The following is a 57,671-nucleotide window of genomic DNA, read 5'->3' as shown; positions in this document are numbered from 1 at the left end:
CCATTTCGCGAGATCGAGGCGGTTCGGCTCGGGCTGCGTGGGCTTGTTCATCGGTGGCAGAGACGAGAGGCTCGCAGGCACGACATCAGGGCCACGCCGGGTGTAATCCCCGGCCATGTGGACGTATGTTTGCCGACGATCCTTGATCACTTCAGCAAGGGCGGGTGCTTTTGACGTCGGCTCGTCACGATCCTCGGTGTTGTCGAAGAAGGCGTAGAAGCTGTAGTAATCGCGGATGGTGATCGGATCGTATTTGTGCGTGTGGCACTGCGCACAACCGACGGTGAGGCCCATCCAAACGCGGCCTGTGGTGTTCACGCGATCGGCGAGATTTTGGAAACGCGCTTCTTCTTTGTCGAGACCCGCTTCCGTGTTGAGCGCGGCATTGCGATGAAAGCCGGTGGCGGCGATTTGCTCGCGTGTGGGATTGGGCAGTAAATCACCCGCGATTTGCTCGATGGTGAACTGATCGAACGGCAGGTCGCGGTTGATGGCGTCGATCACCCAATCGCGATAACGGTAAGCATTCGGGCGCAGGCCGTCGCCGAGGAAACCATTGCTGTCGGCGTAGCGTGCCATGTCCAGCCAGTGACGTGCCCAGCGCTCGCCAAAGTTGGGAGAGGCGAGGAGTCGGTCCACGACCGGCTCAAACGAAGATGGCCGACGAATGAAGGACGCAACCTCCTCTAGAGTCGGTGGCAGGCCGGTGAGATCGAGATAAACACGGCGGATCAGCGTGGCCGAGTCGGCTTCAGCGGCCGGCTTGAGATCGTGTTTGGCAAGTTCGTGCTCAATGAATGCGTCGATGGGGTTCCTGCGTTTCGATGGCGGCACCGTGGGACGCCTGATCGGCTCAAAGGCCCAGTGATTCTGATATTCGGCCCCTTCAGCAATCCAGCGACGAAACAGATCGCGCTCGGTTTTCGTGAGCTGCTTCGGCGAGGATGGCGGCGGCATCACATCATCAGGATCAGCGGTCGTGATGCGATGCCAGAACTCGCTGTCATCCGGTTTGCCGGGCTTGATGGCTTCTTTGACCGCCTCAGCCCGCACATCGAGCCGCAAATCGGCCTCGCGCTTGTCTTCGTCGGGACCGTGGCACGCGTAGCATTTGGCAGCGAGGATCGGGCGGATGTCGCGATTGAATTCGACCTTGGTGTACGCAGGCGCGGCGATGCAGACTCCAGAAAGGAGGACGAGCAGGGCTAAGAATGGCAGTCGGATGGGCACGCGGGGGACTCAATCATACGAGCTTCACGGCGCACTCCACTCACCTTTCCAAATCGGGCCGTGGTCGATGCCATGGTCGTCACGGTATAGACTGAAGGTGGATTCCATGTCCTTGAGGAACTTTGCGAAGGCGGTGTCATCGCGGTGGAAGATGGATTTTGCGTCATCGGGGATCAGCTTGGCTTTGCGCAGGGCAAAATGGAGCTGGGTGAGGTTGTGGCCGAACATGGCGAGGCGCTGGCGTTGCGTGTCGGTCGCGCATTGAGCGAGCGTCTGCTGATAGTGCTGTTCCAGCGCGGGAAAGAGCGGCGCATAGATGCTTTTCATCACGTCCTCGTTCACTTCATACTGACTGCCTTTATAGACGGGCGACTGTGCTTCTTTGTGTGCGAGCATCTTCGCATCCAGCTCGTCGTAGAGCGTGCGCATGTGCTGCCAGCCGGGACCGTAGGCGCGTTGGAGCCACTCATCGAGCGTGGCGCTAACATCGAGTTGCGCGTTCCACATTTGTTTGGCGATGATGTAATTGATCGGCGCATTCACGCCCCACGCGGCACTGCCGACCATGCGCGCGCCCCAGGCATGATGCTTCGCGGCGGCGGGCAGCTCGCGCTGCAAGATGTCGAGCGACACGGGCAGCGGTGCGCCGTGGAAGCTGCGCATCCAGGTGGAGTAGTTGTGGTAGAACAGATGCGGCGTGATCTTGCTCCAGCGGTCCATCGTGGCGGTGAATTCGGCGCGATACAGCGGCTTGAGCAGGCCATAGCCATAGTAGTTCAGCGGTGCCCAGCAGAGCGAGAGATTGTCCGGAAGCGTGGGCGCTTCAGGTGGCGGATATTGATAGTTGTAATAGACGAAGCCGCCGAGCCGACGCCCAGGCCGCTCGCGCTGGATGATCCCGGCGACCTGCTGGTAAAACGTGAGGATTGCCAGCACGTGATTTGGTTTGCCGTGCGGATCGGTGGTGATGAGTTTCGCGCAGCGTTCGCATTGGCAGAAGCCGCCGCCGTCCGTGGGCGAGATGGAGGCCATTTCACGGGTCGGATAACGATCCAGTATCTCGATCACGCGTTTGGTGAAGGTTTCGACCAAGCCCGGTGCCGTGGTGCAGAAGAATTTCACCTTGCCGTTGCGCACCGCTTCGCCGTTCGAAGACTTCCATTCGGGGTGCGCCTCCATGTCGGCGGGCGTGAGGTAATCGTCCCACGAATGGCCGTAGCCGGTGACGAAAGAATGCAGTGCATTGGTGAGCCGCTGGCGCTTCATCCAGTCGAGCACGACGGACTTCGGCTGCTGCGGCGTGCCTTTGTCGCTTTCGCCCACATACGCCAGTGACCGCACCGCAAAATCTGGCGCACCACGAACCGGCTCCGGCAATGCTACTCGCAGGACGTCAAGATGCGGCACGTCCTCGCCGAGTTCACCCGGAAACAGCCAGCGTACGCCGACGAAACGCTCCAAATAATCCTGCGCCCCGTAGAGCGTGCCGTGACCCGGCACAAACCACGCATCGAGCTTCGTCGCAGTCAGATCATCATTGCCAGCGATGATGATGTTCTTGCCTTCGCATCGAATCTCGAAGCCGTCGTGCGGCAGATGGCTGCTGGAGACGATGCGGATCGCCGGGGCGGCGGCCGCATCGTTGGTGATGCTCAATTCGCTTCCGGTGGCCCGCTGAATGACACGCTGCAGCTCCTTCGCGGCGAGTTTGGCGGTTTCTGGAGCATCGACGGCATGGTAAATGACATGCTCGGTGCGGTTGTTCTCCACCAGCGTCACATCAGCAGCGACCACTTGAACGGCGAGCAGGAATGGCGCGAGGATCTTCATGAAATCTGCAAGTCACTGAGTTTGAGGCTGTGCTCGATCCGTGTCTGGCCGTCCACATCAATGATCTTCGACGTGAGGGTGGTATCGGCCGCGCCCCAATCAATCCGCAGGTGGCCGACATTCGGCAGATGGTAGGTTTTCGGAATGAAGCGGTTCTTGTTGGGAGTGGGGCTGCCGCGCGGATGCTTCTGCGTCATTGAACTCGAGGTGAAATCGTAAAGCGGATAGCCGGTGGGACCGTCGATCTTCGAGAACTCACACCAATGGCGGTCGCCGCTAAGGAAAACGACGCCGGCGGCCTTGGTGCGTTTCAAGATGTCCAGCATGCGCTGCTGTTCGTGCGGCAGGTTGGCCCAGCACTCGCCGCCATGCAGCTCGGGGGCAAACTGGATGCTGCTGACGATCAGGCGCAGTTCCGCAGGCTGTTTGAGCATCTGTTCCAACCACTGCCACTGTGCTGCACCCAGCATTGTGGTGCTGGTGTCATCGGTGGCCACGCAGGCGCCGCCGATCATCGCCTGCTCCTTGGGCACTTTCTTGAGCGGGCTGCGAAAGTAGCGGGTGTCGAGCAGAATGATCTGCACGCGTCTGCCTGCGGGGCCGATGATCTGCGCATCATAGACGCCCGCTTGTTTGCGGCGTGGTGAGTCGGCGGCTTCATCAAGCCAGTTGTGAAACTCCTGCTGCGCCTCCCTCTTGAACGGATAACCGGCGCCACCATCGTTCTCGCCGAAATCGTGATCGTCCCATGTCGCGAGGATGCGCCCCTGGCTGCGCAGGCTCTGAAAGAAGCGGCTCTGCTTCAGCAGCGCATACTTTTCCCTCATCATCGGTACACCGCCCTTGTCGGCGTAGATGTTGTCGCCCATGAAAATGAACAGATCGCGCGGCAAGGTCAGCGCACGATCGAGCAACGGATGGTCATGCGTGTCCAGACAGGAACCAAAGACGATGTTCTGCAACGGCGGCTCATCAGCGGCATGCGCCGTGAGCAAACCGAGAGCCGGAAGTCCGGCGAGGAAGCGGCGACGACTACTTGTGGGCTTTGGCATCGAGCTCCTCCAGTTTGAAACGCACACTGACGACGTAGGCTTCTTCGCCTTGCGTCCAATGACCGTAAGTGGTGGTGACGAAGGTGGCATCGGGCAACAGCTCGACGCCTGGGTAGGTGGTGTCCTGGCCTTTGGTGTTGTCCATGATGCGGACGCGATACTGGCCCTCGGTGCCGTTCACGATGTCGTCGTATTTGCCCACCCAGCCGACCCAGTCGCCTTTGGTGGCGCTGACGTGGGTGGTGTCGCGGAAGCTGATGAAGAGGCGTCCATCCGGCGCGTATTTCGCGACGTGGCGGTCACCGGTGAGCGCGGCGGGGAGTTCTTTCGGCTCGCTCCAGCTCAGGCCTTCGTCGTTGGAGAAGATGACGAATGAATTGTACTTTCGGCTGTTCTCACGCAGCAGGACAGCGATCTGCTTGCCATCGGGCGAGCGGAGAGCACCGGGTTCGCAGAGATTTGCGTCGGGGAGCATCGCGATGGGCGCGGGCATGCTCCAGGTGAGGCCGCCGTCTGTGGAAAGCGTGGTGTACACCCAGAAGCGCCACGGTTTGGCCGTCGAGGAGCTGTAGTCGGGCGAGTGCGGGCTTTTGATGCGGTATTTCTCCACCTCGCCGCCGCGGATGAAGCGTCCGTCATCATGGAAAAAGGCGAGGTAGTGCCCTGGTGCCTGCAAACCGATCACGGTGCTCATCGTAACCACGCCGCCGAAATCGCCTATGGGTTTCAGCTCGCTCCAGTTCGCGCCATCGTCCTCCGTGACGGCCATGCGGATTGGATAGAGACCGCTGAACATGATGATGCGCTTCTTTCCAGTCGCATCGACCGTGCGGTGCAGCGTGGGCACCTCCAACGAGGTCTCCCATGACTTCGGTGTCGGTAAACGATCACTCCAAGTGAGCCCCGCGTCATTGCTGCGCTTGTAAACGATGGCACCGCGGCCATGCCCCTTCGGATACACGACGAGCATCGTCTTGTTGTCTTCGAGCAGCAGCGTCGTCGGATGCCCGAGATACTGCCCCGCCTCACGATCCACAATGACCTGCCGGTACTTCTCCGCGCTGATGTCCACGATGGGAATCGTGTAACCGGGTGGGAGCTTGGTTTTGAGATTCTTCGGCGGGGCGAGCGTGACGTCGGCTTTTTGGAGCTTCGTCTGGGCGAACCCAGGCGTGAGGAGCAGCAGCGAGAACGCCGCGATGGATCGGAAGTGCATGGTGCAGAACCAACGCTCTGCCTCGGGTGTCCCTAACGTGGATCAACGCCGTAAATGCCATCCTTTTCCTCGGTCGGCAGCTTCGGCTTCGATGACTGTGGCTTGTCTTCGGCAAACCAGTGGTTCTTTTCAAAGCGGAAGGTTTCGGGTGCGGTGGCGTCGCTGGAATTGATGTCGATTTGAACCTGAGCACGACGGAAGACGATGCGGTTGTCTTTGATGAGGACGTTACGACAGGGCACGAAACCGGGTTCGCGCGTCTCCTGGAGGATGCGGAAGATCCATTTGGTGGGAAAGTTGATCGTGTTGCCGGTGAACTCCGCACCATCGACGCCGACGAAGGCCGCTGCGCATGGGCTGCCTTCAATGACGTTGTCGCGCACGATGAGACGCGTGGCTTCGTATTTCACGCCTTGCGGGCGGAAGTAGGGCAGGCCGGTGGAGCCGCCGAGGTTGATGGGGCGTTCGCCCGCGTTCGCGAAGCGGCATTTCTCGACGATGACATCGCTCGTGCCGCCTTTGAGCTGGACGGCGGCGCTCGCAGTGAAGCCTTCTTTGCCGATAAAACGGCAGCCAGTGATCAAGGAGTGATGACAGCCGACAAAATCAATCCCTTGCCCGCCCCAGCCGGTGATCGTGCAGTCGCGAATGGTGAGTTTGTCGAGACCGGAGCACTTGATGCCGTCGTGATTGCCCTGGGGGCCGATGTCGCTGATTTCGATGTGTTCGAGTGTAATGCCCATGACGGGAGCATCCAATTGTCCGCCGTCGTCGAGATTGAGACCGTTGCCGGTTTGCCCGCTGATACGCAGGTTGCGTAGCGTGAGTTCCGCGCAACGCGAGAACTGCCAGCCGTTCCCACCACCTTTGAAATGCGGCGGGTTTTTCGCGTCGAGCGCCTCGATGGTGAGTTTCTCGACGCCGCTGACGTGATGACCGCCGGGATAGTCACCGGGGGCGATTTTGAGCGTGACGCCCGATTTGAGATCACGCAAAGCAGCACGCAACGAATCGACATCTCGCACGATGATCTCACCTGCGACGGCGACATTGGCCAAAAGCAGGAAAAGAACAGTTTTCATGGCTTCGCAAGACCTTCAGGCAGTTTGGCGAGGCGTTCGATCTCGGTGACTTCGTGGAAGAACCACGGTTTGTTGTCCTTCACTTTGAATATGATCGTCTTGCTCGCGTATTTGACGCCGTCGTGCTCCTTCCACTCGCTGAAGCGGTAGATGTCGCCGCGCCAGTCGAGGCGCTTCAGGAGGGCGGTTTCCTGGTCGAAGTAGAAACTCATCGCGGGTATGACGCTGCCGCTGACTTTGAGGCCGAAGCAGGATTTTCCTTCGTCAGTGAGATCAGGAATGACTTCAATCTTGGATTCCTCATCGACCAAAATGCCGAGGGTCCAGGCCCACACGTCATCCTTGGCTGGCTCGATGGCGCGTTCCTTCTTTCCTATCCACCACCAGCCGGGCATTTCGAGGATGGATTCACGTGTGGAGCGCTTTTTGCCTTCCGCAGGCTCCGGCATGCTGCCAAAGTGGAATATCTCCTTGATGCGGAAGATTTTCAGCAGCTTGTCCTTTCCGCCGACGGCGTTGATGGCTTTATCGACGAGCGGTTGGGGATCAGCCGTCTGAGCGAGAGCTGATGTGATGAGGAAAAGAGGCAGGATGAGGCGGAGCATGGTGTGAGGGCTGATCAAACGCCCCGCACAGGTAAATCCTGTCTTCTACACTTCCTCTAGCATCATCTTCGCATCGCCAAACGTCTTCAGCCGCACGTCCATCTTGTCCATCATCGACATAAACAGCCGGCAGAGCTGGCGCTCGGGCTTGTCTTTGTAGTCGAGGACGCGGCCGCTTTTGAGCCTGCCACCGGCACCACCGAGGACGATAACGGGAAGCTGGTCGTTGTCGTGCTTCGCCCCGGCCATCATGCTGGAGCAGTGCATGAGCATCGTGTTGTCCAGCAACGTGCGCGGACCTTCCTGGATGGCGTCGAGCTTCCGCGCGAGGTAGGCGAGCTGCTCCATGAAGAACTGGTTCACCTTCAAGTAATCCTCGCCGTCGCTGTGCGAGAGCAGGTGATGGATCATGTAGTCGATGCCGTGCCCGGCCTGCTGCACGCTGGGAAGATTCGGGAAGCGCAGGGCGCTGTGGTCGTTGTTGAGCTTCAGCGTGGTGATGCGGGTGGTGTCGGTCTGGAAGCCGAGCACAAGGAGATCGCACATGATCCGCATGTGCTCGCCGATGTCCTGCGGGATGCCGTCGGCAGGGCGTTTGATGTTCGGCTTTTCGAGCGTGGGTCGCCAGCCTTGCAACTCGCCTCGCTTGCTCGCGTTCTCGATGCGCTTCTCCACATCGCGCACACTGTCGAGATACTCGTCGAGCTTGCGCTGATCGCTGCTGCTGATGCCACGGCGCAAATCCTGCGCGTCGGCCAGCACGGCATCGAGCACGCTCTTGTCGCCGGGTGTCACCTCGTCCTTGAACAGCCGGTCAAAGGCCAGCGCGGGGTAAAGCTCCAGCGGCGTCGGTGTCGTCGGCGAACTCCACGAGATGTGTGAGCTGTAGAGCATCGAGTAGTTCTTGTGAACCGAGGGATTCGACCGCTCGCAGCCCAGCACGAGGCTCGGCACCTTCGTCGAACGACCATACGTTTGCGCCAGCAGCTGATCGAAACTGGTGCCCGATCGAATCTCCCCCCCCGAGGAGATCGGCGCCCCCGAAAGCAGATTCCCCGTCTGCGAGCTGTGGATGTTCCCCTTTCGTGCTTCCTCATGATACAAGCCGCGCACAAACAGCAGCTTCTCACGAAACCCGTTCAAGGGTGCGAGCACCTTGCCGAGTTCCATCGCCATGCCCTCGCCCTTGGCCCACCATTCCTTCGAATGGAAGCCATTGCCCGAGAACAACACTGCCAGCCGCACCGGTGCTTCGCTGGCGGGCTTATTGCGCTTCGGTTCATCTCCCCAAACATTGTGAGATTCCAGCCACGGCAACGCCATGGTGACGCCTGTCCCGCGCAGGAAGGCCCGACGTGAGTAGCGGTGACGATTCATGGGATGAAAACTGCGTGGTTATGCGATCAACTCAGGAATCGCACGTCCGTTCTCCACGATGTGTACCGGACGACCGTTGAGGTCGTTGAGGGTGACCTTCGAGTAGTCGATGCCGAGATGGTGATAGATCGTCGCGAGGAAGTCGCTGGCGTTGCAGGGGCGCTCGACCACGTCTTCGCCGCGCTTGTCGCTGGCACCGATGATGCCGCCGGTCTGGATGCCGCCACCAGCCCAGATGTTGGTGAATGCGCGCGGCCAGTGGTCGCGGCCGGGTTGCAGCGTGCCGGTGGGGCCGCTGGCATCACCCGCGCCGGTGCTGCGGTCGAAACTGATCTTCGGCGTGCGACCGAACTCGCCCGTGACGACGACGAGCACCTTCTTGTCGAGCCCACGCGCGTAAATGTCTTCGATCAGCGCCGAGACACAGCGGTCATAGGTCGGCATGCGGAAGCGCAGTGCTTCAAACTGATGCTGGTTCACCGCGTGGTCGTCCCAGTTGTTCACGCGACCGCAGAGCGGCCCGCTGAGGCTGCTGGTGATGATTTCGACGCCCGACTCGACGAGACGACGCGCCAGCAGCAACTGCTGGCCCCAGCGATTCCGACCATAGCGATCACGCGTCGCCGGATCTTCCTTGCTGAGGTCAAAGGCGTCACGCGTCTGCGGGTTCGTGAGCAGCGTGGCGGCCTGGGATTCAAATTCATCGAGCGCGCCAAGTTCGCCTTCGCGGTCAAACGCACGCTCCATCTTGTCGAGACTCTTGCGCAGCACGATGCGGTCGCTAAGACGGCGATTTTCCGACTCGTCGGCCAGTCCGATGTTAGGCACCTGGAAGTTCGGACGATTCGGATCATCGCTAACTGCGAACGGCGCAAAAGCATCACCAAGATAGGCCGGACTCGAGTACTCCGGTGAAGCAGCGGGCACGCCGATGTAGTTCGGCAGCGGATTCGCGCGTCCGCCTTCCTTGGCACGCAGGTAATGCGCCACCGACATCCAGTCCGGCAGACGCGGCTTCGGCTTGTCACGCGTGTCGGTGTCGCCAGAGAACATCTGCATCGTCCCCGCCGGATGTCCGCCTGCGGATTGGTGCATCGAGCGCACGATGGTGAACTTGTCCGCGATCTTCGCGTTCATCGGCAGCAGCTCGGTGAAATGCGTGCCCGGCACCTTCGTGCTGATCGTCTTGAACGGCCCGCGATACTCGCTGCTCGCGTCCGGCTTCGGATCATAGGTGTCGATGTGCGATTGTCCGCCCGGCAGCCAGACCATGATGATCGACTTCCGCTCGCTCTTCGGCAGCGCCGCATTCGCCGCCCGCAATTTGAGCAGGCTCGGCCAGCTCAGCGTCGCCATGCCGGTCAAACCGAACTGCATGAAGCCACGACGCGACATGGGACCGGCGCAACGAACGAGAGAAGGGGGCTGAATAATGGAGGACATGTGCTAAACCTACGCTCGGCGATGCTTGTGTTTATCGTCAAGAGAGGAGGGCCACGGCACGATTCCGAAATCACGAATCGTAAACAAAGGCAAAGTTGACTCTGGACATCTATTGCTAATAGTTGGCCGCATGAACGTCGCGCTTACCACCCATTTTGAAGGTTTCATCAAGCAGCTCATCACCACGGGTCGCTACAACAATGCCAGCGAGGTCGTCCGCGCCGCGCTCCGCAAGCTCCAGGAAAGCGAGGGCGAAATCTACCCGCCAGGCTCCCTCAAACACCTCTACACGAACGAGACCAACCGTGAGGAAACCAAACTCGCCCGCAAGCAACGCGTCCCGCGCCCCGATGAGGTATGAAGCCGTGGGACATCTACACCTATGACTTCGATGGCGCCGGGCCGCATCCAGCGGTGATCGTCTCGCATCCCGACCGCGTTGCCAGAGCCGAGTGGGTCAATATCCTCATCTGCACCACCCAGCGCGCCAACCGACCACCCAAGGAAACCGAGGTGCGTCTCAATGGTGCCGATGGCTTGGACTGGGAGACGCTCTGTCGCTGCGATGCTTTGTGGCTCGTGGAAAAGGCGAAACTCAGCGGCAAACGCGGTTCAGTGTCACAGGTGCGCCGTCGCCAGATCGTGGACAAGATCAATGCGGCGATGGGTTGGAAGCTGGTGTAGAGAGGCTGCTTCGCCCCAAACGCCACGAGATCTTTTCCTGCGCTATCCCAGACGCGCATCAGGCTCTTCGCCGCCAGCGATGATGGCGCGCCCTCAATCCTCCACGTCATCGCCCACCTGTTTGTTCGCCGCCAGAATGGCGGCTAGCGGATCCGTCGCCGTGAGGATTTCTTCGGGCAATGAAAAGAAGCGGCGGAAGGCGCGATGGCGTTCGGCCTCCGCTCCGGTGGGTTCAGGTTCCGGTGGGCGCGTGAGGTGCTCGTGCCAGCGTGAGACATCACTGAAGAGTTTGTGGTAGTTCCGAGACCAGCGCGCGGCTTCTCGCTGCGCTTCATCCAGCCAGGCGATGAGGTCAAGACGGTCCACGGCGGCGAGGCGTGCCTCGGCTTTTGCGAGATCCTGCTCGACACCGGCGAGCAGCGAGTGCCAAATGATGAGATACACGGGTGAATCCGCCGATTGCCTACCCGCCTTGTGGCACGCATCACACCACAGGGCTTCCTTGATGATGCCAATCAGCACGGGCGACCCTGACAAGACGGAGCCGATCTTGAAATGCGCCATGCAACTGTCGAAGTGCTTCGTCTGTAGCGAGGACTCCTCGGCACCGCAGACGGGGCATATCAGCGGCTTCTTGACATGGATGGTGTCGAACATTCCCATGCCTGAATGATGCGCAGAAACGCACGCCGGGACAAGGGCGTTCTCTCCTCGCGAGAGGATGGGACCCTTGCGATCCCATGAACCACTACTTCGCCCCAAACGCCACGAGTTCCTTGCCCGCGCCATCCCACACACGCAGCAGGCTGTCTTCTCCCCCGGCGATGATGGCGCTGCCGTTGGGGACGCTGACGGCGGCTTGCATGTAGTCAGGGAGATTGGCGATGGAGCGAATTTCGGCACCATCGTCGGTGACGATGCGGACGCGGTTGTCTCCGGCGCTCGTCACGATCTGATTTGTCGCTCCGATGAACTGCAATGACGTGACCTCCTTGGTCCAGCCTTCGATCTTCTTCTTCCTCTCGCCAATGATCATGTCCCAGGTCGAAACAGTGCCCTCCGCGCCGGCGGTGGCGAGCACGCGGCCATCGCTGCGGAAGGCGACTCCCATGACGTGATGCGTGTGGCCTTCAAACAGGTTCGTCTGCTTGCCGGAGGCGATGTCGGTGACACGGGCGATCTTGTCGGCGGCACCGGAGGCGAGGCGTTTGCCATCGGGCGAGAAATCGAGGCACAGCACGGTGTCGGTGTGTTTTTCCTTCCACGTCTGCGTGGCTTTGCCGGTCGCGATGTCGAAGATGATGATGTCGCCGGAGCGGGAAAGCTCGCCGCTGCCGGTAGCGAGCGTTTTGCCATCGGGACTGAAGCGCACGGCGTTCACGCGATCAGCAAAGAGCCCCTTCTGGTCGATCTTGCGTTCCAACGTCCAGCGCGGCGTGCTGCCGACGGTTTGAGTGAGTGCTTTCGTCGCCACGAACGAACCATCCAGCGCGGAAGTGATGGTCGTGGTCGCAGCGACGTTGCCGCCGCTTTCTTCGATCGGCGTGCCGCTGGCGGCGGCCCACACACGCAGCGTGCCATCTTCAAACATCGACGCCACACGCTGCGCATCGGCGGAGAAGGACACGGCGATGGGCTTCGCGGTTGTTTTGGTCAAAGCCAACTTCAAGGCCGCGAGATCGGCGGTGGACTTGTCCTGCGTGGTTTTGGCGGTGGCGATGGCCGCATTGGCAGCAGCGACGGCTTTGGCGTTCTTCGCCTTGGAGTCACTGATGCGTTTCAAGTCGTCCTCGGCGTCCTTCACATTGCTTTCGGCGGCAGAGACGGCCGCGAGGGCGGAGACTTCGGTCATCTTGGCGGTGATGAGCTTGTCCTGCGCGGTTTTGAGATCCCGGTCGAGCGCGGCATCCGGTTTGCCGCCAGGAACGGCTTTGATCTTGGTTGCGACTTCATCCACGGCCTTCTGTGCGGTCGTTTTGGCCTCGGTCGTGGGCGGCACGGCTTTTTGTTTTTCTGGCAGCACCTTCTTCATCGTCACGATGGCCTCCTTGGCCTTGCCGAGCAGCACATCGAGCGCCTTGTCCTGCGCTTCGATGCGGGCGATCTCGCTCTTCTGGAAAGCCTGCTCCAGCGTCTGCGCCGCGATGGTCCAGTCCAGTTCCGCCATCTTCTTGGTCACTGCCACGCTACCGCGCAGTTCAATGATTTGCTTCGCCGTCGCGGCATCCCAAACACGCACCGAGCCATCGGCGCAACCGGTGACGACCTGCTTGCCATCGGCGGACATCGCGCTGCTCAAAACGACCACTTTGCCTGCGGTGGCGATCTTTTTGATCAAATCGGCACTCGCGGGAGCTGAAACTGTCTTCGTGGCACTTGCCGTCGGTTTGCCTGCTTCAAGCTTCCAGATTTTCACCTCACGGAAGCTGCCGCTCGCCAGCTTCGTGCCGTCAGGACTGAAGGAAAGCGACTGCACCAGCGCTCGATGCGCCGCGCCATTCTTCTCCGCTGGATCGCTGATCTGCGCCACAAACTGCCGCGTGGCCAGATCATAGACGAAGATGTGGTTCGAGCGCCCGCAGGCCACATAGCGCCCGTCCTTGGTCATCGCCACGGTGTAGATCGGATCGACGCTGGCCGCGAACGCCTGCAACACAACCGCGCGTTCCTGCTGCACGGAAGCCTTCGCGCCCTGATCAATCCACTGCTTCAAAATCGCGATCTCCGCCGACGTGAGATTCACCGCGCCGGACTTGTTGTTTCCCGGCGGCATCTCCATGTCATGCTGATGCAGCGAAGCCTGCACCACGAGACTCTCCGCGCTTTTACCCGGCACGAGGGCCGTGCCCGCTTCACCGCCTTTGATCATCAACTCCGGCGTCTCCATGTTTAGATCCGCCTTCGTCGTCGTCTTGTTGTGACACGAGATGCAGTTCGTCTTCAGGAAGGGATAAACGTCTTTGTAATAATCCAGATCGGCAGCCAGGGCGGCTGTCGAGGAGCAAAGAAGAGCGAGGAGGGCGTGTGGCTTCACTGGAAATCGGAGAGGTATTAACGTTGGTGAATCTACGTCACGAAACAGCCTCTCCATACAGCGGGTAGCCCTGGCGAGGCTGCGTAGCAGGTCAGAGACTCGCCAGCGCACATGCGCTTTGCTCTCCGATCACCTGCGTCAAAAAGGTCCAATAGGCCTCTTTGTCGATGGTATCACGCACCATCGCCGCAGGCAGGAAGCGGCGCATTTCCTTCACGAAGTCGGCTAGCATCTCTGGCAGCGTCTTCAGGCCGTTCACACGCTCCCGCAGCAAGCTGACGAACTCCGCCTCCGTCCGCTGGTGATCCCGCACTTTGAGCGGGATGAGCTTCGCGGGCAATTCCACTCCTTGCTGCACTAGCCAGACGATGTCCCACAGGTCGCGGTTTTTGACTCGATTTTCGCGGAAGGCGAGAGCGATGATCTTGTCGGCCAGGATTTCCTCGCGGCTCTGCGCCTGGAGGATGAGACCAGAGGTGCCGAGATCGACTCCGTAAAGATTCCGCAACATCTGCGGGCGCGGATCGTGGCTGGGGATGGCGCAGATGTCGAGGTGGATGCGCTGCGCGGGCAGATGCTTCTGGCCGGGACGTGTCTCGACGGTGAGTTTCCAGGTGGAGACCTTGCCGCTGGTTTTGACCGGCTCACTCACGCTCACGGGCAGGCCGTAGCGGGTTTGCAGTCGTTCCGTGAGCACGCGGGCGAGTCCGGCGAGGTCTGCCTTCTTGAAATCACTGCCGCCGGTGAAGTCGAGGTCTTCACTGAGCCGCGCGGAACCGTAACAGGCCCGCAGACACGTCCCGCCCATGAAAGTCAGCCCCGCGAGCAATCCCGCCTCGCTCATCTCACGCAGGATGTCGTGATGCAGCAGTTCCTTTTCAACCACAGGCCGCAGTGTTGCGAGATCAGCGCGTGACTTCAGCGCCTCATTCACGAGCTGGTCAAACAAGCTCACGCACCACCTCCTCGTCCACGAGTTCCATGCTGCGCCTTGTGGCCTTCATGTCGCGCAATGCCTGCCGCACCGCCGCCCGCCACAGATGCCGCTCCGCGTCATAAGTCAGCTCGCCGCTCAAGTCCTCCGGCCGCTGCGCTGTATGCACAAACTCGATGTGTCCGTAGTCCCCGCAGTCCACGACATGACTGCGTCCGGAAGTCATGAGGCTGATCCAATTCATCGGCACCTGCGAGATGACGCCAGCATCGCTCAACACCGTTTCCAGGCTGATGTAATTGAACTCACCTGCGCGCAGCCGTGCCGCCGCGTGAAACAGCAGACTCCCCGTCGGGTAGTCTGGCACGGGGTAAAGATAAACTCCCCGGCAGATTCGCTTCAACACACCCGCCGCAGTCGCCCGCGATAGTAGCACCGCCAACTGCCCGCACTCTGGCACTGCCGCAGCGAGGTCAGACGGCGTGAACACACAGTGATCCCGATCCGCCAGCGAGCGGAGGACTTCGGAGAGCTGCTTGAGCGGCTGCATGGCGCGACTCTACAAAAGATTGCATAAAGTGCAATGTTTTGTGTTGTTCACTAGGCCAAGGCGTCTCATAGACTACTTCACTGCCGCCGTCGTCGGTGCCGCAGCCTTCACGCTCACACGGATCGGTTCGGAGATGAGAATTTCGACCGTGTCTGTCGGATTCGCAGCGGTCGTGACGGACTTCATGCGTGTCGAGGCGGCGGTCATGGCTGCTTCGGCCTGCTTTTGTTTTTCGGCGGCCTTCTTCGCGGCCTCAGCATCGGTGGCGGCGATTTTTTTGGCTTCGGCGGCAGCGGCGGTGAGAAGTTGCTCGGCTTTCTTCTGCTCGGCTTCCGCCAAAGGCACAGCAGCGGGGTTGTAGCTGTATTTGCAGATGCCAAGACTCTGCAGCGCGAAGGTGTAATCGCCCGGAGCGATCTTCATCGCGGCGAGGTCAAGCACGAGTTCATGCGTGGCGGCCTTGATCGGGATGTCGAACTCCTTGATGGCGCTGAAGCCTTCGCCGTAGGCCTTCACTTTGATCGAGGTGCCGTTGAAATCGTTCCGCCAAGTGAGCTTGAGCGGGATTTTCAGCGTCTCGCCTGCCTTGGCTTCGAAGACCTTGTTTTCAGCCAGTGCGATGGTCACTGGAGCCTGCTCGGAATCGGTCACGGACACGGGAACGTCGGCCATGAGGCGCGGGGATGGGATCTCTCCCTTCGCGTCTTTCACCGGCCATTCCATGCTCGCCACGCGAACAGGACGCGCAACGACGGCGCCATTGATCGTGGCCTTGCCGACGATCTTGGCGAGCGAGAAGCCGCGCTTCGCATCGCTGGACGCAGTGAGGATGAGATGGCCATAGGGCTTGCCTTTGCCGATTTTCAAACCAGCGGCGGTCACTCCGGGCGGCAGATTTTCCATGCTGATGTCGATCTCGCCATCGAAGCCATCACGGCGCTGCACCGCGACTTCAAACGCACGCGAATCGCCTGCACGCAGCGCCATCGGTTTGGAAAGTGAAGCACGGTCGCCATTGCGCAGCGTCATGTGGATGGCCCACGCGGCGAGCGCGAAGTCGGGCGTGGCCTGACGCACGATGAGACGATAGACGTTGTTCGGATCGGTGCGCGTGCCGCCGAAGAGATCGCGCACTTGCAGGCGATAGGCGCCGTCTTCCTTGACCTCAAACTTGCCCATCACATCCGGCGAACCGGCGTCGTAGGGCGGGCCATCATACGAATAGCCGTTGCTCGTCGTCTTCATCGGCGGTGCGATGTCATACAGCTCGGCCACGTCGGTGAACTTGCCGTCCTTGACTTGCTGCACGAGCACAAAGGGATCGGTGTTGAGCCCGAGACGCTCGCTGGCGACCTCCACCCACCACGTCTCGCCTTTTTTCGCGGTGAACTCGAAGGTATCGACATCTGCCGCCGGATAGAACGCGCCTGCGATGTCGCAGGGCAGTGTGATCTTCTGCGCGTCCTTGTTGTTCGGCTCGGTTTCTTTGGCTGAAGCCGATGCGGCGAGACCTTCTGGCGGCCAGGACATCGAGCTGACTGTCGCCGTCTGCGGCTGTGGCTGCGCGGGGGAGTTTTGCAGCGCGAGACGATAGAAATGACGCTCGCCTCCTTGGTAGGTGAGGTCGCTCACTTTGATGAGATAGGTGCCATCCGCAGGCGGAGTGAAGTCGATGATGCCGCCCGTGCGGTTCACTTTCAGATCGCCGCCCTTAGCATCCGCGAGGATGAGCACTGGCGTGAGCCGCGAGTCGATCCCGACCGCCGCGCAGTCGATGGCGACGGCTTTGTCCTTCACGCCTTGGAAGGAATAGAAATCCACCGCCCGCTTGGTCATCGTGGCATTGCAAATCGTGCCCACAGGCAGCGCCATCGCCGTCTCCACGGTGTTGTTGGCTTTTGTGCGCACGACTTCCGGCAGCTTGTTCACTGAAAATGCCCGCACCGACGACACGCCGAGCCGCGACATCACTCGCGCATCATAAACACCCACGGATGCATCCGCTGCGATGCTGACAGCAAATTTGTTCGTCGTTCCGACCACTGGTTTCGCGACGACCTTCGGCGAGGAGAAGGCCAATTCGGTCACGTCTTCGATGTTTTCACCCGTGATCGTGACTTCGACATTCGTGCCCGCCTGACCGCCCATCGGCATGACAGTGAGCAGGCGCGGCAATGGCAGCGTGACCTGCTGAGCGAAGGCGGAAGCGGCAAAGAGGGCGAAAAGGCAAATGAGACGTGATGACATGACCACAAACCTACGAGCTGAGATGGCGAATTCTTGATGATTAACTCGTGCGACGAGCCTCTACTTCGTTGCCTATTGGCTCAGTTTGTGACGCCAGTAGCCCGCCATCCAATGAACGTGGCCTTCGCAGAAGAAGACGTCGCGGTAGTCATCGCCACGGACGAGGGAAGGAAGCTGGTCGATGCGCTGGTCGCGGCGGATGTGGTAGAAGTCGCCGCGATTTTTGAGAGCTTCGAGGCAGCGGAGCGCGAGCTTGTCATAGCCAGCATCGGGCAGCAGGCGATGGGCGGCGGCGAGGTAGTCCGCGCCGTAGCCGAGCACTTCGAAATACTTGCTTTGCGCCGTTTGATCCACGCTGCGGGCGAGCAGATCGGCCTGATGAACAAGCGCGGGCTGCCAGACGGCATCGAGATCGGGGCGCAGCAGGCGGAGTTGCTCCAGACAAAGAACCGGGAGGCCGTGCATGGTGATGCCGGTGGGTTTGTCAGGGCGAAGCAGCGTGGCTTTCAGAGCCAGCCATGTTTCAAAGCTCTGTCGCGATTTGACTCCGGGCTGCCACGACTCGGCCAGCGCATGGAGGTAGAGGAAGTAAGTGGCGGCCATCGGGTGCCACTCCAGCCGCTTCCACCAGATCGGTTTGCCGAAATAGACACCGCTGTGGTCGTGATCGTGCCACCAGTCGGAGAAGGAGACGATGACCTCCTCGATCTGCTTCTTCTCCTCCGCATCGGCCATCATGCGGTGATACGCGTGCAGGCCGAGCGTGATGCCCGCATACTGATCGGCGCTGCATTCCTCGATGCCCGCCACCTTGTGGATGCCGCCGTAGGGCTTCGGAAACCAGCCGCGGCCACCGCCGCCATTCCCGGCTGGCGGCGAGGCATTCCGCCAAAGCGTGACGACGGCATTCACGGTGCGACGGGCAAGTTCGCGCACCTTTGGATCGCGCGTGGCTTCAAACTTCAGGCAAAGCGCCATCAAATAGGCGCCGCTGGCCTCGCCTGCGTTTTCGTAGTTCAGCCACACGGCTTTCAGCGCTTCCGGCATCGCGGAGTGCTCGGGGTAGCCGCCTTTGCCAAGCGGGCGGTCGAGCACCTCGTCGTTCGTCAGCGGTTTCATCGTGCGACCATTCACACCACTGCGCAGGATGCCGTCTTCATCGCGGAAAACGCGCTCGATCACCTCCTGCGCCGTTGCTTCCACTTGCTCAAAGGTCTTGCCATAGCTTGCGGGTGGGAAGTCACCGCTAAACACATCGCGTGTCAGTTCCGTGCTCGGCGCGGAGGGAAAACGACGGAGCAAAAAGTCAGCGGCAGCCACATACGCATCATCTGGCGACCGATGTCCCGCCGAGACACCGACATGCAGATGCACTGGAATGAGATTCAGCTTCGGCTGCAATCTTCGCGTCGTATCGACAAGGCGGCGCGTGAAGCCGATGCAGTCCTCCGAACTGACACGATCATCCGAGTTTCCAATGCTGATCCACACCGTGCGATCCGCGAGCTTCTCCATCACGCCATCAAGGCTGAAGCCCGCCACCTGCGCTGCGGTGACACCGTTAAACTCCTTCAGCGCGAGCGGATTCGTCACTGGCGAGATGCCGACGACAGCCTGAACACGCGGCTCTCTCGCGGCAAAGTGCAGCGCGCAGAATCCACCACGCGAGACACCTTGCACCACGACTTGCCGGGCATCCGTGATGCCTTTCGCGATGAGGTGATCCAGCACATCCACGCAGTTCCGCACATATGGCCCGATGAAGTCGTGGCCATTCTTCGCATGCGTGGCCCAGCCGCTCAGGCTCGATGGCTGGCCTTCTTTGACATCGAAGCCTTCACAGGCCGGGTCGAGCAGCACATAGACCCAGCCATGCTTAGCCAGCACCTCACCGGTGCCGACGAGATAGCGCATGTTCTCCTGCCCCATCACGGAAATCGGATTGCCAATGATGAACAGAGTCGGCGCGGGCTTGGCTGGCTTGTCGCCACAGATGCTGAAATGCGTGCCGCGGGGCGTCTGCAACTGCCGCAGTTTCGGCAAGTCCGCAGCCATGACGAGCAGGGCCTGAAACGCGATGAGAGCAGCAAAGAACGCGATGGGCACTTTCATGGATAGCTGGCCCTTCGCTGGAGGATCAATGATTATACAGGAACTCCTTCGTGTTCAGCAGCGCCCAGAGCAGGTCTTCGTAGCCGTTGCGTTTGGCGCGTTGGGAATCGAGCGGTTTGCCGGTGGCGTCGGTGCGAGGCTTCAGCAGATGCGTTTCGGCGATGCGGATTTCGTCGGCGGCAGGTTCGCGGGAGAAGGCGGCGAGGTAGAGTTCGCGGATGCGTTTCGGCTCGGACATCTCGGCCTTGGTGAGCATCTCGGCGCGGCCACCGGCGGCGGTGAGCTTGGCTTTCACGTCAGCGGCGTTCATGAGATGCAGGCTTTGCGCGAGACTGGCGGATGAGACGCGCTCGCATTCGCAGACGCTGGTGTTGTCGGGGCGGCCAAAGACTTTGAGAAACGGCGAGGCACGGGTGTAGCTGTTGTCGGGCAGTGAGATGGCACGAGTGCCGGGCGGAAGGTCAGCGAAGTCCGTCTTGGAACCGGTGACCATGTCGATGCTGTCGAGCAGCACTTCGGCGGTCATGCGCTTCGGGTAGAAGTGCGAGAAGGCCTGGCGATCCACCGCATTGTGCTCGTTCGGCGTCGAGCTGAGCTGGTAGGTATGGCTTTGCGTGATGGTTCGAACGAGCGATTTCAAATCGTAACCGCTGTCGGTGAAGCTCTTGGCCAATGCTTCGAACAAATCAGGATTCGTCGGCGGATTCGTGTCGCGCAGGTCATCCTCGGGCTCCACGAGGCCGCGTTTGAAGAAGTGCTTCCAGTAGCGGTTCACGAGCGACTTGGCGAAGAAGGGGTTGTCCTTCTTGCTCATCCAATCGACCAGGGCGAGACGCGGGTCGTCGTCGGGCGCGATGTCCATTTCAGGTTCGCCGAGCCCAGCAGGCTTCAGCATGACGCGCGTCTTGCGGTGCTCAGTCTGCGCAGTGCCGCGCTTGTGGAAAATGAGATCCTCACCGGCGATGGCGGTCGGTTTGCGACCGATCTGGCTGAAGAATGCGGCGAGGTGATAATACTCCGCCTGCGTCCAGCGCTCGAAGGGATGATGATGGCACTGTGCGCACTGCATGCGCACGCCTAGGAAGAGCTGTGCCACGTCTTCGAGCTGCACATTCGGCTCCTTCACTCGTTTGTACCAAGCCACCGGCGGATTCGACACGATGGTGCCGGTGGAGGCGAGAATCTGGCGAACGATTTGGTCATACTTTGTGTTCGCCAGCAAGCTGTCGCGCATCCAGGCGTGGAAGGCGAAGTTCGCGGTGATGTCGGCGGCCTCGGTGCGCTGGTTTTTGAGAAGCGAAGTCCACTTGTTCGCGAAGTAGTCGGCGTAATCGGGACTGTTGAGGAGCGCCTCGATGGCGCGATCACGTTTGTCAGGCTCCTTGCTGGCGAGGAAGGCTTTCGTTTCTTCGTCGGTCGGCAGACGGCCGCCGATGTCGAGCGAGATGCGGCGCAGAAAGCTAGAGTCATCGCAAATCGGCGAAGGGGGCACACCGATCTGCTTCAAGTTCGCGAAGACATGCTGATCAATAAAATTCTTCACCGGTGGCAATGAATCCACCGGCGCCCCGAGCGGCACCGACACGCTGCAAACCGAGACCTTGCCGCCGAAACGCACCATCACGGCCACGTTGCCCGGAATATCGAGTGTCTTCACGAGACCTTGCTCACTGGCCTCGGCCATGGCGCGGTCATTGGCCTCAAAGAGCGCATGTTTCGTCACATCGCGGCTGCTGCCATCGGAGTAGCGTGCGGTGACTTTGAGCTGCTGCATGGTCTTGACCTTCAAAGTCGCACGAGCGGGCTCCACGACGATGTCGTTGAGCTTTGGCTCATTTTTCTGCGCATACGGCATTCCTTCGGCGATCCAGCGCACCAGCGTCTTATAGTCTTCCGAGCCGGGCTCCAGCTTCTTCCCGCCCGTGTGCGGCACAATGGCTGCGCCCTTGGTGATGAGCAGGCTTTCCTCCGGTGCCGGTGGAAATACGCGCCGTCCTTTGCCCTGCTTCACGATGGCTTCATAGTCTTCCTCTGGCTCAAACCCGAGCACGCTGAGACGAAACCCACGCTGACCGGTGATCGCCTTCGCATGGCACACGCCCGCGTTGCAACCCGCCTTGGTCAAAATAGGCTGGATGTCGTGAGTGAAGCTCAGTGGACGCGACGATTCGACAGCGAAGCCCGTTCCAGCGAGCATCGCAATCATCCAAGTAGAAGTGAGGGCTTTCTTTGGCATTGCCTCAAACCTACGCGTCGAGCGAGGTGGTTTTCGCAATGGATCAACGGCTGGTGATAAAGTCCCGTCCCCGCACTTCGCCAAACTGCGGGCTGCGGACGACCATTTTGATCAGGGTGCCCATGCGATGATCACTTTTGACCATGGACTCGATCAGCGGCTTGTCAGAAAGCTGCACGCTGCGACCGAGGGAATAGCCGAGGAGCTTGCGGCAAAACTGGCGGAGGAAGTCGTCGCGGCGGGTGGTGAGGAGGTAACTGCGGAGATCGGCGAGGCCATCGACCTGTGTTCCATCGGGCAAGGTGGTGCTGGTGTCAGCTTTTCGGGCGCGGCCGATGGCGTCGAAGCCTTCGAGGGCATAGCCGAAGGGATCGATGCGTTTGTGGCAGCCGGCGCAGCGTTCGTCACGGCTGTGACGTTCGGTGAGCTGGCGTTCGGTGAGGCCTTGCGACGCTTCTTCGGGCAAAACGGGCACGCCTTTGGGCGGAATGGGCAGTTTGTCGCCGAGGATGACTTCGCTGAGCCAGGTGCCGCGCAGGATGGGACTGGTGCGCGAGGCACCGGCCTGCTTGGCGAGCGTGGCGGCGAAACCGAGGATGCCACCACGGCCTTTCGAGCGCAGGCCATCGACTCGCTGCCAGTCGGTGGTCTTCAAATCGAGCGCGTAGTGCTTGGCGAGCGGGCCGTTCACGAAACTGTGGTCGGCATCGAGCAGCGAGAGCACATTACGGTCTGCCTGGAACAGATCGACGAAGAAACGCACGGCCTCCTCCTGCATGTCGTCGCGGAGGTCGAGGAAGGTGGGGAAATGGCGCTCGCTCTTTTCATCCAGCGTCTCGACATCGCGCACATGCAGCCACATGCAGCCAAACTCGGTGGCGAGGCGGCGGATGCGCGCGTCCTTCATCATCCGCCGGGCCTGGGCAGCGAGAACGGCAGGCTCACGCAGCTTCCCGGCCTCCGCCAGTTGGCGTAATTCGGCATCGGGTGTGGAGGACCACAGGAAGTAGCTTAGCCGCGTGGCTATTTCCCAATCGCTCACCGGCGCGGCCTTGATGCCAGGAGCCGCTTTTTCACCGCGATACAAAAACGCCGGAGCCACGAGTACGCGCGTGAGCAGCATGCGCACGGCGCTCGTGTGAGGCAGCTCCTGCTTGCGCAGCTTTTGATAAAGCGCGCGCAGCTCGTGCTGTTCGGCATCACCCAGCGGACGACGCCATGCCTGGGTGGCGAAATCGAGCGCGGCCTGCACATGCCTGGGTTCGGCGTCGAGTTGCTGCTGCTTGAACGTCTCCGCGCCGCGCTGAATCGGCTCGCGCATCGGCTCAAAGGCGCTGGGGCTGGCGTCCTGTGTGGCAAATTGATAAAGCTGCTCAAACACATCCACCTGCTTCAGCGGTGCTTCGCTGACGAAGCGCAGCTCGTCCCACAACCGGTCGATCTCGGCGCTCTGGGCCTCGTCGAGCATGAGGTGCTTCAAGTGTTCGTCCTCGCGATAGAACAGCGTCAGCGTCACCACCTCGTCCACCGGCACGATTTTGGTGTAGCAGAGAGCGATGGGGAACAGCGCTCGAAACTCATCAAAGGCGGCCTCAAATCGTTTCCGCGCAGAACTGGCGTCATTCACAATCACCGGAGCACTGTGCTGCGTGCGCAGGTTGTTGTCGCTCCACTGGCCCTTGGCCTGCGCGGACTCAGCCCTGCCTGCGGCGATGCCCTGCAGCGACTCCGGCTTCGTGGCAAGCACCTGCATCTGCACGCTGCCGGTGGATTCTGCGGCCAGCTTGCCGGTGACGACGAACTCCGTGCCGTTGGCGAGAGCGGCGGGGATTGGCACTTCGAGGACTGAGGGCGCCTTGGCCTTCAGATTGGTCGGATCAGTCCGATCCGGCCGATCATTCAAAAAGGGGCGTAGCAGCGGGCTGTTCAGCGGAAAGTCTTTTTCCAAATGCTGCCGCACTTTCGCAGCCAGGGCGGGAGATGGGTTTTTGCGCCACTCTGCGATGGGCGCGGGCACGTCCGGCAAGGCTTCTAGCGCGGCTGGCTGGCTCAGGAAGCGCCAGGGTCCGTGGGGATTGCCGGCGAGGATGTTCGGTGAAACGTCTTTGGCGAGGTCCCAGGTCTTAGAGCCGTCGTTGAGCGTAAAGTTCACCGCCGTGAGATCACAAACGTGGTTTCCATCGCGTGGACCGATGACGAGCGCGAGAACTTGACCGGGTTCGACGCGCACCTTTTCAAGCGGGCCTATCTTCAAAACATTCGCGCCTTTCGTTTCACCTTTGGCAAGCACTTCGCTGGTGTGCCCGCGACGGACTTCGAGCGTCCAGACAACGCCGTTGCCGCATTCGGGATGCGCGTCGGAAACATCGCCGCTGATGCGCAGCGTGCCCGCAGCTTCGCAACGCCATGCGATGACGGAAGCACGCGTCGGCGATGGATGCGTGGCGACGCTGTGCGCCTTCATCACGCCGGGGATGCGAACGGTGGCGTCTGAGGAGTTCGCGAGCACGCTGAGCGCCTGCTCGCCCTGCCAGCCTTGGATGAAGTTGTAGTCGGGTGTGCTGAGGAGTTTCTTCGTGAGCAGTGGTTCGAGCTTGGCGGTGCCGTGGCCGAGGTATTCACGCCAGGCAGGCAGCAAGGCGGGATCAGCGTCGTCTTTGCCGCTCGCGATGGCGTTCAGGCACTGCTCGGCGCTAGCAATGATCTTCGAGCGTTGGGTTTCGAGATGCTTCACAAGAGCAGGAAGGCCGCTGATCGGCAGATCCGGCCTTCCTGGGGCCACAAGGCGGGGATTTTCCCAGACCACGTCATCATCAGTGCTGCCATCGCCCGCATCGGTGGTGGTGAGGTAGAGCGTCAGATCCCGATCTGAAGCCAGCTTCACGCGCATCTCGTGCCGGGGCACCAGCGGCATCACTGGCTCCTGCCAGCTTTTCGGACCATTCTGCTTGCCGATGTGCCCCACACTGGCAAACCGCCACAACGTCTGCTGCCAGAGTTCAATATCGGCGGCGGTGAGCTTGCCTTCACGAAACTTTGCTCGCAGGGGGTCGAGCAGGATGGACGGTTTCGAGTCCGTGAGCGCCTGCTTGAGCACTGCGAGGTAATGGGTGTTCAAGCCGTCGGCACCGGCCTTGCCTTGCAGCGCCGCCAGATACTTCGCCAGCGGCAGGCGACCGCCCGCGTTCGTATCGAACTTGATGCCCTGCAAATTCACCGCCGTGGCACCGCCGGACTCGGTGAAGCGCGCGTAAAACTCGCGGATCTTCGCCAGCGTCTCGTCCGTCCAGTCATGTGATGAGGTGCTGGCCGAGAAATGCAATCCCTGCGGTGTCAGTAAGGCATGACTCGCGATTTCCTTCGCCGCATCGAGATACTTCGTGAGCAACGCGGGCGACATGACGAGCGCCGCGCCCGCATTCGTGAATCCTTCACCCGCCGCGCCATCCACCGGAAACTCCTTTGCCGGATCAAGTGAGTCCACACCGGTCAAATCCCGCAGCGTGTAAGTGTATTCCATGTTCGAGAGCCGACGCAGCACCACGGGACCGGGATCGCCCGCATTGGCTAGCGCGATTTGATCCAGCGTGCCTCGCGCCCAGTTTGTCAGTGTGGTTTTCTGTTCAGCCGAGAGCTGCTTTTCCTTCTTCGGCGGCATCTCGCCCATCTCGATTTGCTCCAGCACGCCTTCCCAAATCATCGGCTCCTTCTTGATCTCGGCGAGGCTGGTGAAGCGCTCCAGATCGAGATCGCCCTTTTGCTTCTCGGTGGAGTGGCAGGTGTTGCAGCGCTCCTTCAAGACAGGCAGGATCGATTTCTGAAAATCATCAGCGCTAACCCAATGAGTCGATAACGCGACGATCAAAAACTGCGCGGATAACTTCATGCCAAAATCTCCTTCACCACGTTCCCATAAACATCCGTGAGCCGAAAATCACGGCCGAGATGCCGCCACGTCAGCTTCTCATGATCAAGGCCGAGCTGATGCAGGATCGTGGCGTGCAGGTCATGCAGATGTACTTTGCCGGAGACGGGCCGGAAGCCGAAGTCGTCGGTCTCGCCGAAGGTGAAGCCGGGTTTGATGCCGCCACCGGCCATCCAGGTGCAGAAGCTTTCGGGCTGATGCTCGCGGCCGTGTTTGTCGATGGGCGAGGTGCCGCTGAGATCCTGGCTCCAGGGCGTGCGGCCGAATTCCCCGGACCAGACGACGAGCGTGTCATCGAGCAGGCCGCGTGACTTCAGATCTTTGATCAGCGCGGCGCAGGGCTGGTCGGATTCGGAGCAGCTCTTGGGCAGTGCATCGCGAATGTTGCCGTGATGATCCCAGCCGCCCATGGTGACCTGCACAAAGCGCACTCCGGCCTCACTGAGACGACGCGCGAGCAAACAGGCTCGGCCATTCTTGTCCGTGGTCTTTTCGCCGATGCCGTAGAGTTTTTTCGTGGCCTCGGTTTCGTTGGAAATGTCCACCAGCTCGGGCGTGGCGCTTTGCATTCGGAAGGCGATCTCCATGCTCTCGATCATGCCTTCCATTCGTGCATCGACCTCGGCACCCTTGAGCAGGCGGCGGTTCATGCGCTGGGTGAAGTCGATGCGCGCGCGCTGCGCCTTCGCATCACCCGAGACATCGGCAAGGTAGTCGATGGGTGATTGTTTTTCACCCTGCGGGATGACGACCTTTGTGCCCTGATGCGCGGCGGGCAGAAACGAGGCGCCGTAGAGCCGCGTGTCGCTGTCGGGATGAATGGTGATGAAGTTCGGCAGGTTGCTGTTCTCCGCGCCGAGGCCGTAGCTGATCCACGAGCCCATCGACGGCCGCACATCCGCTGTGACGCCGGTGTGAAACTGAAGAGCGGCGGGCTGATGCTGATTGTTGTCCGAATGCACGGCACGCAGCAGACTGATCTCATCGGCGATGGTCGCGGTGTGCGGCAGCAGATCGGAAATCATCATGCCGCTTTGCCCACGCGGACGCACCTCGCCATGCGTGGCGAGCGCGAGAAACTTGTCCGTGCCGACGCGAAGCTCGTTCGTGTTGATCGGCGCGGAGATCGTCTTGCCATGCATGCGCTTGATGTAGTCCTTCGGGTCAAACAAATCCGGCTGCGACGGCCCGCCCGACATGAAGAGAAAGATCACGCGCTTCGCCTTGGCCGGAAAACGCGGTGCCTTCACTGCAAGCGGGCTGCTGGCGGCCTGCACGAGATCATGCAGCGCAAGCGCGCCGAAGCCAGTGGCAGTGCGTTGCAGCCAGGAGCGGCGGGAGAATGCGGAAGTCGTGTTCATGGTCACAGGCGGAGAAGAAATTCGTTTGAAGAAAGCAGCGCGTGGCTCAGCTCGATCCACGCGGCTTTGGCAGGTGCGGTTTCGAGGAACTGAACGGCGTCATCGCGTTCAGCGGATGTGATGGGGCGGCCAAGAGCACGGAGCCACAGCGTTTCAAGCCGAGCGCCTGTGTTCGTCTCAGTCCGCGTGAGATCGTTGGCGAGTTCGGTCGCGCGGGTGCGAAGCATATCGCTATTCAGAAGGAAGAGCGCCTGTGTGGGCACGGCGGTCTCGGCGCGTTTGCCGGCGATCTGCGCAGGCTGGGTGAAGTCGAAGACATCGCGCAGCTTGGCGGAGCCGGGTTGCGCTGCGGTGCGGATGACGGGCAGGTAGATCGTGCGCTCGAAGTCCTGGATGGGCCGCATCTTCTTGAGATTGAAGGCCGGTGGATTCACCGCCTTCGGGCTGAGGCTGCTGACGTTCTCGGGGAACTCGAGTGGTAGCGCCGTTCCTCCTGCCGAACGCGCCAGCTTGCTGCTGATGGCGAGCATGGAGTCGCGAATGGCCTCCGCATCGAGCCGCTGACGATTCATCCGCCACAGCAGACGATTTTCCGGGTCTTTGCTCATCGCAACGGCGTTGTGCGCGCTGCTCATTCGATAAGCCCGACTGAGCACGATGGCGCGAATGATCTGCTTCTGCGACCAGCCGCCGTTGACGAAACGAGTGGCGAGATGATCGAGCAACTCGGGATGCGTCGGAGTTTCACCGCGCACGCCGAAGTAATCGACGCTGCGCACCAGACCTTCGCCGAAGAGCTTCTGCCAGATGCGGTTCACGGTGACACGGGCCGTGAGCGGATTGCGCGAGTCAGCGAGCCAGTCGGCAAGCTGCACACGACCGCTTTGATTCGGCGGAATCGGCGGCATTTCGCCCCACGAGGCCACGCGCATGACGCCTCGCTTCACCGAGTCGCCCAGCGCATACGGATTGCCGCGAATGGTGACCTGCATGTCGGCGGGCTTTTCGCGATCATGCACGGCGAAGGCTTTCGGAACGATGGGTGCGAAGAACTTGGCGTGCTCGACTTCGCCGTTGATGGCCTTGATGCGGGCGACCAGTGCATCGCGCTTCTTTTCGAGATCGGGCTTGGCTTCCTTCGTTGCTTTGGCGATCTGCGGCTCCAGCGCGACTTTTTCCTTCTCAGCGGCTTCGCGTTCGGCAGCGAGAGCTTTGATCTTCGCTGCATTGGCGGCGAGAAGTTGCTCACGTTGTGCTTTCTGCTCGGTTGTTTCGGGCAGTTCGGTCTTGTAGACACTGCTCCACACGCCGTTGTCGGTCTTGTAGGTGGAGTCGGTGCTGCGGAACATGCCGGCGATGGCGTAGTAGTCGGTCTGCGCGATGGGATCGAACTTGTGGTCGTGGCAGCGCACGCAGCCGAGCGTCATGCCGAGGAAGGCGGTGCCGACCTTGCTCACTTGCTGATCCACGAGGTCCATCTCCATCTTGAGCTTGTCCACAGCGACGATTTCGACATCGCCGAGCACGAGGAAACCCGTGGCGGTGATGTTCTCGGCGCGTTTCAGCGGTGAATCAGCCGGAAGCAAGTCACCCGCGACTTGCTCGCGAATGAACTGGTCGAAGGGCTTGTCGTTGTTGAAGGCATTGATGACGTAGTCGCGATACCGCCACGCATGTTCGGCGAAGACGTTGTTCGAGGTGCCGATCTGATCCGCGTAGCCGGTGAGATCGAGCCAATGACGTGCCCAGCGCTCACCGAAGGCTTTGGATTGAAGGAGGCGATCAACGACAACTGCGCGGGCGTCAGACGAGTCGGACTGGTCTGACAAGTCGGACGTGAAGCTCTCAATGGCCTCAGGCGTCGGCGGCAGGCCGGTGAGATCAAGGGAGACACGGCGCAGCCAGGTGTAAGCATCAGCGTCAGCGGCTGGCTGAAGGCCTGCGGCTTCGAGTTTCGCGAGGATGAAGCGATCCACGGCATCCAGCGGCCATGCGGTGTCTTTGACCGCTGGCGCTTTGGCATCGCGAACGGGTTGGAAGGCCCAGAACTTCTTTCCGGCCTCGAAGTCGATGGTTTTGGCCTTTGCAGACACTTTCGCCACTCGCGAATCCGGCGCACCCATCGCGACCCATTTCTCCAGCACTTCGATCTCGCTCGCGGCCAGCTTGCCCTTCGGCGGCATCTCCGTTTCGGGATCGGCATAGCGCACGGCCTGGATGAGATGGCTTTTCACCAGATCGCCAGGGATGATTGCGGGCCCGTTGTCGCCACCAGTCTGCCAGCCCGTTTTCAAATCGAGAGCAAGGCCGCCTTTGATCTTCTTCTCATGCGAATGGCACTCATAGCAGCGCTGCTGGAGAACTGGCAGTACCTTGGACTCAAAGAACGCCATGCCGTCCTCCGCCCGCGCTGACGATAGCGCGAGCGATGTGACGACGAGGCTCTGGAAAATGCGGTTCATGAGGAAAGAGGCAGCCATTCACGCCAGCCGAGAATGTGCTCGCGCATGAGACGCTCGCAGGCGGCGGGAGTTTGCGTTTGGAAGCAGTTTACGATGGCTTCGTGGGCGTCAGCGGTTTCGCTGAGTGTCTCCTGGGTTTGCAGTTGGTGACTGCGATGCAGGCGGCCCAGCCAGAGCTCCAATTCGCCACGCAAGGAACGCCACAGCTTCAGAAGCCGCGCGTTGCCCGAGGCCTCAAGAATGATCTGATGAAATTCCAGGTCGAGGCGCGTGACTTCCTGCACGGATTTGGCACGACGCGTGGCTGCGAGGTTCTTTTCGAGTCTGGAGGCAGATTGCTTTAGTTTCGGAGCCGCCAATCGTGAAGCCAGCGGCTCCAACGTGAGGCGAAGCACAAACAACTCCTCAAAGTCCTGTGGCGTCAGCTTTTTCACAAACGCGCGACCCGTGGGGCTGAACTCGACAAGGCCCTCGCGTTCCAACGTGAACAAGGCCTCGCGCACCGGTACGCGGCTAACGCCGAGGCGCAGCGCTACAGCCGATTCAGCCAGCAAGGTGCCCGGTCCGGCGGTGCCGCTGAGGATGTCCGTGCGCAGCCGCGAGGCGGCTGAATCGGAGCGAGAGGCGATGAGGGTGGATGTCTGCATTTGGTATACCGTTTTCCAAATTACGAGATCCACGCGCCTGTCTTTCGGATTTATTCAATCCGCACCCACAGGTGCCCCACGGCGCGTTCGCCGCGCTCATTCGTGTGCTCGACACTTACGAGGTAGTCGCCCGCTTTTGCGAAGGCATGTTGCGTGATCGCATAACCGTCCTTGGCGAGGGCTTTGGCGTTGCCATCGGACTTCACGCTGACTTTCGGCGTGCCATCGCCGAAGTCCCAGGTCTCGCCGCCGGTGGTGCGGAAGGTGCGGACTTTAAAGGTGATCTCGGTGCCGGGCTTGAGACCGGTGGTGGGCCAGAAGGTCGGGTGAATCGTTGGTGGCAGGTTCTTATCGTCGCTGCCGATGACTTGGACGATGGCGAAATCGTAGCTCACGTTGCCAGCGTCATCCGTGACTTTCAGGATCTCGCTATAAGCACCGGGCTTTGAGTAAGCGCGCTCGATTTTTGCACCGGAGGCGGTCTTTCCATCCGTGAAGGTCCAGTCGTGGCTTTTGATCGTGCCGGATGCTGCCCACGACTTTGAAGCATCAAGCGTGATCGTCTCACCCGCACGGATGAAATGATGCGGTCGTGCCACGGCGATGATGGCAGGCTTGTTCTCGCGCTGATACGCCTCCCACGCGAAGGCGTAGGCTTCCTCCGTGCCCCACTTGCCGGAAGGCTGCCGGCTCTTGATGCCGAAGTGCAGATGCGTCCAGCCGCCGCTCGCTCCTTCCTTGCCGAGGATGCCGATGCGCTGGCCCATCTTCACACGCGATCCCATCGTGATCGCCGCGTCAATCGTGTGCAGGTGGCTGTAGCGATAATACCAGCCACGTTCGTCGAGCACATACACCACGTCGTAACGCGGCCTCACCGGCGTGAGCGAGTAACCCGGCAGAGTTTTTTCCGACACACTCACTACCAGTCCATCCGTGGCAGCGATGACCTCCGTCAAACCTTCGCAGCCGCCGAAGTCGAGGTCGTTGTGATAATAGATCTTCTTCCGGTCCGGTTTGTCGCCGCCATCGACATAGGTCGGCTCGTTGGAGAACTGCGTCGAAGTGGCAAACCAGCGCTGCTTCAGCGGATACACAAAGGTTCCCGGATTGATCCACGGCGACCCTGCGGACCACAAACGCAGCCGCGCATCTTTTTCGAGGCCCCACGAATCCTCGCCGCTGTCGGCGTTGTAGCCGCGCGTGATTGGGCAGTCGATCTGCACGCCGCCGACGGTTTGCGGCAGGTTGTAATTCGCGCTCGTGAGCCAGGCTTCAGCGCCGTTGACTTCCACCTTCACTTTCGCCTCACGCACCGCCTTGGCCATCGAGTCGCGCTTCTCCTGCACGTCGAGTAGCTTCACTTTCACGGTGCTGCCATCGGCCAGTTTCATGTCAGCGGATTCGCCGATCATCAAATCAACCGCGCGCAGCGTGGGTTCAAGGGTCGGCTTGGGAAGATCAGCCCAGAGAGCTGTGGAAACGAGACAAAGGAGCAGTGCAAGGCGGGAGAGATTCATCGTGACACGACTACGCGCACGATGGACACGCTATTGCGCGACAGGCAAGGCGAGCGCCAGAGCCGTGGTGGCCCAGCAGGCGGCGGTGATGGAGATGAACTGGTCTTTGCCGTGTGGGTAGCCGGACTCGAAGTATTTCTGGAACGGCTTGGCGCGTGAAACGACGTGCCAGGAACCATCAGCGAGCTGGGCTTTGAGCAGCCACTGAAGACCATGTTGAAACGCTGGATCATCCGCCGCGACACTGCCGGTGCGATGCAATGCGACGAGCGCGGTGCCGGTGGCGTAGGCATCGGAGGTCATGTTTTCGAGCTGGGACCAGCCGCCGTCCTCGCGTTGCGTGCGGAGGAGGTCTTGTGCGGCGGACATCGTGTCGGCGTTGACGGAATGAAGTGCCCACAGCTTGAAAACACGGTCCTCGGTGTTCTGCGCGGGCGTTTTGAGTGACCAATCGTGCGCCTGGGTGATGCGCGCAGTCGCGCGGTCTTGTTGCTCAGCAGTACGGAAGTGCTGGATGGATTCGAGAGCGAAGAACGTGGCGCTGAAGGGGCTTTCCTCGCTCGGCGGTCGAATGGACGGCGGTTTCCAGTGTCCGAGTTCCTTTTGGTGACCGAGAAGATATTCGATCACGGCCTCAGTGTTCGTGTCGGGCTTCGAGTTGCCGAGTTTGAGCGTCCAAAGCGCCGATCCGGCGGTAAAAGCGTGTCCGCCCTGTCCCTTGCCTTGCAGGTAGTTCGCGCGGCCTTTGGCGAGGAAGTCGGAAGTGAACTGAAGCTGTGTTTGAAGATTGCCCGCGTCGATCTTGAAGCCGCGCTCGCGGGCGGTGATGAAGGTCATCACCGGCAGGCCGGTGTGATGGCAGGTGAAGCAGTTCGAGCGCTCATCGATGGCAATGACCGAGCTGCGCTCCAGCAGCGGCAACGATTTGACGACGGCGGCGCGGATCGCTGCCTCATCGGCGGCAACGCAGAGCTGGCAGGCCAGGACGAAGTTGAGGAGGACGAGGCGCTTCATTTTGTTGTCTCCAACGTTCCTCATCATTCACATCCATCGCCCCGCCGGTTCACTTCGCATTCTTCTGAATGAAATCGACGATCGGCGTCGAGTCCTCCAGCCCATGCGGATGATGCCCCACGCCCGGCTTGCGGATCAGCGTGATGCTGCCGCCGAGCGCCTTGTAACGTGATTCGATCAGGCCCGTGTTCTCATCCCAGGGCACCACGTCATCGGCATCACCAAAGACATGCAGCAGGGGCACGCCGGCCTTCGCGAGCGGTGCGAGACTATCGACGGGATTACCCTTGTAAGCGAGCGCCTCAGCCTCGTCTTTGAAGCCCCACAGCTTCATCACAAAGCCCCAATTCCTTGGATCACCCTTCCCCTTACCTTTGCCGCCGGGCCAGCTCTTGAAGTCACAGACCGGCGCATCGGCATAAATGCAGGAAACCTTGTCAGGATTCGCGATGGCCCAGTTGAAGCAGTACAAACCGCCACGGCTGAGGCCGACGAGCGCCGGTTTCATGCTCAAGCCGTAGCTCGTGGTGAGTTCGGCATGGCATTGATTCCACAACTTCACGGCATCAGGGCAGCCGAGCATGTCGTTGATCTTCATATAGACGATGTGGAAGCCTTTGCCTAGAAGCGCGATGTCTGGCGCGGGCTTGTGTCCAAAGAACTCGCCATGCCACACCCAAGGGCGACCTACGGCGGCGGTTTTCGGCGCGACGACGGTCACGGACTTGCCTGCGATGGCCAGCTCATGCTTCGCGTAGCCGTTCCACTCGCCGGTTTGATTCGGAAAGACGATCTCCTTCGAGTTTGCGAGCTTGCGGGCCTCGGCGTCGAGCTCCGCAGTCTTTTTCAGCGCTTCTTCAATCGGCAGACCGGGCGAATTGCCCGGACGTTTGTGCCCCACATGACTGAGCCATGCCGGACGCAGAATGGAGTGTTTCTTTTTGATCACGGCAAGAATGGCCGCGCCGTTCGGATGATCCGGCGTGCCATCGGCCTTCACCTTGAGGCCCCAAGCATCGAGAACAGCCCGCGCCATGAGCACATGACCTTCCAGGCCGGGATGCACACCGTCTTTGGAAAAGGTGAACTGCGGATCCGTCTTCCGCTTCTCCGCAATGGCGGCATTCATCGGGCCGTGGATGTCATAAACGGTCCACTTCGCTTCGCTGCGCATGTCGAGCAGCCAGTCGGCGTAGAAGTCGAGCACCTCGTTGTAGCCCTTGTAGGGATGTGAGCCGTCCACCTTGTCCGCTGGGGCCACTTTTTGCGCGATGGGCACCGGATCAAACACCGGCGGCGTGAGATGAATGATGCGGGCACCGGCGGCGCTGACTTTGTCATGCAGCTTCTTCATACCGTTTTGAAACGCCTTGGTGCGTTCCGCGCCAAGCGGCAGGTAAATGCCGTCGTTCATGCCGTAGCAGGCGAAAACGAGCTGCGGCTTGGCTTTCTCCAAAGCACGGTCGAGCCTCTCATGCAGATCGGGACGCGGGAACTTGCCACCCGCGTGGCCTTCCTCGCTCAAACCGCTCACCGTTTCACTGCTGAGGCCCAGCGGGATGATGACCTTGTCCGAATCAGGATGCTGCGCGATCAGCGCCGCCTCGATCACCTCAATGTAGCCGCCGCCTTGCGTGATGGAATCACCGAGGAAGAGGATGCGTTGTTCTTGGGGCAGTTCAGCGGCGCTGAGGCCGGTGGCGAGGATGAGGGAGAGGATGAGAGGACGCATGAGAATGAAATTAGATGCCGACGAGTTCGCGCAGCGGCGTGCCGGAGTCGGTCACAGGGCGCGGGCGCTGGATGGGATCAAGGAATTCGTGATTTGGACGGATGCCGAGCAGATGAAACATTGTCGCCGCGAGATCCGGCGGTCGCACCGGCCTGTCCGCCGGGAACGCGCCGATTTTGTCGCTCGCGCCGATGATTTGACCGCCCGCGATGCCTGCACCGGCCATGGCGACGGAGAACACATTGCCCCAGTGATCGCGACCACCGCTTTTGTTGATCGTGGGCGAGCGCCCGAACTCGCCCATCACAACGACCAGCGTCTCATCGAGCAAGCCCCGCGAGTGCAAATCCTGGATCAGCGCCGAATAGGCCACATCAAACTGCGGCGCGAGCACGTCGCGCACACGTGGACCATTGCGCTGATGCGTGTCCCACAGTGGGCTGCCTTGATTGAAATCCCCCGGCTCGCGCGGCCAGTTCACCTGCACCAGCCGCGTGCCTGCCTCGACGAGCCGACGAGCCAGCAGCACGCTCTGCCCGAATTTGCCACGCCCATAGCGATCCCGCATCACCGCAGGCTCGCGCTCGATCTCCAGCGCGGCACGACTGGCCTCGGAGTGGATCAAATCAAAGGCCCGCTGATGCATCGCATCCGTTTCATTGATCAGCGGATTGGCCAGCGCAGCACGAAAGCTCGCGTCCATCTGCCGCAGCAAGCTGCCGCGTTCGGAGAAGCGCACATCCGTCATGCCCTCGGTCAAACTCATGCCCTCAATGCGCATGCGTTCCGCCGCCGGATCGCATTTGATAAGCTGCGGATGCCACGGAGCTCCCATGAAGCCGCCATTCTGGCCAGGCCACACGATGTTGCCGTTGTTCTCGATGCGTTCCGGCAAAACGACCGCAGACAGCGGCGAGCGCTCGCTCGGTTTCAGTGCCCCGACCGCCGCCGCGATGCTCGGCCAGTCGTTGCCGCTCGGCGGCACGCTCTCCGCCTTCGAAAGCGGCTCATAGCCCGTCAGCATGAACGCGCCGCTCGTGGAGTGCGCATTGATGCCCGTCGTCATCGACCGAATCACCGCGATCTGATGCATCCGCTTCGCCGTGCTCGGCAGAGTCTCCGAGAAATGCACGCCCGGCACCGAGCTCGGGATCGACTTGAAGTCCCCGCGAATCTCCAGCGGCGCGTCCGGCTTTGGATCAAACGTCTCATGCTGCGGCGGTCCGCCGCTGAGAAACAGGATGATGCAGCTCTTCGCCCGGCCAAACGAGCCGTCCTTGCTCTTCAGCCCCTTCGCTTGAAGCAACGACGGCAACGACAGCCCCAAACAGCCCAATCCACCCACGCGAAGCCATTCGCGGCGGTTGAAGGGCGTGTTGGGTCGGGCAGAAAACATGAGCGTTATCCACTACGCCCAGCCCCGTGAACCTCTCTCACACCCTGTGCAGCTTGTATGGATACACCTGGTCAGCGTTCCACTGGCACGCATACAGGTCGCCCGCGTCATCCACGCAAACGTCATGCACGTTGCGGAACACCGGCTGGTCCTGCAGCAGCAGGCTGACTTGCTCGCCCTCATACTTCGGCTGCTGGCCACCCGGCGCGGAGATCACGCGATTGTTTTTGTCCAGAATGATGATGAACCCGCGCTCGCGCCACATGCGGAAATCGTTCGGCTTCATGCCAAAGCACACGCCGGACAGCAGCAGATCACCCGCGATCACCGGACGGCTCATGAACGCACCCGGCAAGTAAACCGAGTGCGAATAGCTGCCATCGAGCTTGTACCAATGGAACTCATTGCGCACCCGCTCCGTGCAGAGCACCAGCGGTTCCGGCCCGCGTGAGTCGATCGTCACTCCATGCGCCTGCATGAACTTGCCCGCGTTCATCGCCTGCGTGCTCACACCGCCGAATTTGCGGATGAACTTCCCGCTCGCATCGAAATGCAGGATGAACTGCGAGCCGTAGCCGTCCGCCACATAGATGTCGCCGTTCGGTGCCGCCACCGCCTCTGTCGGCGCATACTTCGTCACCGCGTCATACGCGCCGCACTCCTTCGCATGCGGCAGTTCCAGCACGATCTCGCCTGTCAGCGTCGTCTTCACCACACGCCCACCACTCGGATCGCACAGCAGCAGCGTCTCTTTGCCATCCCGCGCATCCAAACTCAGCCCGTGACCGCCGCGGAGCTTCAGCGTCCACGCATCGAGCACCTTTCCCTCTTTGTCGAAGATCAGAATGTTGTTCTTCGCCTCGTCCGTGATCATGATCAGCCGCTTCTGCGCATCCATGACCATCTCATGGCAGTTTTTCACCGGATGCACCTCCCGCTTCGCTTTGCACCACTCCAAGTCCACCCGATACCGATTTTCCCCATGTCCGATGATGGTTCCGTTCAGCGAAGTTTTGCTCTGAGCCTTCACAAACGGGGCTGAAAGAGCAGTGGCGGCAGTCCTGGCGACAAAATGGCGGCGGTTCATGATCCTGTTAAACAGAACCATGCTGCCTCAGCTATCCAGAACTCTTTGATCGACTCCGAAACGTCGGCAGTCGCAGCCTCCAGCGCATTGCCGCCAGCCGCAGCACCAAAATGACCGCCATGCCGATGTAGCGATGCGCCTCCGAGCCAGGCAGCCACTTTTGCAGCAGCACAAACACCAGCGCGCCCACAAACACCGCCGTTGCATACAGATTCACATCCGGCTGAAACACCAGCGGCAGTTCACCGCGCAGCACATCGCGCAAAATGCCGCCTGCCACGCCGGTGACGATGCCCAGCAGGATCGCTACGATGCCCGGCGCACCAAACGCGAGCGCCTTCTCCGTGCCGGCGATGCCGAACAGTGCCAATCCAAACGCATCGGCGATGGAAAGCATCTTTTCAGGCATGTGGACGAACCGCGCCGCGACAAACGTGACCACCGCCGCGATGAGCGCCGTCCACACATGATGCGGCTGCTCGATCCAAAACACCGGACGCACGCCGAGGCACAAATCACGAATCGTTCCTCCGCCGACCGCCGTCACCAGTGCCAGCACCATCACGCCAAACAAATCCATCCGCTTCCCCTCCGCTGCCAGCACAGCGGCGATCGCGCACACGGCGACAGCAAAGTATTCGATCCAGGCGGGCATGACATCAGTGTTTCAAATAATGCTCGATGCCGTTGAGGAACATCTGCACGGCCACCATGACCAGCAGCATGCCCATGAGGCGCTCCACAGCCAGGGAACCTTTGTCTTTCAGCACTCGTGCAATGGCTGGCGCTGACAACAAAACCGCCGCCGTGATGCTCCAAGCGATGAGCAATGCCGCAAACCAGCGCCAGAGCTGCTCCGGCTGCGTGCTCACCAGCACCAGCAGCGTCGCCAGCACTGACGGGCCCGCGATCATCGGCGTGGCCAGCGGCACGATGAACGGCTCGATCTGCGGCTCATCGGACTCGTGTCGCGACGGCGGGAAGATCATCTTCAACGCGATCAAAAACAGCACGATGCCGCCGCTGATGAACAATGCCTCCTGCTTCAAATGCAGCAGCCCCAGCAGCCAAGGCCCCGCGAACAAAAACACGACCAGGATCACCAACGCGATGACCAGCTCCCGCGCGATCACCCGCAACCGCCGCTCCGGTGGCACGGGTCGAAGGCCGGACACAAACGTCGCCACGTTTCCCAGCGGGTCCATGATCGTCAGCAGCAGCAGCGTGGCGGAGAGAGTGTCCATGGGCGAATCAGTCTGCTTTTGCCTCCGGCGCAACCAATGCCGCGCGTACTTCGACCGAGCGGGCGCCCAGATTGCCGTAGCGATGATAATCAAAGCACACGCTCTGCTCCTGCACATACCAGATCAATTCCACTCGGCCCTCGGCAAGCACGGGGGCGTCGGCGATGAAGGTTTGCGTTTCCGCGGCGGCGCGACGCACGCTTTCCGGCACGCGGGTTGCGGCGGCGTAGCGCACGCGGTCGGTTTCGTGCTGCGTGATGGCTGCGGCGAGATCCTCGTCGCTTTCCTCGATGAATTCGATGGCTGCGGCCCAGTTTTCCGTCGCTTCGTGCAGCCGCTGAAGCGCCTTCGATTCAAATCCAGGCGGTGTGCTGACCGTGATACGGCATCCGGCGGCGCGGGCTGCGGCGACACGGGCGTAAAGATCAAAGGTGGTGTCATCACGCTCCACGCGCACGCGCAACTCGCGCACGGGAAGATAGCGGCGCACGTTGTCCTGGCCGATAAGGCGGAAGTGATCGTGCTCGCGGGCGAATTCATCCGCCCACACGCGCTCGTAGGATGACAGCGCGGAAATAAGACGCGTGTTCTCGTCGAGATTGAGCATGTCGTAGCCCTTCAAGGCTGTGAGCAAGGCCGACATCGGTGAACTCGGCGATGGCGGGGCGGCATTTGTCACGGGTATCTCACTGAAATGCATGAACTGCGCCACATAGTTCGGCCCGCCCGCCTTGAGGCCCGGTCCGAACGCGCTCTTGCCCATGCCGCCAAAAGGTTGCCGCAGCACGATGGCGCCGGTGGTGCCACGATTGATGTAAAGATTGCCAGCGCGTATGCCGGCACGCCATTCGGCCTGTTCGCGATCATCCAGGCTCTCCAAGCCGCTGGTGAGACCGAAGCCGGTTTGGTTCACCATCGCGATGGCTTCGTGCAGTTTTTCAAATCGCATCATAGCGAGCACCGGGCCGAAAAACTCCGTGAGATGCGTGTAACTGCCCGGCTGCACGCCCCACTTGATGCCGGGCGACCACAGGCAGTCGTTGCCATCGAGCTTGCGTGGCATCAGCGCCCACGATTCGCCGGATTCGAGCGTGAGCAGCGCGTTTTCGAGATCGCCGAAGGGCGGACGGATCAACGGGCCTATCTTCGTCTTCAAATCCCACGCAGAGCCGACATGCTGGCTATCCGCAGCCTCAACCAGCGCGCGCTTGAACTCAGGATCATCGAAAATCTCCGCCTCCAGCAGCAGCAGCGACGTGGCGGAGCATTTCTGGCCTGCGTGACCGAAGGCGGAGTGCAGCACGTTCTTGATCGCGAGATCGCGGTCGGCCATCGCAGTGACGATGGTGGCGTTTTTGCCGCCGGTTTCGGCGCTGAGCGGCAGATCTGGCTTCGCTCTCAGCATGGCCAGCGCCGTCTCGGTGCCCCCGGTGAGGATGACCGCGCTGACCAGCGAATGCTGCACGAGCTGTGCGCCTTCTTTGCCGCCGGAGCATGGCACGAATTGCAACGCCTTGCGCGAGACACCGCCGCGCCAGAAACATTGGCACATCTCCCACGCAGGCAGCACCGCATCCGATGCTGGTTTCAAAATGACCGTGTTGCCTGCGGCGAGTGCCGCTGCGATGCCGCCGCAGGGAATGGCGATGGGGAAATTCCACGGCGACACCACGACGACCACGCCCTTGCCTTTCGCGGTGACTCCTGGCAGTTCATGAAACGTGCGGACCGTCTCCGCGTAGAACTCGACGAAATCGACCGCTTCGCTCACCTCAGGATCAGACTCGGCCAAGGTCTTGCCTGTGTTCGCGAGTGCTGCGCCCATGAGATCGCCACGCGCACTACGCAATTCCTCGGCGACACCGCTCAGCACCTGCTGGCGTGCTTTCGGAGACATCGTGCGCCAGCCATCATCATCGCGTGCCGCGCATTCGACGGCGCGAGGGATGTCGTCGGCATTCGCTTGTCGATAATCTCCCACCACAGTCCCAGGACGCGAAGGATCGAGACAATCACGCACGCTCCGACCATCGCGCAGTTCCTCGCCCGCGATGACGAGCGGCACTTCGGTAATGCGATCTTTCCATGCGGTGACAATGCTCTGCGCCCATTCCGCATGATGCGGCAGTGACCAATCGGTGTCAGGTTCGTTGACGAACGAATGTGAGACAGGCTGCCAGCCTGTGGCTTCGGACAGGCTGGCAGCCTGTCTCACGTTTCGCCGATCCTGCGTGCGTCGTGGTGCGTCGCTGAGCGACTCAAGCCGCTGAAACGAGGAGACAAAGCCCTTCTCCAGTTCATCCCACTCAGCGCTGCCGGGAACGAGCTTGAAGGTGTGGCGGAGAAAATTGTCCGGGCCGGTGTTTTCATCAAGACGGCGGATGAGATAGCCGATGGCGCTCAAAAAGTGCTCCTTGTGACACACGGGCGAGTAGAGCAGCAGATTGGACGCCTCCTCAAAGAGAGCGCGGCGCTGATGGTTTGCCATGCCTTCGAGCATCTCGAACTGGACGCGCTGCATCGCCTGCAGTTTCTGCGTGAGCACGAGCGCGTAGGCGACATCGAACAAGTTGTGCGAGGCGATGCCGAGACGTGCGGCGGCGAGATTTTGCGGCTCGAAGCCGGTGTGCAGCATGCGCTTGTAGTTCGCGTCGGTGTCGATCTTTGAGTCGAACGGCGCCTGCGGCCAGCCTTTGATGGATGCCTCGTGCCGCTCCATCTCCATGTTCGCGCCTTTGACGATGCGCATGGTGATCTCCGCGCCACCTGCTGCCACGCGCTGCCGCGCCCATTCGAGCAATTTGAGCTGCCAGCGATGCGAATCCGGGATGTAGGCCTGCAAGACAATGCCCGCGCTGATTTTCTCCAAGCCGCGCCGCTCAAGCGTGCGCATGAAGACCTCGCAGGTCAGGCTGAGGTCGCGATACTCCTCCATGTCGAGGTAGATGAACTTCGGCACACGCGTGCCATCATGGCGGGTGAAGGTAGCGCGTGCTGCGCTGCGATACAGCCGCTCCAAGCGGTCGCACAGCGTCGCAATCGTGTGCTCGCGAGCGATGGGCGACATCTGCGAGTAGAGCGTGGAAATCTTCACCGAGAAGACCTCCGTCTCCGGCTGTTGCAAGGCTTCGAGGTAAAGCTCCAGCCGACGCTCCGCCTCGGCCTCACTCAAGATCGCCTCGCCGAGGAAGTTCACGTTCATGCGCACGCCCTGCGCCGTGCGTTGCCGCAAATGCTCCGCCAGCAGCTCGCGCTCGGCGGGCAGGATCACATTCGCCGTCTCCTGCCGCATGTGCTCCTTCACCATCGGCACCGACACGCCCGGCAGCCAGCCGCCGAAGGTCTGAAAGCCGCGCAGCATCGCACGATCCAGCGGGCTGAAGAATCGCGGCACACCCTGCACATCGAGGATGTGCGTGAACTGATCCGCCACCCGCGCGGCCGACTTTGCGCGAAACGCTTGGTCCGTGAGCTGCACGAGCGTGGCCTTGTCCGAAGGCGTTTGCAGCATGCGGTCCAGCTCCGCCTGCTGCCGCTTCTCCGCCGGTGTTTGCAGTTCCGTGGCGCGAAGCTGGAGCTTCTGCGCCATGGCGATGGCTTTGGCGATAAGATCGGTGTTCATGGCTTCGAGGGGATGGTTTCAAGGAACTGTTCCCACAGTTCATCGACCGTCTTGCCAGTCAGTTGCTGCCACAAGGCGTCCCGATACTCGCCTTTCCGCAACGCCGCGTTCAGTTTCACGACAAGGCCTGCCGCGTGATGCTTTTCGATCCATTCGAGAAACATCGCTGTCGTCTTGTAGGCATCTTTGTAGCTCGCCAGACGAGTCAGCTTCGGTCGCGGAGCCTGCGGCTCAAAATGCACGATGCGGATGTAGTCCGCGATGCCTTCCACCAGCCATCCAGGCCCGCCTGCCGGATACGATTGCACCACATGAGTCAGCTCATGAACGACCATGCCCCAGTCATTGGGATGCGAACGCACAAAGGCCGCCGAGATCGTGATCTTGCCGTTCGCGGCATGCGCCACGCCCTTCATTGCCGGATCAAAATGCAACGCGACCTCTTTCGGCGCGGTGAAGCCCTCGCTCGGCAGCAAGGCGGCGATTTTCGGGAACCAATCGACACACAACGTGCCCGCCTTGCTTCCCCATTCCTTCAAATCAGTCGCGTCATTCGTGTCCACCAGAGCCGTGGCATCCTTCGAGCTGATTTTCGACACTGTGCGCGGCTGCTGCGCGATGGCGGCACATGAGAACAAAGTCAGCAAGGCGAGCGATTTCATATCCGATTAGACTTCAAGCTCGCGCTTCACCTCGACAAACGCCTTCACCGCCTTCTCCAAATCCTCCCGCGTGTGCGCCGCACTGATCTGCGTGCGGATGCGGGCCTTGCCCTGCGGCACCACCGGAAAGCTGAAGCCGATAACATACACGCCGCGCTCCAGCATCGCATCGGCGAATTTCGAGGCCAAGGCGGCATCACCGAGCATGACGGGCACGATGGGATGCTCGCCGGGCACGATGTTGAAGCCAGCGACGGTCATTTCGGCGCGGAAGAAGCGAGTGTTCGCCTCCAGAGTGTCGCGCAGCTTGGTGGATTGCTTGAGCAAACTCAGCGCGGCGATGGAAGCACCTGCGATGGTCGGCGCGAGTGTGTTCGAGAACAAATATGGCCGCGAACGCTGCCGCAGCAGCTCGATGATCTCCTTGGGCCCGCTAGTGTAGCCGCCGCTGGCTCCGCCGAGGGCTTTGCCGAGCGTGCCTGTCAGGATGTCGATACGACCCATGACATCGCAATGCTCATGCGTGCCACGACCATGCGCCCCCATGAAACCGACGGCGTGCGAGTCATCGACCATCACCAGAGCGTTGTATTTATCGGCGAGATCGCAGATCGTGTTCAGTGGCGCGATGAAACCGTCCATCGAGAAGACGCCGTCGGTGGCGATCAGCTTGAAGCGTGCGCCTTTGGCATCAGCGGCGATCAATTGAGCCTCCAGATCGGCCATGTCGCAGTTTTTGTAGCGATAGCGCTGCGCTTTGCACAAGCGCACACCGTCGATGATCGAGGCGTGGTTGAGTTCGTCGCTGATGATCGCGTCCTCGGGGCCGAGGATGGTTTCAAACAAGCCGCCGTTGGCATCAAAACATGAGCCATAGAGAATCGTGTCCTCCGTGCCGAGAAAGTCACTCAAACTCGCTTCCAGCTCCTTGTGAACGCCCTGCGTGCCGCAGATAAAGCGCACGCTGGCGAGGCCATAACCCCAATGCTCCAGCGCCTCATGCGCCGCTTGCCGCACCTTCGGATGCTGGGCGAGGCCGAGGTAGTTGTTCGCGCACATGTTCAGCACCGCCGTGCCGCCGTTCGCACGCACGAGTGTGCCCTGCGGCGTGCTGAGAACGCGTTCACGCTTGTAAGTGCCCGCAGCGCGGATGGCGTCGAGTTGAGTGGCGAGGTGAGTTTGGAAGGCGGAATTCATGGCAGCTTTAAGGTCGGCGGTTCATTGGTGGCGGGACGATGGAAAGGCTCGCCGAACTTGGTGAAGCCCTTGATGAAACCGCCGTGCGAGAGGAAGAAGCGGCCGTCTTGCACTCCCATGAAGCGGTCGAGGCGGTTCGCCTTGCCCGTGCCATCGTGGCTGAAGGTCGCGGTGGTCAGCTCGAACCATTTGCCATCGGCGTTGGCGATCCATTGCGGGCCAAAGAGCGCCTTGCGCTGCTGGTGGCCGTTTTGACCGCCGAAGTTCTCACTGAAGGAATGCAGGCCGCGCAGGAAGTTGCCATCCTTGGGCGCACGGAAGCTTGCGATGAGCATCCAGCTCTGCTTTTCCGGCTGAAACCAGTAGCCGCTGTAGGTCGTGCGCGATTTCTCCGGCTTCACCGCGACGACAAATTTCTGTGTCTGGCCCGTCTTCCACGGATAAACGAGGTGCGAGTGCCCTCCGGTGCCCTCGTGGCCGAAGACGCTCGCCTCGACGCCTTCGCCTTTCGCGATGAGCTGCGTTTGATCATCAGCGGCCACGCTCGACCGATCAATGGCGCTCTGGCCTTTGCCAGCATCCCACACAGAGAAAATGATGCGTCGCTCCGTCTCCGAATTGATCTGCATGCCGAAGTAGCCGCGTGAGAAGCCGCAGGCCATGTAGAAGGAATAGAGCGGCTCCTCCACCGCCGTGACCTCGTTGTAGAACATCGCGACCTTCTCATCCTTCGGCGTCGGGTAGAACAAATGCACCGAGGAGGCGTTGCGGCGCGGTTCGAGGTTGAAGTGCGCGTCTTTCACCGCCGGGCCATCAAGCACAAGGGCTTCGATGAGACCTTTGCCATCGGCGTCGGCCTTGGACGTGAGCTCAAACTTCACATAGCCTGCTTTCCTGATCTCAAACTCGCCAAACGAGGCCGTTCCGTTCGTGACGGTAGCTTCGCGGCTCGCTTCACCGACGGTGAGCTGCAAATCGCGTCCGTCATCGCCTTTCACGCGCAGCGCTGCGGTGAGCTTGCCGGCCGTTTTGATCTCCCCAAACCACAGCACATGCTGTTTCGCGTCTTTCCAGCCCGTGAGGCCCTGTTTCTTCGAAAACTCAACGCCGCGAAAATCCGGCTCCGAGTAGGCGGTGAAGGCGGGGACGGTGAGTTCCGCGTGCGCGATGGAGGCGAGGAAGAGGAATGCTAGGAGGTTGTATTTCATGTTGAACGTTAGTTGGTCCAGTCGAGCACGACTTTTCCACAGTTGCCGCTCTCCATCGCGGCGAAGCCCTGCTCGAAATCGGTGTAGTGAAAGCGGTGGGTGATGACGGGGGCGATGTTCACGCCGCTTTCGAGCATGACGCTCATCTGATACCAGGTCTCATACATCTCACGGCCGTAGATGCCGTGGATGGTGAGCATGTTGAAGATGACCTTGTTCCAGTCGATGGCGATCTGCTCGCTTGGGATGCCTAGCATGGCGATCTTGCCGCCGTGGCACATGCTGTCGATCATGCTGCGGAAGGCGGATGCGTTGCCGCTCATCTCCAGGCCAACGTCGAAGCCTTCCTTCATGCCGAGTTGCTTTTGCACGTCGGCCAGCGAGCCGGTTTGAACGTTCAAAGCGACTGTCGCACCCATCTTGCGGGCGAGATCGAGGCGATACTCGTTCACATCGGTGATGACGACGTGGCGTGCGCCGGCATGCTTCACGACAGGAATCGCCATGATGCCAATCGGGCCTGCGCCGGTGATGAGCACGTCCTCGCCCATGCACTCAAAGGCCAGCGCGGTGTGAACGGCGTTGCCGAAGGGGTCAAAAATGCTCGCAACTTCTTCATCCACGCCATCGCGATGATGCCAGACATTGGTCATCGGCACGCTGATGTATTCCGCGAAGGCTCCCGTGCGATTCACGCCGATGCCGACGGTGTCTTTGCACAGATGGCGGCGTCCGGCGAGACAGTTTCGGCAGCGACCGCAGACGACGTGGCCCTCAGCGCTCACGATCTCGCCAGGATGGAAATCACTCACGTTCGAGCCAACGGCGACGACCTCGCCGACGAACTCATGCCCTACGACCATCGGCACGGGGATGGTCTTCTGCGCCCAGGCATCCCACTTATAAATGTGGAGGTCGGTGCCGCAGATGCCAGTCTTGCGGACCTTGATGAGGACATCATTGATGCCGACCTGCGGCTCCGGGACATCCTGGAGCCAGAGTCCGCGCTCCGAGCGTGCTTTGACGAGTGCTTTCATGGTATGTCGGTATATTGGACATGAATCCAATAAATCGGCAACCAGATTTTTTGGCTCAGGCCAGCACTTGGCCGATCACATGCCCAAAGTCCCGCTCCAGACGCTTGCGGCCGGGGATTTCCAACTGGTGCGGATCGAGGCCGAGCAGGTGCAGGATCGTGGCATGCACGTCGGTGACGTAATGCGGATGCTCCACGGCGTGGAAGCCGAGTTCGTCGGTGCTGCCGTGGATGGTGCCGCCTTTGGTGCCACCGCCGGCCATCCAGACGCTGAAGCCATACGGATGATGATCGCGCCCGTCGCTGCCTTGCGAACCGGGTGTGCGGCCGAACTCGGTGGCGAAGACGACGAGCGTGTCGTCCAGCAGGCCGCGTTGCTTGAGGTCTTTGAGGAGGCCGGAGATCGGCTTGTCCACCTGATGTGCGAGGTTCGAATGATTTTTCTTCAGGCCGGAGTGCGAATCCCACGCACCTGCGGCACCATCGCCATGCTGGAGCTGAATGAAGCGCACGCCGCGCTCGGCGAGACGACGGGCGACGATGAGCTGGCGTGCGAACGGCTCCGTCACCTTGTCGTCCATGCCATAAAGCTTTTTCGTCTCAGCGCTTTCGGAGTCGAGGTTCATCGTCTCCGGCACGGCGGTCTGCATGTTGAAGGCGAGCTGGTAGCTCTTCATGCGGGCGGCGAGCGTCTTGTCGCCGGGATACTGTTCGGCATTGAGCGAGTTTAGCTTGTGGATGAGATCAAATTGCGCCGCCTGCTCCGGTTTGCCGACGGCAATCTCCGGCGCGGCAAAAGTGAGCGGATTCTTTGGATCGACCTTGATGTTCACCGCGTCATAGGCCGGGCCAAGATAGTGCCCATCGCGAATATCAAAGTAACGCGGTCCCATGTTGATGAACGACGGCAAATTGTCCGTCATCGAGCCGAGACCATACGTCACCCACGCGCCGAGCGTCGGCACGCGCGGCTCCAGCATGTGACGACCGCTGTGGAACTGCACCTGCGCGCCGTGATTGTCGTCCGTCGTCCACATGCTGCGGATGAAGGCGATTTCGTCCGCGCAGGAGCCGATGTGCGGGAACCAGTCGCTGATCTCGATGCCGCACTGGCCGTACTTTTTGTAGCCGACTTGTAGCGGGTAAATCGTCGTGCGCTGCTTGCCGTTGGCGTCGTTCACCACGACCACGCGCACCTTTTTGAGCTTCTCCGGATCCATCACGGACTTGTAGGGCGTCTCGCCGATCGACTTGCCCGCATACTTCGTCAGCATCGGCTTCGGATCAAAGCTCTCCATGTGGCTGACTCCGCCACGCATGAAGAGCCAGATTACGCGCTTCGCCTTCTGTGGGATCACCGGCAGACCGCTCGGCGGCTGCCAGCCTTCCTCGGCCTTCAGCATGGACGCGACCGCGATGCTGCCGAGTCCGCCAAGGATGTCGCGGCGGAGGAAAGGTGTCGGCTGATGTTTGAAGTTCATCGCAGGGTGACGAAGTCGTTGTGATTGATAAGCGCCTGCAAAAACAGGCTGCGGTTCTGTTTCAACGCCGCGAAGCCCTCCAAACTCGCCAGCCGCTCGGTTTCCGTTGGCGGACGACCGAGCACGGCGAGAAAGGATTGTGTCACAAAAGGCTCCGCATCGAGCTTGCCGAGCTTCGCGGCCAAGGCGTCCGCGCATTCGCGACTGAGCTTGCTGTTCGTCAAAGCGAGCGCCTGCTGCGGCACGACGCTTTCGTTGCGGCGGTAGCATTCGAGAACGTTGCTGTTGTCGAAGACAGCGAGGAAGCGGTGTTCGGTGTCGGCGTTCTGGACGAAGTAAAGCGAACGGCGAGGACTCGTTTCAGACGCTGCGGGATCGAGGCTGGGGCCACCAAGGGTGAGATCGAGCTTCCCGGCGAGATGCAGCAGGCTGTCGCGCACGAGCTGGCTTTCCATGCGACGCGGGTTCATGCGCCAGTAGGATGCGTTGTCGGGATCGGCGGCGACGGTGGCTGCATCGGCCTCGGCATTCGAGGAACTGCGGCGATACAGCTCGGACAGCACCATGGCGCGATGCAGATGCTTCAAGCTCCAGCCGTTGTTCATGAAATCGACCGTCAGCTTATCGAGAATGTCCTGATGCAGCGGCGCAAGCGAGCGACGACCGAAGTCATCCATGTTCGCCACGAGCGGCGCGCCGAAGTGCCGCATCCAGACTTGATTCACCAGCACGCGCGCGGTGAGCGGATTGCGTTTGTCGGCGATCCACTTCGCAAACGCGAGTCTGCGGCCCGTGCTGTTCTCGGGATAGGTCTGCACGGTCGTGTTGTTGTTTTCTTCCGGGCCTTCCTGGGCTTTCAGACTCGCAGGCAGCGATGTGTAAGCCTCGCCTGGAGTCGCGACTTTCTTCTTGGCTTTCTCCAGTGCTTCGCGGGCGGCTTTGGTCTTCTTCTCAGCGTCCTTGGCCTTCGGGTCGGCCTCCGCTTTGACAAGATCGACCTCGGTCTGCGCCAGTTTGAATGCTGCTTCGGCGGCGGCGGCGGATTTGGCGAGCGCCTTGTCCTGTTTGGCCTTATCCGCAGCAAAAACGGCGCGAATCATCGCGGGTTTGGCCTTGGCGGCAGCGAACTGTTTTTCGGCGAGCGCAACGGCGGCCTTGGCATCGGCGAGTGGCACCGACTTGTCCGCCGTGGGCTCACGCATGACCGCATCAGCAGCGAGTTCGGCGAGCTTGAAGCTGTGGAACTGGACATCGGCATCGAAGGCGGTGAGGGCCAGACTGCCTTGGCGGCGCTGCTGCGGCAGCCGATAAGCGAGTGCCGGCTCGCCATTGATGCTGGCGTTGATGAGCGGGCCGCGCACGCGCAGATCAAGCGTGTAGCGCACGTCCTGCGAGATCGTCCGTGCCACTGAGCCTGCGGGTGGATAGCTGGACTTGCCGTCGTTGCCGATCGCCACCTGAATTTTCGATCCGCCGCTGAAGGCGCTCATGTAAACCATCACATCGTCGCCATCCGCGCTGTCGAAGGCGATGCCGACGGATTTCCATTTCTGCCCGCCGCGAATGGTGAAGCTCAAGCTGGCCTCGAAGTCAGCGGGAGGCGCGGATTTGAGGCGCAGGGCTCGCCGTTCGGCTCCGGTTTCATACTGGCGCACACCTGTGGCTGAATGTTTCCAGTCGCCTTTGAGGATCTCCCACTGTTCAGGCTTCGCGGTGGTAAAATCATCGCTGACGATCACCTTAGGCTTCGTCACCGGCTTCACAGCAGGCTGAGGTGATTTGGCGAGTGCCTGTCGTGCATTGTCGAGAGCCTTTTGCGCGGCGGTGATGTCGCGTTCGGCGGCGCGGAGGTGATCTTCGAGCACAAAGGGCAACAGAGCCGGTTTGGCGGATGCTGGCGGCAGTTTGACTGACGCAGGCTCCAATGAGGCAAACTCCAGCACTTGCGGAATGCCTGGCGTCAGCGACTTCGACTTGTCCTCGTTCTTTTCATCACCACGCACATGGCGGAAGGTCGGTTTGTCGAGATGAAGGTCATAGACGCGCGGCAGGCCGTTCTTCTCGAAGTCGGTTTCGCCTTTCCAAGGATCGAGGCGCACATGCAGCGGCTCGAAGATGGCGCGCATGCGGTAGTAGTCGGCCTGCTCGATGGGATCGTATTTGTGATCGTGGCACTTCACGCACTGCATCGTCAGGCCGAGGAAGGCGCGGCAGGTGTGCTCGATGGTTTCATCGAGCCAGGTGGTGCGGTTGAAGAGGTAATAACTGCGGGCGAGGAAGCCGGTGGCACGCAGATTGTCACGGTCCTCGGGCGCGAGTTCATCGGCGGCTAGCATCTGCACGATCATCTGGTCGTAGCCTTTGTCCGTGTTGAGCGATTCCACGATCCAATCGCGCCAATGCCAGATGTGCTTCTGGCTGTGGCGAAGCTGCGCGCCGAGGCCATACCAGTCGCAGTAGCGCCAGATGTCCATGAAGTGACGGGCCCAGCGCTCGCCGTATTGCGGTGTGCCGAGGAGTTGATCGACCACGCGTTGACGCGCCGGCATGGAGGCGTCATTCAAAAACGCCGTGATCTGCTCCGGCGTCGGCGGCAGGCCGATGAGGTCGAGATACACGCGGCGAAGCCAGATTTCCGGCGCGGCTTCGGGCTGAGGTTTGAGCTTTTTCGAAGCCAGTCGTTCTGAAAGCAGCGCATCGATCGATTTGCCGGACGATTTAGGCACTTGGTAGGCCCAATGCGCGCGCGGATCGGCTTCCGGCTGCTCATTCGCAGGCGCGGGTGCTCCGGCGGCGAGCCAGGCTTTGAATTTGGCGACCTGCTCGGTGTTGAGCATCGAGCCCTCACCCTCGGGCGGCATGCGGTCGTCCTTGTCGGTGGTGGTGACGCGTTCGAGCAGCAGCGCATGATCACCCGCGAGGATGTCGCCGCCATCACCGCCCTTGCGCATGGCGGCGGCGGTGTCGAGCCGCAGATCGGCCTTCTGCTTCAAAGCGCCGTGACAGGCGTAGCAGCGCTCCTTGAGCAACGGCTTGATCTCCTTCTCATAATCCACCGCCAGCGCAGGCAGCGCCAGCCAAGCGAGCGCAAGCGTCCCTCGTCTCAGGAAGACGCGCGGAACTGGATGGGGCATGGCATTCTTCATGGGCAAAGCGACCGAGACATTACGCCGCCGGAAGAAGAACTCTTTGCTGTCCAAAAACCGGCTTCCCAAGCCTTGGAGCGTCTGCCATCGTGATTTCCTCATGCGCCCGCTCCTTTTTGCCGCCCTCACGCTTTCATCGGCTTTCGCCGGAGATGCTTCTGTCATCGAAAAAACACCCGGACTTGTCGGATTCTGGACGTTTGGCGAGGAGGCCGGGCAGAAACGCGTCTCGCAGGGCACGAAGGAAAAGCACCCTCTCAGCGAGGTGAACGGCCCGATCAAGCGCAGCACCGGCGGTCCGTTTTCCGGTTACGCCGCCGATTTGAATGGCAGCCAGTATTTCGAGATCAAGCACAGCGAGACGAGCGATTTGAATATCTCCGGCAAAGACGCGCAGGTTTCGATGTTTGCCGTCGTGCGCATCGTGGACCTCAAAAAGAGCCGCACCATCGCCGGCATGTGGAGCGAGGGGAAAGGCGCGAACGACGACACCGGCACGCGGCAATACGCGATGCTGATGAACATGCCCACCTACGGCGGCAATCGCCAGCTTGTGCCGCACATCAGCGCCGAGGGCGGCGTTACGATGCGCGCCGACGGCACGAAGTTCCCGTGGTGCGCCGATTATGCGGCCACAAAGCGCGAGGTGCCGGAGGAGGAGTGGTGTACGCTCGCCTTCACCTACGATTCCAAATATCTCCACGCCTACATCAATGGCGTGCTCGACGAGCGGAAGCTCGACGCCGTCAAAGACAAGCGCAACGACCCTTACTTCACGAAGGAAGGCCCCGACGGGAAAGACCGCGGCATGAACCCCTACTACCACGGTCGCGGCATCTTCCAATACGACCCGGCTGTGCATGCGAAGACGAAGATCGCGCCGTCCGACTTCACCGTCGGTGCTCGCATGGCCGTAGGTTCGATGACCGGCGAGGCGACGATTGGCAAGTTTGGCGGACTGGCGGTTTTCAATCGTGCGCTAAGCGATGCAGAGATGAAGACGTTGCATGAGGCGGCGGATGTCGAAGCGCTTGAGAGGAAGCCTTGAGTTCTGGATTAATCGCATGCGGCGGCTATGAGTCGGCGCATGAACACCCGACCATTGATTCTCTCGCTTTTTGCCTTCAGCGCCCTCCTTCACGCCGAAACGTCGCTCAAGCTCGCTCCACCTGCCATTCACAAGGCTGCCGGCGGCAAGGTGACGCTGCAAAGCGATGCTGCGGACAGCACGATCCTCTACACGCTCGACGGCACGGACCCCATCGCGAAGTCGAATCCGTATCTCGCCGTCATCGAGATCCCGCATGGTGGAACACTCAAAGCGCGGACTTTTACCAAAGACCGCAAAACCATGAGCGATGTGGCCGAGGCGGTGATAAGGCCGGGTCTCAGCTTCGTCGTTCCAGTGCCCAGCACCGTCGTTCCCGTCACGCAGGATCGAAGCTGGCCGAGCTACGACTGGCAGAAGCGCCATGAACTCACCAGCGCCGCCGTGAAGCGCACGAAGCCGCAGATTCTCTTCATTGGCGATTCCATCACCCATTTCTTCGGCGGCGAGCAGTTCGACAGCTACGCGCTGCGCGGACAGCAGACCTGGGGCGAATTCTACGCACCGCGCAACGTCGGCAACCTCGGCTTTGGTTGGGACAAGACCGAAAACGTGCTCTGGCGGCTCCAGCATGGCGCGGTGGATGGAATTTCGCCGAAACTCGTCGTCATGATGATCGGCACGAACAACACGGGCGATTGTGCCGCGTCCAACATCGCCTTCGGAATCTATTCCATCGTGGATGAGCTGAACAAACGTCTTCCGCAGTCGAAAATCCTGCTGCTCGGAGTTTTCCCACGTGGCGAGAAGCCCAATCCGGCGCGCGACAAGATCGCCGAGATCAACCGCATCATCGCCAAGCTCGACGGCAGGCACAACGTCACCTATCTCGACATCGGCCCGAAGTTCCTCACGCCTGAAGGTCTCATCTCGAAGGAAATCATGCCCGATTTTCTCCATCCGAATGAGAAAGGCTATCGCATCTGGGCCGAGGCGATTGAGCCGACGGTGAAGAAGCTGATGGGGGAGTGATTCACGATCTCGACCGCAGAAACGCGATGATGTTGGCGATCTGCTCGGGCTTCAGAGCATCGCCGAGGCCGGCGGGCATGAGGGAGACGTTGCGGATCGTGCGGATGTCGGCCCGTTTGCGGAGCACGGTGCGTTCGGCGCCGCCGGGGAGTCGCAAGGTGATGCTGGTGGGCGAGTCGGAGGCAGTGATGCCGAGGAATATCTCGCCGCGTTGCGTTTTGACCATCACGGTTTCGTAACCGGGGCGCGCGGCCTCACTGGGGAAGAGGATGTCGCGCAGGATGACTTCGGGGGCGCGTTGGAACTCGGCGTCGAGATCGGGACCGACGGCGAAACCGATGCCGTGGGACTTGTGGCAGGCTCCGCAGATGCCTTGGAACAGCATGCGGCCTTCTTCGAGATTTGGTTTCTGTTTCAGCGCAGCAAGCACGTCGGGCACGCGCTTCTCCCATAGGGTGTTTTGCTCAGCGGTGGGCGCTGTGGGCGCGGGAACCTCGGTTTTGGTCGCGAGGGGCTTCGTGTCTTCGAGGCCGAGTTGGAGAATGTCGAGCGCTTTGCCAATTTTGACGACGGAGAGGCATTCGGTGATCTCTTTGGCGTCTCCGCGTGCGGCAATGATGCCGGCGAGATTGGCCATGACTTGTTCGCTCTTTCCCACATCGGAAGCGAGGGAGAGCAGCAGGTCTTTTTCGATGTTGTGGGCCGAGCAGGCGATGGCGGAGTCCATCCAGCGGAGATGGCCATAAATTCGCGCGAGAGTGGCGAGATCGTCTTTGCGAGGCCCGAGACTCAGAGCGAGCTGGAGGGCAAGTTGAGGCGCGAAACCGAAGTCAAGGCGAAGCCCTGAAGTGTCGTCGTCCTGGCGGAGTTGAAGCACTTTCGCTTCGGTGGCGCTCAGTGGTGGCTTTTGCCATTTGTCCTTCGCTTCGAGAATCCAGATGCGGCCTCGATCACGGCCGTTGATGACGCCGTATTGCTGCTGGAGGTGGCGGGGAATGGCGGAGTAATCCTCTATTATTTCGCGGTAGAAATCGACGATGGCCATGTGGCCTTCGGGCGTGTGCGCGAGGCTCATGGGATGGAACCACGCGTCGCGTGAGGCGAGGAATTCGCGCTGCTCCTCGCCCTTCACGCGTTGCAGGCGCAGGCGGGTGCCGTCCCGCACGATGTCGGCGCGGTGGATGAGGTTTTGCGCGGGTTCGCAAACGAAATACTGGCCGCGCCACACGAGCGGACCGCAGGCGCTGGTGAAGTAACCGGACGCGGCGGCATCGCTGAGGCTGATCTTGCGGTAGAAGGCGAAGTATTCGGCATGCTGCTCGCGCTTGGTGCGCCACGGATGCGGTTTGGCGATGGGATAGACGCGTGTGTCATCGCTGGCGGGTGAATCGAGCACAGGTGCGGCGGCGTCAGGATTTCGCATGAGGTAGCGCCATGGGATGGGCGTGACGTAGAGGCCGGGATGCGTGGTGGTGCAGGTGAAGCGCTCGCCACTGTCAGTGAAGGCCATGCCCATCGTCTTCGTGCTGCCGCTGACGGGCTCGATGGCACTGCCATCGGCGCGAATGCGGAAGTCGGTGGCTGGAAGTGTGACGGGCTTCGCCAAATGTGGTCCGGTGATCTCGCCTCCGGCCCAACCACGACCAAAGTAGAGCCAGCCGTCCGGCCCCCAGGTGGGTGCATTGATGCCACGCTCCAGATTGCCGGTGCCAAAGCCCGTGAAGAGCTTTTCGTTCACGTCGGCTTGGTCGTCGCCGTCGCTGTCTTTGAGAAAGACGATGTGCGGGGCGCAGGCGACGATGATGCCGCCATTCGCGGCGGCGATGCCGTAGCACGGAGGCAGGCGATCCGCCCACACGATGGCCTTGTCCATGACGCCGTCGCCATCGGTGTCGCGCAGGAGCTTCACGGTGCCGTAGGTTTCGGCCTCGGCCTTCTTTTTGGCCTCCTCACTGGCCTGGATGCGGCGTACCTCGAGGTCGAGCCGGCCGGATTTGTTGAGTTCGTCGATGTCGTATTGCCCTTCGACATTGTAGCCGTGAAGTTCGCAGACGAAGCAGCGGCCTTTGGCATCCCAGCAGATGCCGCTCGGTTCATTGATGAGCGGTTCGCTGGCGAGGAGGCGGATCTGGTAGCCAGTGGGCAGTTGGAAAAGCTTCGCGCTTTCCGCAGGGGAGAGAGGTTTGGGAGCGTCGTCAGGGCGGGGGATTTCGGCAAAAGTGGCCGCAGCGAGCAGAAGCGAGGTCAGGACGAGGCGATGCATCACATTAATACAGGCCGCGTGGCGGGGGTGCTTACGGCCAGTCGTGCATTTCTCATGAAATGATGCTGGCGAGATTGCAGCCCTTGCTAACGTTCGTGTCACGCCGCAGATGACCGTCGCCATTCCCAAAGACAACCACCCAGGAGAAACGCGTGCCGCCATTGTGCCGGAGCATGTGACCAAACTGGCGGCGCTGGGAGCGAAGATCGAGGTGGAGTCAGGACTGGGCGCCACCTGTGGACACAGCGATGCGGATTACACGACGGCGGGGGCGACGGTGCGCACGGATCGCTCTGTGATGCTCGCAGCGGCGGATGTCATCCTTCAGGTGCGCAAGCCGGCGCTGAACGAGGTGAGCCTGATGCGTGAAGGCGCGGTGTTCATCGCGTTGCTCGATCCCTTTCAATCACCGGACCTGATTAAGGTGCTTGCGGATCGTGGTGTGAGCGCGATCAGCCTGGAAATGGTGCCACGCAGCACGCGGGCGCAGAAGATGGATGTGCTGTCGTCGCAGGCGAGTCTGGCGGGTTACGCGGCGGTGATCGCGGCGGCGGGGCAGTCAGGAAAGATTTTTCCGATGATGATGACGCCCGCAGGCACGATCAAGCCGGTGAAGGTCTTCATCATCGGCGCAGGCGTGGCGGGCTTGCAGGCCATCGCCACGGCGAAACGGCTCGGTGCGAAGGTCGAGGCGTTTGATACGCGGACGGTCGTGGAGGAGCAGGTGAGATCGCTGGGAGCGAAGTTTGTGAAGATCGACGTGGGCGAAACCGGCCAGACTGCTGACGGTTATGCGAAACCGCTGAAGGAAGAACAGATCAAACTGCAACGCGAGGGCATGCAGCGCATCTGCGCCGAATCGGACGTGGTCATCACGGCAGCGCAGGTGTTTGGCCGGCGCGCGCCGATCTTGCTGACGAGCGAAATGCTCGACGCGATGAAGCCAGGCAGTGTCGTGGTCGATCTGGCCGTCGAAAATGGCGGCAATGTGGCAGGTGTGGTGCCGGAGCAAATCACCGAGCGCAAAGGTGTGAAGATCATTGGCATCTCAAACCTGGCAGGGCGCGTGCCGGTTCATGCGAGCCAGATGTTTTCCTCGAACGTCACCGCCTTGCTGACGGAGTTCTGGGACAAGGACACGAAGTCGCTCAAGCTGAACCTCGACGACGACATCCTCAAAAGCTGCCTCGTCACGCATGGTGGCAAAATCGTGAACGAAAAACTCGCTGCCACCTGACATGTCATGACCGAGGAAATGCTCATCTTCTTCATCTTTGTGCTGTCGATCTTCCTCGGCTTCGAGCTGATCTCGAAAGTGCCGTCCATGTTGCATACGCCGCTGATGTCCGGCACGAACGCGATTCACGGCATCATCCTGCTCGGCGGCATGCTGGTTCTCGCGAGCGCGGAGGGTTTCATTCAGCACGTTGCCGGATTTGTCGCCGTCGTGCTCGGCTCGGCAAACGTGTTCGGCGGTTTCATGGTGACTGACCGCATGTTGCAGATGTTCAAGCGCAAGAAGTGAGCCCACGATGAACATGATCACCGCCCTCATCTTCCTCATCGCTTCCGTGCTGTTCATTGTCGGCATCAAGCTGCTCGCGTCGCCTAAGACCGCACGTCAGGGCAATCTCGTCGCCGGCCTGGGCATGGTGCTCGCGTTGCTGGCAGTCCTGCCGCTGATGCAGGGCCCGCACGGCACGGGCGTGTCGCTGTGGAAATGGTTCCTCATCTTTGCTGGCATCGTGATCGGTCTGATCGTCGGCGCGGCGGGTGCTTATCGGGTCAAAATGACGTCGATGCCGCAGATGGTCGCATTGTTCAACGGAGCTGGCGGCGGCGCGGCGGCGCTGGTGGCGGCGATTGAGTTTGCGCATGTGACACAGGCGGCGAGCACGATGTTTGTCGTGGCAATGCTGAGCGCTGCGATGATCGGCGCGGTGTCGCTGTCCGGCAGCATCATCGCTTTCTACAAGCTCGAAGGACACTTCGACAAGCCGGTGACGTATCCCGCGCAGCAGGTGCTGAACGGGGTTTTGTTTGTGCTGAGCGTGCTGCTGGCCATTGCGATGGCGGCGGGCTCTCACAGCATGGTGCTCATGGTGCTGTTTCTCGTGCTGGCGCTCGCTTTGGGCGTGCTGATGGTCCTGCCCATCGGCGGCGCGGACATGCCGGTGGTCATTTCACTGCTGAACTCGTTCACCGGTCTCGCCGTCGCGGCGGATGGTTTTGCGATCAACAACATCGCCATGGTCATTGCGGGCACGCTGGTCGGCTCCTCCGGCACGTTGCTGACGCTGGCGATGTGCAAGGCGATGAACCGGCCCGTGACGAATGTTTTGTTCAGCGCCTTCGGCAAAGTAAATGGGGCGTCTGCCGATGCAGTCGCCGCAACCGGCAGCGTGAGGCCCGTGCAGTCCGATGAGGCTGCCATGCTGCTCAGTGTCGCGAGTCGTGTGGTGATCGTGCCAGGTTATGGACTCGCCGTCGCCCAGGCACAGCATCAGGTGCGGCAGCTTGCTGATGAACTCGCCAAAAAGGGCGTCGAAGTCAGCTACGCGATTCATCCCGTCGCCGGACGCATGCCCGGCCACATGAACGTGCTGCTCGCCGAGGCCGACGTGCCGTATGATCAGCTCATCGAGATGGATGAGATCAATCCCGAGATGGACCGTGTCGATGTGTGCCTCATCATTGGCGCGAACGACGTGGTGAATCCCGCTGCCCGCGAAGACAAATCCAGCCCGATCTACGGTATGCCGATCATCGAGGCCGAAAAAGCCGGCACCGTGATCGTGATGAAGCGCAGCATGGGCAAAGGCTTCGCCGGCATCGAGAACGCCCTCTTCCTGCGCGACAATTGCCGCATGTTGTTTGGTGATGCGAAGGCATCGCTGCAGGAGCTGGTGACGCTGGTGAAGGCGGGGTAAAATGGTCCGCACACTCCTCTGTGCGG

41 protein-coding genes (1 of these 41 running past the window's edge) are annotated in these 57,671 nt (G+C 60.9%); 7 read left to right on the top strand and 34 right to left on the bottom strand.

Annotation, left to right across the window (positions count from 1 at the left end):
* The 8 genes in view from U1A53_RS25425 to U1A53_RS25390 are tightly spaced (at most 45 nt apart) and all read right to left on the bottom strand, a layout consistent with a single transcriptional unit that may run on beyond the window.
* Positions 1 to 1,230, bottom strand: partial view of a PSD1 and planctomycete cytochrome C domain-containing protein gene (locus U1A53_RS25425; RefSeq protein ID WP_322284702.1) — the 5' portion only. It extends 909 nt beyond the left edge of the window; only the first 1,230 of its 2,139 coding nucleotides appear in the window; its start codon is at positions 1,228 to 1,230; the stop codon falls past the left edge of the window.
* A 24-nt stretch (positions 1,231 to 1,254) separates the two neighbouring features.
* Positions 1,255 to 3,060, bottom strand: coding sequence for a DUF4838 domain-containing protein (locus U1A53_RS25420; protein ID WP_322284701.1), 1,806 nt, complete (start codon positions 3,058 to 3,060; stop codon positions 1,255 to 1,257).
* The gene (locus tag U1A53_RS25415) at positions 3,057 to 4,112 is read right to left on the bottom strand and encodes an alkaline phosphatase D family protein (protein ID WP_322284700.1); all 1,056 of its coding nucleotides are present in this window, start codon (positions 4,110 to 4,112) and stop codon (positions 3,057 to 3,059) included. The genes U1A53_RS25420 and U1A53_RS25415 overlap by 4 nt, the downstream gene beginning before the upstream one ends.
* A complete protein-coding gene (locus U1A53_RS25410; RefSeq protein WP_322284699.1) occupies positions 4,093 to 5,328 on the bottom strand; it encodes a sialidase family protein in 1,236 nt (411 codons plus the stop codon). Before U1A53_RS25410 ends, U1A53_RS25415 begins: the two co-directional genes overlap by 20 nt.
* A 32-nt stretch (positions 5,329 to 5,360) precedes the next feature.
* Positions 5,361 to 6,410, bottom strand: coding sequence for a right-handed parallel beta-helix repeat-containing protein (locus tag U1A53_RS25405; protein WP_322284698.1), 1,050 nt, complete (start codon positions 6,408 to 6,410; stop codon positions 5,361 to 5,363).
* On the bottom strand, positions 6,407 to 7,015 hold the full coding sequence (locus U1A53_RS25400; protein WP_322284697.1) for a hypothetical protein: 609 nt from the start codon (positions 7,013 to 7,015) through the stop codon (positions 6,407 to 6,409). The genes U1A53_RS25405 and U1A53_RS25400 overlap by 4 nt, the downstream gene beginning before the upstream one ends.
* 45 nt (positions 7,016 to 7,060) lie before the next feature.
* Positions 7,061 to 8,392, bottom strand: coding sequence for a DUF1552 domain-containing protein (locus U1A53_RS25395; protein ID WP_322284696.1), 1,332 nt, complete (start codon positions 8,390 to 8,392; stop codon positions 7,061 to 7,063).
* Between the two features lie 18 nt (positions 8,393 to 8,410).
* Positions 8,411 to 9,787, bottom strand: coding sequence for a DUF1501 domain-containing protein (locus U1A53_RS25390; RefSeq protein ID WP_322284695.1), 1,377 nt, complete (start codon positions 9,785 to 9,787; stop codon positions 8,411 to 8,413).
* Positions 9,788 to 9,965: 178 nt separating this feature from the next.
* On the opposite strand from U1A53_RS25390, the gene U1A53_RS25385 reads away from it, so the two are divergent.
* Positions 9,966 to 10,196 (top strand): type II toxin-antitoxin system ParD family antitoxin, encoded by a 231-nt coding sequence (locus tag U1A53_RS25385; protein WP_322284694.1) that lies wholly within the window; start codon positions 9,966 to 9,968, stop codon positions 10,194 to 10,196.
* Complete coding sequence (locus tag U1A53_RS25380) at positions 10,193 to 10,519, top strand: type II toxin-antitoxin system PemK/MazF family toxin (protein WP_322284693.1); 327 nt, start codon at positions 10,193 to 10,195, stop codon at positions 10,517 to 10,519. Before U1A53_RS25385 ends, U1A53_RS25380 begins: the two co-directional genes overlap by 4 nt.
* A 93-nt stretch (positions 10,520 to 10,612) precedes the next feature.
* Here the strand turns inward: U1A53_RS25380 and U1A53_RS25375 are convergent, their stop codons facing one another.
* The 25 genes from U1A53_RS25375 to U1A53_RS25255 all read right to left on the bottom strand — a co-directional run bounded on the left by U1A53_RS25375 (position 10,613) and on the right by U1A53_RS25255 (position 50,360).
* Entirely contained in the window at positions 10,613 to 11,176 is a 564-nt protein-coding gene (locus U1A53_RS25375) for a hypothetical protein (RefSeq protein ID WP_322284692.1), read from the bottom strand.
* Positions 11,177 to 11,267: 91 nt separating this feature from the next.
* Positions 11,268 to 13,553 carry a c-type cytochrome domain-containing protein gene (locus U1A53_RS25370; protein ID WP_322284691.1) on the bottom strand — a complete coding sequence of 762 codons (2,286 nt, stop codon included), beginning with the start codon at positions 13,551 to 13,553 and terminating at the stop codon, positions 11,268 to 11,270.
* Positions 13,554 to 13,644: 91 nt separating this feature from the next.
* Positions 13,645 to 14,508 carry a nucleotidyl transferase AbiEii/AbiGii toxin family protein gene (locus tag U1A53_RS25365; RefSeq protein WP_322284690.1) on the bottom strand — a complete coding sequence of 288 codons (864 nt, stop codon included), beginning with the start codon at positions 14,506 to 14,508 and terminating at the stop codon, positions 13,645 to 13,647.
* The gene (locus U1A53_RS25360; RefSeq protein WP_322284689.1) at positions 14,495 to 15,037 is read right to left on the bottom strand and encodes a type IV toxin-antitoxin system AbiEi family antitoxin domain-containing protein; all 543 of its coding nucleotides are present in this window, start codon (positions 15,035 to 15,037) and stop codon (positions 14,495 to 14,497) included. The genes U1A53_RS25365 and U1A53_RS25360 overlap by 14 nt, the downstream gene beginning before the upstream one ends.
* Positions 15,038 to 15,109: 72 nt before the next feature.
* A complete protein-coding gene (locus tag U1A53_RS25355; RefSeq protein WP_322284688.1) occupies positions 15,110 to 17,284 on the bottom strand; it encodes a serine protease in 2,175 nt (724 codons plus the stop codon).
* 72 nt (positions 17,285 to 17,356) lie between these two features.
* Entirely contained in the window at positions 17,357 to 19,396 is a 2,040-nt protein-coding gene (locus U1A53_RS25350; RefSeq protein WP_322284687.1) for a prolyl oligopeptidase family serine peptidase, read from the bottom strand.
* 25 nt (positions 19,397 to 19,421) lie between these two features.
* Complete coding sequence (locus U1A53_RS25345; RefSeq protein WP_322284686.1) at positions 19,422 to 21,632, bottom strand: DUF1549 and DUF1553 domain-containing protein; 2,211 nt, start codon at positions 21,630 to 21,632, stop codon at positions 19,422 to 19,424.
* Between the two features lie 43 nt (positions 21,633 to 21,675).
* Positions 21,676 to 25,518 carry a DUF1592 domain-containing protein gene (locus U1A53_RS25340; RefSeq protein WP_322284685.1) on the bottom strand — a complete coding sequence of 1,281 codons (3,843 nt, stop codon included), beginning with the start codon at positions 25,516 to 25,518 and terminating at the stop codon, positions 21,676 to 21,678.
* Positions 25,515 to 26,918, bottom strand: coding sequence for a DUF1501 domain-containing protein (locus U1A53_RS25335; protein ID WP_322284683.1), 1,404 nt, complete (start codon positions 26,916 to 26,918; stop codon positions 25,515 to 25,517). The genes U1A53_RS25340 and U1A53_RS25335 overlap by 4 nt, the downstream gene beginning before the upstream one ends.
* A 2-nt stretch (positions 26,919 to 26,920) precedes the next feature.
* Entirely contained in the window at positions 26,921 to 29,380 is a 2,460-nt protein-coding gene (locus tag U1A53_RS25330) for a PSD1 and planctomycete cytochrome C domain-containing protein (RefSeq protein ID WP_322284682.1), read from the bottom strand.
* Positions 29,377 to 30,027 carry a GntR family transcriptional regulator gene (locus U1A53_RS25325; RefSeq protein WP_322284681.1) on the bottom strand — a complete coding sequence of 217 codons (651 nt, stop codon included), beginning with the start codon at positions 30,025 to 30,027 and terminating at the stop codon, positions 29,377 to 29,379. Before U1A53_RS25325 ends, U1A53_RS25330 begins: the two co-directional genes overlap by 4 nt.
* Before the next feature lie 50 nt (positions 30,028 to 30,077).
* Positions 30,078 to 31,547: a PKD domain-containing protein gene (locus U1A53_RS25320; RefSeq protein ID WP_322284680.1), complete on the bottom strand. Its 1,470-nt coding sequence runs from the start codon at positions 31,545 to 31,547 to the stop codon at positions 30,078 to 30,080.
* Between the two features lie 30 nt (positions 31,548 to 31,577).
* The gene (locus U1A53_RS25315) at positions 31,578 to 32,561 is read right to left on the bottom strand and encodes a prenyltransferase/squalene oxidase repeat-containing protein (protein ID WP_322284679.1); all 984 of its coding nucleotides are present in this window, start codon (positions 32,559 to 32,561) and stop codon (positions 31,578 to 31,580) included.
* A 49-nt stretch (positions 32,562 to 32,610) separates the two neighbouring features.
* Complete coding sequence (locus U1A53_RS25310; protein WP_322284678.1) at positions 32,611 to 34,293, bottom strand: GDSL-type esterase/lipase family protein; 1,683 nt, start codon at positions 34,291 to 34,293, stop codon at positions 32,611 to 32,613.
* Positions 34,294 to 34,303: 10 nt separating this feature from the next.
* Positions 34,304 to 35,689: a DUF1501 domain-containing protein gene (locus U1A53_RS25305; protein WP_322284677.1), complete on the bottom strand. Its 1,386-nt coding sequence runs from the start codon at positions 35,687 to 35,689 to the stop codon at positions 34,304 to 34,306.
* 37 nt (positions 35,690 to 35,726) lie between these two features.
* A complete protein-coding gene (locus U1A53_RS25300) occupies positions 35,727 to 36,776 on the bottom strand; it encodes a hypothetical protein (protein ID WP_322284676.1) in 1,050 nt (349 codons plus the stop codon).
* 31 nt (positions 36,777 to 36,807) lie between these two features.
* A complete protein-coding gene (locus U1A53_RS25295) occupies positions 36,808 to 37,431 on the bottom strand; it encodes a trimeric intracellular cation channel family protein (protein WP_322284675.1) in 624 nt (207 codons plus the stop codon).
* Between the two features lie 4 nt (positions 37,432 to 37,435).
* Positions 37,436 to 38,020, bottom strand: coding sequence for a MarC family protein (locus U1A53_RS25290; RefSeq protein WP_322284674.1), 585 nt, complete (start codon positions 38,018 to 38,020; stop codon positions 37,436 to 37,438).
* Between the two features lie 7 nt (positions 38,021 to 38,027).
* Positions 38,028 to 41,642: a proline dehydrogenase family protein gene (locus U1A53_RS25285; RefSeq protein ID WP_322284673.1), complete on the bottom strand. Its 3,615-nt coding sequence runs from the start codon at positions 41,640 to 41,642 to the stop codon at positions 38,028 to 38,030.
* Positions 41,639 to 42,304: a basic secretory protein-like protein gene (locus U1A53_RS25280; protein ID WP_322284672.1), complete on the bottom strand. Its 666-nt coding sequence runs from the start codon at positions 42,302 to 42,304 to the stop codon at positions 41,639 to 41,641. Before U1A53_RS25280 ends, U1A53_RS25285 begins: the two co-directional genes overlap by 4 nt.
* A 6-nt stretch (positions 42,305 to 42,310) precedes the next feature.
* Positions 42,311 to 43,501 carry a glycine C-acetyltransferase gene (locus tag U1A53_RS25275; protein WP_322284671.1) on the bottom strand — a complete coding sequence of 397 codons (1,191 nt, stop codon included), beginning with the start codon at positions 43,499 to 43,501 and terminating at the stop codon, positions 42,311 to 42,313.
* The gene (locus U1A53_RS25270; protein ID WP_322284670.1) at positions 43,498 to 44,709 is read right to left on the bottom strand and encodes a DUF3472 domain-containing protein; all 1,212 of its coding nucleotides are present in this window, start codon (positions 44,707 to 44,709) and stop codon (positions 43,498 to 43,500) included. Before U1A53_RS25270 ends, U1A53_RS25275 begins: the two co-directional genes overlap by 4 nt.
* 8 nt (positions 44,710 to 44,717) lie before the next feature.
* A complete protein-coding gene (tdh, locus tag U1A53_RS25265) occupies positions 44,718 to 45,746 on the bottom strand; it encodes an L-threonine 3-dehydrogenase (RefSeq protein ID WP_322284669.1) in 1,029 nt (342 codons plus the stop codon).
* A gap of 55 nt (positions 45,747 to 45,801) precedes the next feature.
* Positions 45,802 to 47,226 carry a DUF1501 domain-containing protein gene (locus U1A53_RS25260; protein ID WP_322284668.1) on the bottom strand — a complete coding sequence of 475 codons (1,425 nt, stop codon included), beginning with the start codon at positions 47,224 to 47,226 and terminating at the stop codon, positions 45,802 to 45,804.
* Positions 47,223 to 50,360 carry a PSD1 and planctomycete cytochrome C domain-containing protein gene (locus U1A53_RS25255; protein WP_322284667.1) on the bottom strand — a complete coding sequence of 1,046 codons (3,138 nt, stop codon included), beginning with the start codon at positions 50,358 to 50,360 and terminating at the stop codon, positions 47,223 to 47,225. Before U1A53_RS25255 ends, U1A53_RS25260 begins: the two co-directional genes overlap by 4 nt.
* A gap of 112 nt (positions 50,361 to 50,472) precedes the next feature.
* On the opposite strand from U1A53_RS25255, the gene U1A53_RS25250 reads away from it, so the two are divergent.
* Both U1A53_RS25250 and U1A53_RS25245 read left to right on the top strand, forming a co-directional pair.
* On the top strand, positions 50,473 to 51,420 hold the full coding sequence (locus U1A53_RS25250) for a hypothetical protein (RefSeq protein ID WP_322284666.1): 948 nt from the start codon (positions 50,473 to 50,475) through the stop codon (positions 51,418 to 51,420).
* A gap of 39 nt (positions 51,421 to 51,459) precedes the next feature.
* Positions 51,460 to 52,452, top strand: a complete 993-nt coding sequence (locus tag U1A53_RS25245) for a GDSL-type esterase/lipase family protein (protein ID WP_322284665.1) — start codon at positions 51,460 to 51,462, stop codon at positions 52,450 to 52,452.
* A gap of 1 nt (position 52,453) precedes the next feature.
* Here U1A53_RS25245 and U1A53_RS25240 read toward each other — a convergent pair whose 3' ends face one another.
* The gene (locus tag U1A53_RS25240) at positions 52,454 to 54,715 is read right to left on the bottom strand and encodes a PVC-type heme-binding CxxCH protein (protein ID WP_322284664.1); all 2,262 of its coding nucleotides are present in this window, start codon (positions 54,713 to 54,715) and stop codon (positions 52,454 to 52,456) included.
* A gap of 109 nt (positions 54,716 to 54,824) precedes the next feature.
* Between U1A53_RS25240 and U1A53_RS25235 the strand changes: the two genes are divergently transcribed.
* The 3 genes from U1A53_RS25235 to U1A53_RS25225 are packed head-to-tail and all read left to right on the top strand — an operon-like array spanning position 54,825 to position 57,645.
* Positions 54,825 to 55,952, top strand: coding sequence for a Re/Si-specific NAD(P)(+) transhydrogenase subunit alpha (locus tag U1A53_RS25235; RefSeq protein WP_322284663.1), 1,128 nt, complete (start codon positions 54,825 to 54,827; stop codon positions 55,950 to 55,952).
* A gap of 39 nt (positions 55,953 to 55,991) precedes the next feature.
* Positions 55,992 to 56,240 carry an NAD(P) transhydrogenase subunit alpha gene (locus U1A53_RS25230; RefSeq protein WP_322284661.1) on the top strand — a complete coding sequence of 83 codons (249 nt, stop codon included), beginning with the start codon at positions 55,992 to 55,994 and terminating at the stop codon, positions 56,238 to 56,240.
* A 7-nt stretch (positions 56,241 to 56,247) separates the two neighbouring features.
* Positions 56,248 to 57,645: an NAD(P)(+) transhydrogenase (Re/Si-specific) subunit beta gene (locus tag U1A53_RS25225; protein ID WP_322284660.1), complete on the top strand. Its 1,398-nt coding sequence runs from the start codon at positions 56,248 to 56,250 to the stop codon at positions 57,643 to 57,645.
* Positions 57,646 to 57,671: the final 26 nt, after the last annotated feature.

Origin of the sequence: Prosthecobacter sp. (genome assembly GCF_034366625.1) — a bacterium.
Taxonomy (GTDB): Bacteria; Verrucomicrobiota; Verrucomicrobiia; order Verrucomicrobiales; family Verrucomicrobiaceae; genus Prosthecobacter.
The sequence above is the reverse complement of the archived record's forward strand: the minus strand, read 5'-3'. Positions and strand labels throughout refer to the sequence as shown.

What these genes read in the sequence shown, in the direction of transcription:
- U1A53_RS25420 (WP_322284701.1), bottom strand. Translation starts at nt 3,060, where the DNA reads ATGAAGATCCTCGCGCCATTCCTGCTCGCCGTTCAAGTGGTCGCTGCT.
- U1A53_RS25415 (WP_322284700.1), bottom strand. Translation starts at nt 4,112, where the DNA reads ATGCCAAAGCCCACAAGTAGTCGTCGCCGCTTCCTCGCCGGACTTCCG.
- U1A53_RS25410 (WP_322284699.1), bottom strand. Translation starts at nt 5,328, where the DNA reads ATGCACTTCCGATCCATCGCGGCGTTCTCGCTGCTGCTCCTCACGCCT.
- U1A53_RS25405 (WP_322284698.1), bottom strand. Translation starts at nt 6,410, where the DNA reads ATGAAAACTGTTCTTTTCCTGCTTTTGGCCAATGTCGCCGTCGCAGGT.
- U1A53_RS25400 (WP_322284697.1), bottom strand. Translation starts at nt 7,015, where the DNA reads ATGCTCCGCCTCATCCTGCCTCTTTTCCTCATCACATCAGCTCTCGCT.
- U1A53_RS25395 (WP_322284696.1), bottom strand. Translation starts at nt 8,392, where the DNA reads ATGAATCGTCACCGCTACTCACGTCGGGCCTTCCTGCGCGGGACAGGC.
- U1A53_RS25390 (WP_322284695.1), bottom strand. Translation starts at nt 9,787, where the DNA reads ATGTCGCGTCGTGGCTTCATGCAGTTCGGTTTGACCGGCATGGCGACG.
- U1A53_RS25385 (WP_322284694.1), top strand. Translation starts at nt 9,966, where the DNA reads ATGAACGTCGCGCTTACCACCCATTTTGAAGGTTTCATCAAGCAGCTC.
- U1A53_RS25380 (WP_322284693.1), top strand. Translation starts at nt 10,193, where the DNA reads ATGAAGCCGTGGGACATCTACACCTATGACTTCGATGGCGCCGGGCCG.
- U1A53_RS25375 (WP_322284692.1), bottom strand. Translation starts at nt 11,176, where the DNA reads ATGTTCGACACCATCCATGTCAAGAAGCCGCTGATATGCCCCGTCTGC.
- U1A53_RS25360 (WP_322284689.1), bottom strand. Translation starts at nt 15,037, where the DNA reads ATGCAGCCGCTCAAGCAGCTCTCCGAAGTCCTCCGCTCGCTGGCGGAT.
- U1A53_RS25355 (WP_322284688.1), bottom strand. Translation starts at nt 17,284, where the DNA reads ATGTCATCACGTCTCATTTGCCTTTTCGCCCTCTTTGCCGCTTCCGCC.
- U1A53_RS25350 (WP_322284687.1), bottom strand. Translation starts at nt 19,396, where the DNA reads ATGAAAGTGCCCATCGCGTTCTTTGCTGCTCTCATCGCGTTTCAGGCC.
- U1A53_RS25345 (WP_322284686.1), bottom strand. Translation starts at nt 21,632, where the DNA reads ATGCCAAAGAAAGCCCTCACTTCTACTTGGATGATTGCGATGCTCGCT.
- U1A53_RS25340 (WP_322284685.1), bottom strand. Translation starts at nt 25,518, where the DNA reads ATGAAGTTATCCGCGCAGTTTTTGATCGTCGCGTTATCGACTCATTGG.
- U1A53_RS25335 (WP_322284683.1), bottom strand. Translation starts at nt 26,918, where the DNA reads ATGAACACGACTTCCGCATTCTCCCGCCGCTCCTGGCTGCAACGCACT.
- U1A53_RS25330 (WP_322284682.1), bottom strand. Translation starts at nt 29,380, where the DNA reads ATGAACCGCATTTTCCAGAGCCTCGTCGTCACATCGCTCGCGCTATCG.
- U1A53_RS25325 (WP_322284681.1), bottom strand. Translation starts at nt 30,027, where the DNA reads ATGCAGACATCCACCCTCATCGCCTCTCGCTCCGATTCAGCCGCCTCG.
- U1A53_RS25320 (WP_322284680.1), bottom strand. Translation starts at nt 31,547, where the DNA reads ATGAATCTCTCCCGCCTTGCACTGCTCCTTTGTCTCGTTTCCACAGCT.
- U1A53_RS25315 (WP_322284679.1), bottom strand. Translation starts at nt 32,561, where the DNA reads ATGAAGCGCCTCGTCCTCCTCAACTTCGTCCTGGCCTGCCAGCTCTGC.
- U1A53_RS25310 (WP_322284678.1), bottom strand. Translation starts at nt 34,293, where the DNA reads ATGCGTCCTCTCATCCTCTCCCTCATCCTCGCCACCGGCCTCAGCGCC.
- U1A53_RS25305 (WP_322284677.1), bottom strand. Translation starts at nt 35,689, where the DNA reads ATGTTTTCTGCCCGACCCAACACGCCCTTCAACCGCCGCGAATGGCTT.
- U1A53_RS25300 (WP_322284676.1), bottom strand. Translation starts at nt 36,776, where the DNA reads ATGAACCGCCGCCATTTTGTCGCCAGGACTGCCGCCACTGCTCTTTCA.
- U1A53_RS25295 (WP_322284675.1), bottom strand. Translation starts at nt 37,431, where the DNA reads ATGCCCGCCTGGATCGAATACTTTGCTGTCGCCGTGTGCGCGATCGCC.
- U1A53_RS25290 (WP_322284674.1), bottom strand. Translation starts at nt 38,020, where the DNA reads ATGGACACTCTCTCCGCCACGCTGCTGCTGCTGACGATCATGGACCCG.
- U1A53_RS25285 (WP_322284673.1), bottom strand. Translation starts at nt 41,642, where the DNA reads ATGAACACCGATCTTATCGCCAAAGCCATCGCCATGGCGCAGAAGCTC.
- U1A53_RS25280 (WP_322284672.1), bottom strand. Translation starts at nt 42,304, where the DNA reads ATGAAATCGCTCGCCTTGCTGACTTTGTTCTCATGTGCCGCCATCGCG.
- U1A53_RS25275 (WP_322284671.1), bottom strand. Translation starts at nt 43,501, where the DNA reads ATGAATTCCGCCTTCCAAACTCACCTCGCCACTCAACTCGACGCCATC.
- U1A53_RS25270 (WP_322284670.1), bottom strand. Translation starts at nt 44,709, where the DNA reads ATGAAATACAACCTCCTAGCATTCCTCTTCCTCGCCTCCATCGCGCAC.
- tdh (WP_322284669.1), bottom strand. Translation starts at nt 45,746, where the DNA reads ATGAAAGCACTCGTCAAAGCACGCTCGGAGCGCGGACTCTGGCTCCAG.
- U1A53_RS25260 (WP_322284668.1), bottom strand. Translation starts at nt 47,226, where the DNA reads ATGAACTTCAAACATCAGCCGACACCTTTCCTCCGCCGCGACATCCTT.
- U1A53_RS25255 (WP_322284667.1), bottom strand. Translation starts at nt 50,360, where the DNA reads ATGCCCCATCCAGTTCCGCGCGTCTTCCTGAGACGAGGGACGCTTGCG.
- U1A53_RS25250 (WP_322284666.1), top strand. Translation starts at nt 50,473, where the DNA reads ATGCGCCCGCTCCTTTTTGCCGCCCTCACGCTTTCATCGGCTTTCGCC.
- U1A53_RS25245 (WP_322284665.1), top strand. Translation starts at nt 51,460, where the DNA reads ATGAACACCCGACCATTGATTCTCTCGCTTTTTGCCTTCAGCGCCCTC.
- U1A53_RS25240 (WP_322284664.1), bottom strand. Translation starts at nt 54,715, where the DNA reads ATGCATCGCCTCGTCCTGACCTCGCTTCTGCTCGCTGCGGCCACTTTT.
- U1A53_RS25235 (WP_322284663.1), top strand. Translation starts at nt 54,825, where the DNA reads ATGACCGTCGCCATTCCCAAAGACAACCACCCAGGAGAAACGCGTGCC.
- U1A53_RS25225 (WP_322284660.1), top strand. Translation starts at nt 56,248, where the DNA reads ATGAACATGATCACCGCCCTCATCTTCCTCATCGCTTCCGTGCTGTTC.